Origin of the sequence: Noviherbaspirillum malthae, from assembly GCF_015352985.1 — a bacterium.
Classification (GTDB): domain Bacteria; phylum Pseudomonadota; class Gammaproteobacteria; order Burkholderiales; family Burkholderiaceae_D; genus Noviherbaspirillum; species Noviherbaspirillum malthae.
The window spans coordinates 1-55,022 of record NZ_JACYXF010000010.1 but is presented as its reverse complement, the minus strand read 5'-3'; the positions used below and the strand labels follow the sequence as shown (position 1 = coordinate 55,022).

Here is a 55,022-nt window from a genome sequence, read left to right as displayed (position 1 = left end):
GCGCTTTACTTCAGCGCCGTCTCGCCGCAAGCCAAGGCCCATGGGGAGCAGCGCGGTGCGAGGGCAGAGGAGTGGCCGGCCATCGGCGGGCTGATGGTCGGACCCAGGAATGAATCCGCGGTGCCGGAACCGCTGGAAGACGACGGCGCGAAGCAGGTGGCCGCCATGGTGTACACCTCCGGCACGACCGGCGCGCCGAAGGCCGTCATGCTGACGCACGCCAACCTGCTGTTCATCGGCGCCAACAATTGCCGCATGCGCAAGCTGGTACCGGCCGATGTGATTTACGGCGTGCTGCCGCTGTCGCATGTCTATGGCTTGTCGGCGCTGCTGGTCGCGGCCCTGCTGGGCGGCGCATCGCTTTACCTGGTGGCGCGTTACCAGCCGGAAGCGCTTGCCCATGCGCTTGCCAATGATGGCATTACCGTCATGCATGGCGCACCGGCGATGTATGCCAAGCTGCTGGAATGGAGCGAAAGCAGCGGAACGCCCCTGCGTGCGCCGGCGCTGCGTGTCGCCCAGTCGGGCGGCGCGCCGCTGACCATGCCGCTGAAGCAGGCGTTTGAAAAAGCCTTCGGTCTGATCCTGCAGAACGGCTACGGCATGACCGAAGCCTCTCCCTCGATCTGCCAGACCCGCCTGGAAGCGCCGCGCAGCGATTGCTCGGTCGGACAGGTCATCCCGGGCGTCGAGATCCGTTTGAACGGCGCCGAGGAGAGCGACGAGGGCGTCGGCGAATTGTGGGTGCGCGGGCCGAACGTGATGAAAGGCTATTACCGGGCGCCGGAACTGACTGCCGAAACGGTCACGCCCGACGGCTGGCTGCGAACCGGCGACCTTGCCCGCGTGCAGGAGGACGGCGCAATCGCGATCGTCGGCCGCAGCAAGGAGCTGATCATCCGCTCCGGCTTCAACGTCTATCCCATCGAGGTGGAGCAGGTGTTGAATGCCTACCCCGACGTGGTGCAGTCTGCGGTGGTAGGCCGCACGGTCGAGGGCAACGAGGAAGTGGTGGCCTTTGTCGAACGCGCGCAAGGCAGCGATATCGAGCTGGAAAGCCTGTATGCGCATTTGAAAGCCAACCTGTCGCCGTACAAGGTTCCATCGGAAGTCGTCGTGCTCGATCAGCTGCCTGCGGCGGCCACGGGCAAGATTCTGAAGAAGGAGCTGCAGCAGCGGGCGCAGCGGGGGCATGCCTGATATGTATGCCAGTGCGGCACCAGATGTTGCGCATTGATGTCGCCGATTGTGCTATGGCACTGCGATGCCGGATAATGCCGCCAAGCAGCTATTTACCGAATATCGTCGCGGCTGCGCCTTATCAGCCGCCCGCAGCAGCGCTTGAGGAAGGCGACCGCAATTGAAACGAGATGCCATGATTGACGACATCAACGAAGAAGACACGCAAGAAGACACGCCGGCGGCCAAGCAGTCCAACGCCAAGGAAGACCGCCATTTCGTCACCGCGCTGGCGCGCGGACTGGAACTGCTGTCCTGCTTTCGCTCCGGCGAAAAGATGCTCGGCAACCAGGAACTTGCCGAAAGGGCAAAACTCCCGAAGTCGACCGTATCGCGCCTGACCTATACGCTCACCAAGCTTGGCTACCTGCAGTATGACGAGGAGGTCGGCAAGTACCGGCTCGGCACGGCCAGCCTCGCTCTCGGAAGTGCGATGCTGTCCAAGCTGGACATCCGCCAGTATGCGCGCCCCTACATGCAGGAACTGGCCGACTTTTCCCATGCCACCGTATCGCTGGGCATGCGCGACCGCCTCAGCATGATCTACATCGAGAACTGCCGCAGCCAGGCCGCGCTGACCCTGCGTCTGGACGTCGGCGCGCGCATTCCGATCGCGCTGACCGCGATGGGCCGCGCCTATCTTGCGGAAACCTCGAACAGCGAACGCAGCGACATCCTGGAACGGGTGCGCGAGCTCGATGAGCTCAAATGGCCTGCCATCGAAGAGGGCGTGGCACGCTCGGTCGAGGAATACCACCGCATCGGCTGCTGCACGTCCTTCGGCGACTGGCAGCGCGACGTCAATGCAATTGCCGTCGCCTTCCGTCCCACCAACGGCACTTCCATCCTGAGCATCAACTGCGGCGGTCCCTCGTTCAATCTCTCGCCGGAGTTCCTGCTCGACGAAGTCAAGCCGCGTCTGCTGGAACTGGTCGAACGCCTGCGCCGCCTGTAGGCTGTGCAGGCTGCCCGTGCGCTGCATGGGCAGCGTCTCCGGATTCGTCGAATGTCGCCGTGATCGGACCCTTGCCGCTGTATCGGTCCAGGTAAAGATAGATCACCGGCGTGATGTAGAGCGTGATCACCTGCGAGAACATCAGTCCGCCGACCACCGCCAGGCCCAGCGGCTGACGAAGTTCTGCGCCGGCGCCCAAGCCGAGCGCGATCGGCAAGGCGCCCATGAGTGCCGCCAGCGTAGTCATCAGGATGGGCCGAAAGCGCAGCAGGCAAGCTTGCCGTATCGCTTCCTGCGGCGACATGTGCTGGTTGCGCTGGGCATCCAGTGCAAAGTCGATCATCATGATCGCGTTCTTCTTCACGATACCGATTAGCAGCAGGATGCCGATGGTGGCAATCAGCGTCAGGTCCATGCCGAACAGCTTCAGAGTGATGAGCGCGCCGACCGCCGCCGAAGGCAGGCCGGAAAGAATGGTCAGCGGATGGATGAAGCTTTCATACAGCACGCCGAGCAGGACGTAGATCACCAGCAGCGCAACGATCAGCAGCACCGCCTGGCTCGATTGGGAATCCTTGAAAACCGCCGCATCGCCGCCGTAGTTGGTGATGATGCTGGCCGGCATCTTGATCTCTTCCTGGAATTCCTGGATCTTGCCCGTCGCCACGCCAAGCGGCACATCCGGCGCCAGATTGAAGGATAGCGTGATTGCCTGCAGCTGCCCCTGGTGGTTGACCGAGGTCGGTCCGACCGTGCGTTCCACCGTGGCGAAGCTGGTCAGTGGCACCAGGTTGCCGTCGTTGGCACGCACATGGATTTTGGAGAATGCGCTTTCATCGCGCTTGAATTCATCCCCCACCTGCATGATGACCTGGTAGTCGTTGCTGCTGGTATAGATGGTCGACACCTGACGGTCGCCGAAGGCGCTGTACAGGACGCTGCGCAGGTCCTGCATCTGCACGCCCAGCAAGTTGGCCTTGTCGCGGTCGATGCGCAATGAGGCCTGCAAGCCCTTGAGCTGTGAATCGCTGGTGACGTCGCGGAAGGCGGAATCGTTGCGCATCTTTTCCATCATGCGCGTGCTCCAGTCGTTGAGTTCGCCTGCCTGCACGCTCTGCAGGATGTACTGGTAACGGCTCTTGCTGGCGCGTCCGCCGAGCTGCAGGTTCTGCACCGGACGGAAATAGACCGCCATGCCGGGTACGGCGCGCAAGTCCTTGCGCAGGCCTTCGAGCACCTTGTTCATCTCGGCCCGTTCGCCGCGCGGCTTCAGGTTGACGAACATGCGGCCGCTGTTCTGGGAACTGTTGCTGCCTCCGCCGAGCGTGGAGGCGACGCTTGCCACATTCGCATTGCGGTTGATGATGTCGGCGATCTGCGCCTGCTTTTCCGCCATCGCGGTGAAGGAGATGTCTTCCGGCCCTTCGGTGGTCACGCTGATCTGGCCGATGTCTTCCTCGGGAAAGAAACCCTTGGGAATCGTGATGAACAGGTAAGCCGTCAGCGCAAACGTCATCAGCGCGACGGCGAGAATCACCGAGCGGTGGCGCAGGCTCCAGTCGAGCGAGGTCTGATAGCGCCGCAGGGTACCGTTGAACACGCTTTCGAAGCCACGGATCACGAGATTTTCCTTGCGGCCATGTTCTTCAGGCTTCAGGTAACGGCTGCTCAGCATCGGCACCAGCGTCAGCGACACTACCGCGGAAACCAGCACCGACAGGCCGACCACAACCGCGAACTCATGGAACAGCAGGCCGATCACGCCGGGCATGAAGAAAATGGGAATGAACACTGCCACCAGCGACACCGAAATCGAAATGATGGTGAAGCCCATTTCCTTCGATCCGACCAGCGCCGCCTTGAACGGCTGCATGCCGTTCTCCACATGGCGCACGATGTTTTCCAGCACCACGATCGCGTCGTCCACCACCAGGCCGACCGCGAGCGTGATGCCCAGCAGCGATATGTTGTCGAGACTGTAGCCGAACGCATAGAGCAGGGCGACCGCGCCGATCAGCGAGACCGGCAGCGACAGCGTCGGGATCAACGTTGCCATGAAGCGGCGCAGGAACAGGAAAATCACCATGACCACCAGCGCCACCGTCAGCGCCAGCGTGAGGTTGACATCATGGATGGCTTCGCGCACTGACACCGAGCGGTCGTTCAGCAAATTGATTTCGATCGAGGCCGGCAGTTGCGCCTTGAAGCGCGGCAGCATTTCATGGATGGAATCGACCACGGCCACGGTATTGGCATTGGGCTGGCGCTGGATGGCAAGCACAATGGAACGCTCGCCGTTGAAGCGGCTGGACGTCTTGATCGACTCGTAGCTGTCTTCGACGTCGGCGACTTCGCGCAGCCGCACCGGAACATTGTTTCGGCTGGCCACGATCAGTTCGGAGAACTCAGCCGCGCTCTTGAGCTGCTGGTTGGCCTGGATGGTCAGCGTCTGGCGCGGGCCGTCGAGCACGCCCACTGGCGTATTGGCATTTGCCGCACGTATGCCGGCCAGCAGTTCGTCCATGGACATGTTGCGCGCCGCCAGCAGGGCAGGATTGACCTTGACGCGCACCGCAAAGCGCTTCTGGCCGTAAATGTTGACCTGAGCCACGCCATTGAGCGTCGACAGGCTCGGCGAGATCAGGTTTTCCGCGAAGTCGTTGAGATCGGAAATGTTGAGCGAGGGCGAGGTCAGCGCCAGCAGCAGCACCGGCGCATCGGCCGGGTTCACCTTGCGGTAGGAGGGCAGGGAAGTCATTTCCTCCGGCAGCGCCCGCTGCGCGCGCAGCAGGGCGGCCTGGACGTCAACCGCCGCCGCGTCGATATCGCGCGCCGTATCGAACTCCAGCGTCAGCGAGGTTGAACCGAGGGTGTTGGTGGAGCTGATGACGCTCAGGCCGGCGATCGTGGAGAACTGCTTTTCCAGCGGCAGCGCGACCGAGGATGCCATGGTTTCCGGGCTGGCGCCGGGCAGGGAGGCGCTGACATTGATGACCGGCGTGTTGTAGCTCGGCAGCGCCGCCACCGGGATCTTCAGATAGGCCAGAACGCCCGCGACCACCACCGCCAGGCTGAGCAGCACCGTCATGATGGGACGGCGGATGCAGAGTTCAGAAATATTCATGGTGCGGTCTTTCCCGATGTGCCGCCGTTGCCATTGCCGGCGCCTTGCGTCCCTTGGGTGCCCTGAAATCCCTGCTGCGCCTGGCCATTGGCCCCGTTCTTCGCGGCGCCGGCCTCGGCGATGCGGCTGCCCGGCCGCAGGTTCTGCTTGCCGTCGACCACGACGCGTTCGCCTTCCTGCACTCCCTTGATTACGGCTTGTGCGCCGAAGGAGTACACCAGCTCGATTGGACGCGACTGTGCGACCTTGTCCTGGCCGGCAACATAGACGGTGCGCGCATCGATGCCGGTGATGATGGCAGCCTGCGGAATCACGATCGCATCCTTGATTTCGCGTACCGTCGTGCTGACGGTGACATACTGTCCGGGCCACAGCAGCTGATCCGCATTGGCAAACGCCGCCTTGACCCGAATGGTGCCGTTCTGCACATCGACGGCGTTGTCGATGAATGTCACCTTGCCTTCCAGCGACATGCCGTTCGACGCCTTGGCGTTCACCTTGACCTCTCCTGCCTTCCGGGCTTCGATGAGCGACCCGAGTTCGGTCTCCGGCAATGTGAAGCTGACAGCGATGGGATCGATCTGGGAAATGGTGACCAGCGGCGCCGATGCCGGCTGGACCAGACTGCCGGCGTACACGGCAATGGCGCCGGCACGTCCGGCGGAGCTTGCGCGGATGCTTGCGTAGCTCAAGGCTACCTTGGCGGCGTCGATGGCTGCCTTGTCGGCCTGCACGGTGGCGCGCGCGCTGTCGACCTGGCTTTGTACGGTATCGACTGCGCTTTGCGAGATGAATCCCTTGCCTGCCAGGTCGCGGCTGCGCGCCAGCTGGCGCTCGTAGTCGGCGAGGCTGGCCTCATCCTTTTTCAGCTGGGCTTCGGCCTTCTGCAAGTTGACCCGGTCGGCGCGGTCGTCGAGCGAAAACAGAAGATCGCCGGCCTTGACGAACTGGCCCTCGCGGATATGCACCTTGGCGATGGTGCTGGAAACCTGCGGTCTCACTTCGACGCTGTTGAGCGAGCTGACATAACCGTTCGACGTGAGCCTCACCGGAACCGAGGTGCGCTGCGCCGGAACGGTCGTGACCAGCGCCGGCGGCTGCTGGTTGCCCTGTCCTGCGGCCGGCTTGTTCGCCGGCTTGAAGAAATGCCAGGCCAGGCCCGCCAGCACCAGGAGCACGAGAACGGGAATGAGGACAGTTTTTTTCATGAAGATCCGGGGCAAACGCAAAGCCTGCACAGCGCGGCCGGCATTCGCGTTTCCAAATTAGTTAGCTATGCAAACTATTTTAGCATTTGAGATAAAATCGTTCGCATGGGAATCATGAAACCGATAACGAAGTTCGTCGACACGCAGCCACCCGACACGATTCAGGAAAAATTCGGCGTGGCCATCGGCGATGTCAATCGCGCATGGCGTGACAAGGTAACGCAGCGTCTCAAGCCGACGGGCCTGAGCCAGTCGCGCTGGACTGCCTTGCTCTATCTCTCGCGGATCGAAGACGGACTTTCCCAATCGGATCTGGCGCGCATGCTCGGCATCGAGGCGCCGACCGTGACTCGGCTTGTCAAGCAGCTCGAAGATGCAGGATGGGTCACGAGAATTGCGCCGCCGGAGGATGCGCGCGTCAAGCTGGTGCGTCTTACGCCCAAGGCGAAGCGCGTGGTGGTCCGCATCAATGCCGCCATCAGCGAGTTGCGTGCTGAAACTGTCGGCCGGCTGAGCGAAGACCAGGCGAAGGCAGGATTCGATGCGCTTCGGGTCCTCCAGCGACTGATCGATGAAGCATAAAACAGGCAGGTGGCGTTCCACGGCATTTGATGTCAGGGACTGATTTCAGTAGACGCCGCCGCCCGGGTTTTGTTCGCCACCAGACAACTCCTTGCCGCAGGTCTCTTTAGCATCTCCCATCATTCTGCATTGCATTTCGCGCGGGCGCATCGCCAAGTGCCGGCCAGTTGTGCGACTGCTCCGGCGTGGTGCACGTGCTGTCCATAACCGAGCAGCTCATGCTCTACGAACGAGCAATCGAGCTTTAAAAATGGCACGACCGTGCTGATTGGCGCCGCATTCCGAAAGCGCATTGTTGAATCTTCTTCATGTCATGAATAAATGCGGATTGGTCCGGTCCGATGCGCGTTTTTTCTTTTTGGCAGGCTCATAACTTGCTATATTGCAAAAAGGCGGCCGGTTCTGAAAAACCAAAAATACCGCGCAGCACATGATTTCTTCGGGCTAGGAGGCGATTGATCCAGATCAATCGGAATGATATACCTCAACGTTATGATGAAACTCTGATTCTTTTATCAACGCGCCTTGCCCGCGCAGTGTAATCGCAGTGCAATTTATTTGAGTTTTAATTCCGTTTTGTCAAAAAGAGGAGTTGCAATGAGTGATGTCGTTATCGTCGCTGCGGGACGTACCGCCGTGGGTAAATTCGGTGGGACGCTGGCGAAGACCGCAGCGTCGGACTTGGGCGCGCATGTGATCAAAACCCTTATTTCCAAAACGGGCATTGCACCAGAGATGGTCAGCGAGGTCATCATGGGCCAGGTGCTGACTGCCGGCGTAGGCCAGAACCCCGCGCGTCAGGCCGTCATCCGCGCCGGTCTGCCCGACATGGTGCCCGGCATGACCATCAACAAGGTATGCGGCAGCGGTCTCAAGGCAACTCATCTGGCAGCCCAGGCCATTATGTGCGGCGATGCGGAAATCGTGATCGCGGGCGGCCAGGAAAACATGAGCGCTTCTCCCCATGTGCTCAATAATTCCCGCGACGGCTTCCGCATGGGTGACGCCAAGCTGGTGGACACCATGATCGTCGACGGCCTGTGGGACGTCTATAACCAGTACCACATGGGCATCACGGCGGAAAACGTCGCCAAGAAATACGGCGTATCCCGCCAGGAGCAGGATGAATTCGCCGCCGCTTCCCAAAACAAGGCCGAAGCAGCGCAGAAGGAAGGCAAGTTCAAGGATGAAATCATCCCGTTTGAAATTCCTTCGAAAAAGGGTCCGGTCGTCTTTGATACCGACGAATTCATCAAGCCCGGCGTGACTGCCGAAGCGCTCGCAGCGCTGCGTCCGGCGTTCGCCAAGGACGGCACGGTCACCGCCGGCAACGCGTCCGGCATCAATGACGGCGCAGCCGCCGTGATCATGATGTCGGCCAAGAAGGCTGATCAGCTTGGCCTGAAGCCGCTGGCCCGCATCCGCGCCTATTCTTCCGCCGGCGTCGATCCGACCATCATGGGCATGGGCCCGGTCCCGGCCTCCCAGCTCTGTCTTCGCAAGGCAGGCTGGACGCATGAGGAAGTGGATCTCATGGAAATCAATGAAGCCTTCGCGGCGCAGGCCATCGGCGTCAACAAGGAGATGGGCTGGGATACCAGCAAGATCAACGTCAATGGCGGCGCCATCGCCATCGGGCACCCGATTGGCGCGTCAGGCTGCCGCATCCTGGTCACCCTGATTCATGAAATGATCCGTCGCGATGCCAAACGCGGGCTTGCCAGCCTTTGCATCGGCGGCGGCATGGGCGTTGCGCTTGCCATCGAGCGCTAGTTTTCCGGCAGTGTGTTGCAAGGCGTTGTATTCGTGTTAACCCATAAGCAAAGAGAGATAACAACATGGCAAGAGTCGCATTAGTTACAGGTGGCATGGGTGGTCTGGGAGAGGCAATCTGCATCAAGATGGCGGCACTCGGTTATCAAGTGGTCACCACCTATTCGCCGGGCAATACCAAGGCGCAGGACTGGTTGGCGTCGATGGAATCACAGGGCTATAAATTCAAGGCGTATCCATGTGACGTCTCGGATTACGATTCCGCGGTGGCATGCATCAACAAGATCGCCGAGGAAATCGGTCCTGTCGATGTGCTCGTCAACAACGCCGGCATCACCCGCGACATGACCTTCAAGAAAATGGACAAGGTGAATTGGGACGCGGTCATGAAGACCAATCTCGACTCCGTGTTCAACATGACCAAGCCGGTGTGCGACGGCATGCTGGAACGGGGCTGGGGCCGCATCATCAATATTTCGTCGGTCAACGGACAGAAGGGCGCATTCGGCCAGACCAACTATTCGGCTGCAAAGGCCGGCATGCACGGCTTCACGAAGGCGCTCGCGCTTGAGGTTGCGCGCAAGGGCGTCACGGTCAATACCATCTCGCCGGGCTATATCGGCACCAAGATGGTCATGGCAATTCCGTCGGAGGTGCTGGAATCCAAGATCATTCCGCAGATCCCGATGGGCCGCCTGGGCAAGCCGGAAGAAGTGGCGGGACTGGTTGCCTATCTGGCATCCGACGAAGCCGCATTCCTGACCGGTGCCAACATCGCCATCAATGGCGGACAGCACATGCATTGATGCATTGAGCGATCATGAGCGCAATCTGCGCTCATGGAGAAAACCCTGATCGGCATATGCGGATCAGGGTTTTATATTTTGCGGACCAGCCTGATCGAGGTCGGAGCGATAGGGCCTTGGGATCGGTATGACAGTCTTCTTATGCCGAAGCGGTCTCGCCGGCTTCGGTATCGACCAGCGCCTGCAGCCGTTCGACCAGTTCAGGCATCGTGACGTAACCCGACGTTACCAGATCGAGCGCGCCGTCCCGTTCGAGAACGAGCGTTGGAAACCCCTGGACTTTCCAGCGCTTGGTCTGCTCGATGTCGTGATAGGTCGCCATGACGGCGGCTTCGGATTTGAACGTGACGAGGAAAGTCTGCGCATCCATGGAGATGCCGGCGGCTGCGATGGTCCCGGCCGCGATTTCGCAGAGCACGTCGGTCTGGGTCGTATCTTTCCCCTCGACGTAGAACGCCTTCTGGATGGCTTCGAAGACGGCAAGGCAGGCCGAGGGCGCAAGCATGCGGGCTGCGACCACGGCACGGCAGGCCGGCTCGGTGTTGTAGATGAAGTCCTTCCTGTCCAGGGCGGACGATGAAAAGCTCAGGCCTGTGCGCGCGGCGACCTGTGTCCAGGCATTTTGAAGCTTGGATCTGAGCGCATCGTCCATCGGCACGGTGTTATAAGCGCGCAAACCGCCGACGACGATCTCCAGCCGCAGGCCGGGCAGGCCGTCCATCAGCGCCCTCAGCTCCGAGCTGAAACCGTAACACCAGGAACACATCGGGTCGGCAATATAGATCAGGCTCGGCATGGCTTGCTTTCTTGATATCAGTCATTCGGGATGGAGCGGATGGTCGATACTATCCGATACCGGCGCTCGTCCGTCTCATGAACACCCCTGGAATATCCGGCTTGTTTGCGGGAATGCCACCCAACTGCAAGAACCATGAACTTACAGGCTCGATAAAACTCTATCCGCCAGGATTGTTGACATCGCTGCAAGCATTGCCGAAGCACGTGCCGACGCCCCCTTGTTTCCCTGTTTATTTGGAAATTGGGTTCTACACTGAGTTATCCAGCATCGTTTTTTCGGAGAGGTTTATGCGGAGCGATTACATCCATCGGTTTGGTGCAGAAATTGATGAGGCGCATGAAAAGATGCGCAAGGACGTCATGCGGACGATCGAATCCCATGGCAGCAAGACCATTGCCGATCTGCCGGATATGACCGAGGGCGAACGCGTGAAGTGGCTCTTCTGGAACCTGCACGAAAATCTCGAGGATTTCCGAAGGCTGGAGCCTACGCTCATCGGACAGATCATGTGTACCCAGCTGACCGTCACCGACGGACTGTCGATGGCGACCGAAAAAGTCGGGATGGAAAAGAAGATCGCATTGATCTGCCGGTGGCATCTGCGTCTCGCCTACACGTCGTATCAGAACGAGGAGGCGTATCCGATCGGCGAAGGATCGGTCGATCTCGCGGTCGTTAACACGACACCCGAGCAGCCACCCCTGCAGAAGAATCAAAAGGGATATCTTGATTCCGACAGTTCTCTTTATCCGAACCAGCTCTATCTCTACGGCTGGGTGACCCCGCCCATCTGGGATGCGATCAAGGAGCATCTGTATTCTCCGACCCCGAATTGCCATACCGACCTGATCCTGCGCGACGACTGTCTTTTTCCGGTCAAGAGCGGCTTCGATTTCGTCGCCGGACCGCCCGGGGCCATCGGCATCACCAACCTCGAGTTCTGCGTGTCGTCCCACTCGGTTGAAAGGCGTTCCAGCCGCCGTACCGAAACCTTGCAGCGCTGAGCTGATTCCTGTTGAACTCTCCTTGCGGATTGAAGCCGGCCGAGCTTGATTTGCGGCCGGCTGCAGCCGTAGCGTCGAGTCGAGTCGAGATCCGCCGACGCAACACATTAATCCGGAAGAAGACGCCCGCGTATCAGGAGAACCGCGGTGCGCAACAGCAGCCATGCGATAACGGCAGTTGCAGCCAGCAGCGCGAGCGTACCGATCCATGTCGGCCAGCTGCCGCGATTTCCTGCCTCAAGCACGATGCTGGCGAAGGCGGCGACCGGAAACGAGAATGACCAGAAGCCGACCGTGAAAGGCGTCCGGCTCCACCAGGAATACCGCGCAAAGACGCTGATGAAGGGCAGCAGCGTCATTCCGATTCCGATCATGATAGCTTGGGCGGGAAGACCCGGCCAAACGGTTGCTGCCGAGAGCGTTGCCACTGCCGGCGGAGCCAGTTCGATACCGATGGTCGTGCGCAAGGGTCCGGGCATCGGCCCCTCGAACAATTGACCGAGGACGCGAACCTCAAGAATCGCCCAGCCCGAAAGGCCGGTGCCGAACAGCAATGCCGCCCAGTCTTCATAATGCAGTGAAGCCAGCGCCATGGCCCCCACAAGAAATCCGCCCACGATCGGCAGATACAACGCCGGAGTGACCGCATTGCGCGGCAAGCGTCCGGTAGCCAGCAGGTAGATGGTGCGCACCGAGATAAGCCCATTGATACCCAGCGCGCCTATGCAGGCCAGCAGCCAGATGCCTTGATCGGGCTGCTGCAGAAGGACCACGGCGAGCAGGGCGGACAGGGGAATCAGGGCTTGCAGCGAGCCTTGGACTGGATGAAGGAATTCAGCAAGCACGGCGTTGCCATGCCGCTTGCATTTGAGTGCATACAGCAGCGTCGACAAGACCCAGATCGACAGGGTCGGATAGAAGATCAGCTCGCTGATTTCGTCGGCGGTGGTCAGGCCGAAAGCGGCTGCACGGCGCCATGCCGCCACCAGGCCGAAAAGCCCGACAGGAATGGCAAAGATACCCGCCGGAAATCTGGCCAGCCAGGATCCTTGCTGCGGTGCGCCGTTTCTGCCATGAAGGTAATAAAGCCGCGCACGAGGGGATTCATCGTTCATCGTAACTGGTTCCATTCATGTCTGCATGCCGTACGATCCGACACTGCGTGTTGAGTCGAATGGGGCAAGACAAGGACTCGATGTCATCGCAGACGCAGGCAGTCATCTTAACGAATCTGCAGACGGCTGGTCATGCCGATAAATAAGCATATGAAGTAATTTTATCTCTTGAGACAGCATCAAAACCAAAGGTCAGATAATAGAAGAGGCGATCCTGCAATGCACAACAACATCCTTGATGCTGGCGCATACACTCTCTAGAATGAGTGCTGTTGCCATGCACAAAATCGCAACTTGCTCGTGCCGTACGTGGTCTATCCTGCCCCTTTAGGAGATAACATGTTCCCGTCCCAAGAAGCCATTTCCCAAGTTGCAAGAGCCAATATTGAATCCAGCCTCAATCTGTACACCGCACTGAGCGGCAAGACGATCGAGAGCATCGAGAAACTGTGGACGCTTAACCTGACCGCCGCAAAGGCTTCGCTGGATGAATCATCGGCAACCACCCGCCAGCTGCTTGCCGCCAAGGACCCCCAGCAGTTCATCGCGCTTATCAGTGCGCAGACCAAGCCGACTTTGGACAAGGCCATCGCTTATAACGGCCATCTCGCCAACATCGCCAGCGGCGTTCAAGCGGAATTTTCTCGTGCTGCCGAGAAGCAGTTCGCAGACATCGGCCGTCAGTTCACCCAGTTCGTGGATGAGGCGGCAAAGAACGCACCGCCCGGATCGGAAAATGCTGTCGCCATTCTGAAAACCGCATTTGGCAATGCGGCTGCAGGATACGAGCAGTTCAATAAAAACGCCAGGCAGGCGGTGCACACATTTGAAGCGAACATCGCTAATGCCGCCAGCCAGTTTACGCCTGCGGCCAATCAGAACGTTACCCCTTGAGACGAGGTTAATCACTTTATCTGGCAAACGACTCCATTCCGGCTCGTCGGAACGCCAATGGAAAAAGGCCGCAGCGCGGCCTTTTTATTTGCCCCGCAGATGCCTCTTTAATTCGTGGCAGCTTGCAAGTCTTTGCTGGCGCCGGAATCGAATCCGGGCGAAAAATCCTCTTTCCCTATCCGGAAGGCATTGGTCATGAACGAAATGGTGTGGTAGTAGCCGGCAAGGGCTACCATTTCCAAAAGTTGTTCCGTGCTGAACTCCTCGCTCAGAGCAGCCCATAACTGGTCGCTGACATCGGCGTCGTCATGGAGTTCATCGACCAGTTTCAGCAGAAGCCCTTCGCTTTTGGTCCAGGATGAATACTGCTGCTCCCTGCTTGCGCTGACTTCACTGTCGCTTAGTCCTGCCTTGCCTGCGAAGAAGGCCACATGCACTCCCCATTCGTACTCGGAGTTGCAGCGCGCGCAGCTGCGAAGAATGATCAGTTCGCGCTGGCGTAGCGTCAGGGGGCCCTTGTCGAGCAGGCTGCCGGCAAACATGCGCTGCAGTACTCTAGGGCTATGTGCCATCACGCGAAACAGTTTGAGCGGCTCAAGTCCCGGAGGCATGACCCGCTTGAGGGCCGCGGCAATTTCGGGTTCATACGGTCCATCAGATGGAGCAAGTCTGGTATCGGCGGATTCAAACATCGTTTCTCCTTGAAAAGGGCGCACGCAGGAACTCGACAACATATGGACAGTGCGCTACGTTTATAGTAGCATATGTGCTACACATTCGGTAGCGAAAATTATGGCATCACTCAAACCTGGTACACCGGTCCGCGGTTCGCGTACCGGCCGGCCTGTCATGGCCTTGCTCGATCTGCTCGGCAGACGTTGGGTATTACGAATTCTCTGGGAGTTGCGAGATCAGCCGCTCACCTTTCGCGAACTGCGGGACAGCTGCGACGGCATGTCGCCGACTGTACTCAATCAGCGGCTGCGCGAACTGCGTGATGCGGATATTGTGAAACTGGAAGAGCCTGCGGGTTATGCGCTCAGCCAGCAGGGAAGGGAGCTGCTTGAGGCATTGCTGCCCCTTCAGCACTGGGCGGAACGCTGGGGAAAGCAGCAAGGAGAGAAGCCGGACGGATCCTGATCAATAGACAGCGCCGGCCGACTTGAAAGCGGACTTTTGTTCAGGCCTGGACCAAGCGGATGCGAACGTTGCCGAGGCTGACCAGCTGGCCTGGCCTGAGCTTGCATGTCTTGCGGGTTTCCGGCTTGCCGTCCACCTGGACTTCTCCGCGCGCGACGATGGCCTTGCCTGCGCCGCCGCTATCGGCAATACCCACCAGCTTGAGCAGCTGATTCAGTTCGACATACTCGCCTTGTACGGCAAATTCAATGGATTGAATGCGCGTCATGGCTGCCTCTCAAGCGTCTGGGATGCCTTGTCGAGCCAGATGCTCAGGTTGGCCTGAAGATCGTCCTGACTGAACGAGCAGCTCTCCTCGGTGAAGAGGCTGCCTGCTTCCATTCGTCCCAGAAGATCTTCCATGACCTGTCCATAGCGCTCCGGAAGTGCAGTCAGCAAGGTCTTCTGGCTGCGCCAGGTTTGGCAGAACTCGCTAAGACTCATTTGTCTTGCTTTCAATGCTTGGAGCGAGGCGCGTAGCAGATTCACGGTAGGGGCTAGGGACATGGCAAGCTGTTTGTCGGGAAAAGCCGGCATTGTATCGGAAGGGCCATACTCATAGCTGTTTGGCTTCAAAAGTATTGCATGCCGTTACCTGGCCGCTCTGTATCCCGCGCGTGAACCAGCGCACCCGCTGGGCCGATGTGCCGTGTGTGAATGAGTCGGGCACCACCTGGCCTTGCGACTGACGTTGGAGCGCATCGTCGCCGATAGCGCTGGCCGCGTTGAGCGCAGTCTCCACATCGCCTGCTTCGAGTATGTTGCGCGCCTGATTGGCATGATAGGCCCAGACACCTGCGAAACAATCGGCCTGAAGTTCAAGGCGCACCGAGATTGCATTGCCCTGCGCTTCCGACATGTTTCGGCGAGCTGCATGCACTTTGTCTGAAATGCCCATCAAGTGCTGAACGTGATGACCGACCTCATGCGCGATGACATAGGCTTGAGCAAACTCGCCAGAGACATTGAATCGCTGCTGCATCAGGCGGTAAAAGCTCAGGTCGATGTAGATACGCTGGTCGCCGGGGCAGTAGAAGGGGCCCATGGCCGACTGTCCCGCACCGCAGGCCGTCGGTGTGCTTCCGGAAAACAGGACCAGGCGCGGCCTCACATAATTGGCCCCTTGCTGGCTGAAGATTGCGGTCCATGTGTCCTCGGTATCCGCCAATACGGTCGAAACGAAGCGCGTCATTTGATCCGTTGCGGCAGGATGGTGTGCCGGTGCCTGCTGGGTAACCGTCGTTCCCGGCGAGCCGCCGGTCAAGAAGCTCAACACCGTCATCGGGCTGACGCCAAGAAAATACGATGCGACAAGTGCAATGGCAACAGTGCCTAATCCGATGGAACGTCCACCGAGCATTCCGCCGCCGTATCCGCCGGGGTCCCCGCGTCGGTCTTCAATATTTTCGCTTTCGCGATTGCCTTCCCATCTCATGTCGCCTCCGTAAATCAGGTAGTTGCCTGTGAACTTACAATAAAAGCAAGAAACGCGCACGCGCCTGATCGAAGGCTTTTGCCTACGCGTGTCGATGAGGCAGGTTTTCAGTGTATGTATCTCCAGCCCGGTTCGATGTAGTTTTTACATTCAACTTCACATTCCAGCCGACCTGCACATCTCTCTACCGATCTAAGTGAACTAACTGCAAGCGGCTAATACGAAGGCAAGCTTGCCTTTCTCCGAAGGGGAGACGACTGGCACGCAATCTCAAAGGACAAAATGCTATCGAGCTACCAAGGATGGGGGTACGGAATCGACGAGTGCGCAAACGGCAGACGAAAAAAACCCGCTGCAAGAGCGGGTTTAAATCCAATTCAAGGAGAGTTGGAGGAGACAAGTACACTTTAATGCAATGCACAATAAAACTCCGCTTTTTTTCAGTGATATGAGGTATTCATCAAATCTATATCCTGAAAAAGGAAAACCCCGCAAGACTATGCTATACGGGGTTCCTGTCTCTCTCGTCGTCCTGGATTGGATTTTTTATTACAGCGCGCAGATATTACACCGAAAATTTCAAAAATTTTGAAAAGATTCTTTTGTGAATCTAAAAAATTCATTTTTCGACCGCTGCTTAACGGACAGCAACCAAATTTCATTCGATATGGTTGTCACCCATGCACGCAGACGCTACAAGTTTACCCGTGTTAAAAATTTGCTTTTGGTAACCGGCTGATGCGTATTTGGTACGATCGGGAAAATTAAGTTGCATTTATGCACTTACTTTCTTAAAGTTCACTCAACCCGGCTTTAGGCATAAGTTGCATCAAATGAACGTATCAATTCGTTGCACCCATCTGCTGTTCGTGGCCTTCCTGTCAACGTCCTCACTGGCATCCGCGGAGAAGGTCAAGAGCGTGGAAGACGGGAACACAATGACCATTGTCCTTGACGACCAGCCTGTCATGCTTAGGCTGGCACATATCGATGCCCCGGAAAAAAAGCAGGCTTTTGGAGAAGCTTCACGCAAATCACTTGCCGAGCTTTGCCTGGGGAAGAATGCAGTACTGCAGAACAAGCAGCTCGACTATTCGGGAACATTGGTTGCGGTTGTGCAATGTGATGGTAATGAAGCCAGTCGAATTCAGGTCGAGCGCGGCCTTGCATGGGTCGATCCGAAGCATAACAATGATCTAACCTTGCCGGCGCTGGAGGCTATGGCTCGCCGTGATCGCCGCGGATTGTGGAGCGACGATGATCCGATTGCGCCCTGGAAGTTTCGCAAGCCGGCGCGCAAAGCCAGGTTGGCACACATAAAGCAGTCCGACGATGCCATCTGCTTTGTCGATAAATGGGGAAGCTACCGGATCGTGGATGGAGATCGTCGCTACGGCTGCTGAGGCAAGCCATTGTGCACGCTAAATAGACGATTCGAACGTACTTCCGGAATGCGCGCTCACCGGTGAATAAGGTTTCATGCTGATGATCCGTCAGGGTTTGGGAATGCGCAGGGTCTTGCTGATCATCATGCTTCCCGAGATGACAAATATCAGTACCAGGGGATGCAGGTTCCAGGGGCCAAGCGTCCAGACCCCTCCATACAGCGCATCGCCAATCCGATCCTGAAATGCGGCGAAAGCCAGGATTGCCGTCAGAACGACACTCGTCGGGATGGGGGTACCCTCGAAATAGGCGACTTTTTCGCCGCCCTGGGATAATTCCTCTGCGGTCACGTTGAAACGGGCTAGACGGCTGACGCCGCAGCAGACAAAGTACATCAGCGCCACCGCATCCCAGCCGCCTTGCATCCCGACCGCGAAGCCCAGCGTTGCAGGCGCCACGCCGAATGAAATCACATCTGCCAGCGAATCCAATTCGCGACCGAGAGGCGAATGCTGGTGACGCCAGCGCGCAATCATCCCGTCCAGCACATCGAACAAAAACGCCAAAGGCGCCATTGCAGCTGCTGCGAACAGATAGGAACGAGATTGCGTTGAAACATACAGCATCGCGAAGAAGACCGCGGCTACACCACAGGCAGCGTTACCCAACGTAAAAAAATCCGCAAGATGGAATCCGCGAATCATTGAAAAGTGCCGTGGTGTCTTCATGCCATGGTTCATAGATATCCGTATTGAAAGCTTGTGCCCGTCGCGCCGACGATAATGTGATTGCATGAACGTCAATAAGGTTTCCGATGCATCGGTCGGGCGAACCATGAAATTGATTCAATGCAAAGCCAAGCCTGCGAGCTCCCATTGCCAGAGGTGCGGTTATCGAAAAAAATATGACTGTGTCATTGATTGTCGCTCGACAATCAATGACTTTTCGAGCAAGAACTTCAATGATCTCGTCTGCCACGTCATTAAGCGAGATGGCTACTGGAAGGGACGTTACAAGCAGGGGATGAGAATCTGCCGCTTTGAACAGAATAGCCAAAGCGGCAGATCAAGCAGCATATTTAATGGAAGCTACGGCTGTTGTGACTAACTCGTCCACTGAAATCGTGGCTGCTTACCTAAGCAATGCCGTAGTCTGTCATTGCGACGACTCAATGCACGTTGGCTGTCGTGCCCTTGCCGGTGTCCGGCTTGCCGATAGGCGAGGCTATCTTTTCAAGCGCGGCTTTCTGACGCTGCGTCGCTTTCTGCGCTTCCTCGTTGGCGCGGCGTGCCACGTCATCGGCAAGGGCTGATGCAGTGCGGCTGGTTGCCGGTACATGGACCTCCGCAGTCTTGGCCAGATCGACCTGAGTATTGGCTGCAATGTTCGTCAAATGCTGCTGATAAGCGCGCAGCCGTTCCGCGGCAGGCTGTACCTGGCCAGCGGCGATGGAAAGTGCTTCATAGGGATTCTGCGCGCTTGCGACTTCGCGAGTGCTGTTCAAGGTGTCCTGCAACACGTTTTGCGCAATGCTGATATTCAGGTCGTTGATCTTCTGTACCGTCGTAAACAATTGCTTCGACAGCTCGGACACAAACGTGAACTGCGATTCGAGATGAGCTTTCGCGGAAGGCGGAAGTGGCTGATTGAATAGGAACATGTCGACTCCGAGATAGATTGTTGAGAAACGATGATGTACCGATAGTCCGATGCGTCAGTGGTCGTCACTGCGAATGATGGCTGACTGAAGTTGGGGTGAAACCGCGAATTCAACCTGCGGCGGCCATCATGCTGCAGGACGGTTCGCCTGTGGCTTCTGTTCATCGCCGCGGTCGATCGTGGTCTTGAAGCGTTCGAATGCGGCCTTCTGGCGCGAAGCCGCCTTCTCGGTTTCTTCATTGCCTTTTCTCGCGACTTCGTCTGCAACCGCCGCTGCCGTACGGCTGGTATTGGGGACGTGAGTCTCCGCGGTCTTTGCCAGATCGAGGTGTGTACGCGCCGCGATGTTGTTCAGATGCTGCTGGTATTCGCGAACACGTTCCGCCGATGGCTGGGCTTGTGCCGCCGCAATCGAAAGTGCTTCATAGGGATCCTTCGCTACGATGACTTGCTGCGCGCTCGACAAGGACCCTTCAAGCAAGGTCTTTGCGGCCTGGATGTTGAGCTCATTGATTTTTTGAGCAGTGTCGAACATCTTTTGCGACAGGTCCGCAAACATCGAATATTGAGCATCGATATGCGCTTTCAGAGCCGGTGTAACTTCCTGCGAAAAAGTAAACATTGGCATCTCCTAATAAACCAGACATGAGGAAGACGTTCCACGTGCGCATGGAAGCAATGACTGCGCACGTCCGAACGAGCTTCTGTAGAGCTTGCTGGATTTGCCAAGTTCCGGACGGCGCACATAATAATTTTGCATTGCACAATGGCAGTGCCGAGACTAGGAAAATCAATTTAAGTAATGAATATATTGCGTTCGCAAAAACGCGGCATCGGACCATGGAGACAACTTGATTTGCACTCGAAACACGTTTTGCAAAAAGACTCCGCATGGGAAGGATTGCGAAACGGGCCACCGATTTTCTTGTATGCGTTTTACGCAATCCGGTGCATTACAGCCATATTGCTAATCCTCAATGCATCCATGGTGCATGTCATTACACTGAACTGGTCGAACGCACTCAAGAGCAATTTATGTGGCACTTCATTGCAGGACGCTGCGGTAACTGCGGCGCAAAAAAAGAATGGAATGAGCGTGAATGTCACGGGTGCCATGTCAAGCGCGTTCCCTACGCCAGTATCCTTCTGGGGTTTACATTGACGCTTTGCGCGCTCGGGATTGTAGTATTCGGTACGCAGGCATAACGGCACATCGCGCTCATCCGCCATGCAGGCATTGAATGGCAGGCTCAAGGCCTTCCAAGATACTTGGGATCAGGAGATACATAGGCGATCACGGCATGGTCAAGCAGGCCCGGCGGCGCAACTTCCCGCAGATCAAAGGAATCAATGGTCCGGGCGACATTGAACTGCCATGAGAAGACCCTGTCCCCGACGATGAAACGTATGGAATCGCCCCCTTGGACATTGACATGGCGGGTATCGGGACGAATCACAACGACATGAGTTGTGACTGCTGAAGCCGCAAGAGGCTGTCCATACAGGTCTTGATACGTCGTGCGGGTGATGCAGGAAGTCAGCAGGCTGGCCAGCAGCAGACAGGCTGTCCAGGTAATGGGTTTTTTCATGGTCATTCTCTCGTCGATACCGTAATTTCCACTCCGCTGCTTTGATTGAAACTCGGTCAGCCATTATCGGGATAGAAGGCGAAAACTGGGTCATCATGCGCGCTTCTGCTGCCTTCTAATTTAACCCAAGGTATTTACATTACTCACGATTCGTAACAAAACACAGGGCCGAAATTGCCGAAAAAGCATTGAGCCAAAGAAATTGAAGTGTTGAAATCTACTTCCGTTAATTTTATCCGGCGCATGACTTCGGATCAGTATTGAAGTCGCGTTCGGAGCCGAAGTGGATATGCAAATCTTTCAAGCCCCCTTTAACCTGAAGCACATTGCCTTGACCGCCTCGATGTCCGTATTGCTGAGCGCATGCGGCGGTGGATCCAGCAGCGGCGACATCGTTGCCGCCAGCGCCGGCAGCGACGTCGCCTTCGGCAACGCAGGTACGGCATCGTCCGCAGATTCATCCGCATCCGCCGGTACACCGCCGTCCTCTGCATCAGCAGGCACCGGAGGATCTGCATCCACGAATACCGGCGTTGCGCCAACTGACGCATTCCCGGCCGTTCCACCGCAGAATGCGGCATTGCCTCCGCTGGCAGTGCCGACAGGGATAGCCAATGGCAGCAAGGTGCAGCTTGAATGCGGACGCATGTACTACGGCACGCTCGATTTGAAGGGAAAGTCGAATGTTACGGTGAGCACCGCAGGAAATTGCGGCAAGGCCATCCTGTCGCCGGGGCAGGCCATCAAGGGATGGGTTCAGCATCAGGGCAATATTTATTCCGCGCCCGTGGACTTCGATGTGGCGCAGGTGAGCATTTCGGACCAGCCTCTGGCGAAAGCGCACTGGCCAAGCGCCGCGCAAGTCTGGGCACGTGCCGCCTCATCCAGCGAGTCCAGCCTTTCGTATGTCATGCCTAATGCCGATCTCGTCGGCGCCACGCTGGTATTCAAACCTTATGTGTGGGCCATCGAGGCACGGAAAATTACGGCTTATTCCGGCGACAGGATGACTCTTGCCAACACCGGCGATATCAACTTCGGCAATTATGCGCTTGGCGGCCAGGTCGACTTCTATGTCGAGGGCAAACTCTGGATGCTGGACGAGCCTGGCGAATGGGCTGTCAGCGGCGGCCGGCTGTATGTCTGGGCGCCGGACGGACAATCACCGGAAGGACGTGTATGGGCGTCTCCCGACAAGGACGGCATCGACGCAAGCAATTCCCGTTCGGTGACAATCGACGGCATTGCCATTTCCGGTTCGGCGAACGGCATCAATGCACTCGGTGCCACCGGACTCAATGTCGCCAATGTCGACATCCGCAATTCTTCAAGCAGCGGTATCCAGAACGCGGGCGGCTCCGGTCTGCAGGTGAGCGCATCCTCGATCCGCAATTCGAGGCACGATGCGATTGCCGTGAAATGGGGAGGCGGAGGCGAACGCATCGTCAACTCGACCATTGCTGCAACAGGAAGCTTCGGCATGCCGACCAACTCGCATGCCGCAATCAACCTCACGGCCAGCGACGGCGCCGTCGTGCAGAACAACAAGGTAAGCAATTCAGGTTACATCGGCATACGCGTGTTCCGTAATGGCGTCGTGTCCGGCAATACCGTCGATGGCGCATGCAAAACCATGACCGACTGCGGCGGCATCTTCACGTCATCGCCGGAACGCGTTCGCCTTGACACCCGCATCGAAAACAATGTCGTGCGCGATGTCGGGCCCAAGCAGATCCTGGCGTGGGGAATCTATCTCGGCGATTACGCGAACGGGACGGTCGTATCGGGCAATAACGTTACGGGCAGCGGCAACGGCATGGAAATCCTCAACGGATATGACAACACGGTGACTGCGAATGTGTTTGCGCAGAACACGCAGGCGCATGTGCAGATCGTGGAAGCGGGAACGTCCGCGGTCGTGAGAAATAATGCTTTCAACGACAATGCATTCACCACCACCGGCAAGCAGGAAATGTATCGGATCAGCAGTGACCTGGGAACTAACGCCGTGGCACGCTTCGGCAGCTATTCCGGCAACCGCTATGCCAGCTCGTCCTCGATCTTTGCCAATTTCAATGGGGAAGCCTTGAGCTTTACGCAATGGAAAGCGAGGACAGGACAGGATGGCAACTCCACGCTGGCAGCGCCATGATGGCCGCATGACACGCCTGATGAAGTAACAAATAGAAACGCGGCCTTTAGCCGCGTTTCTATTTCCCCGTTTGCGGCAGGCGGAAAAGCGCCGCCACACCGCCAAAATCAATCATTCGATTATTCGTCCTCCTGCTTGCCAGGACGACTTTTGCCTGCATCCGATTCCAGCCTTTCCTGCAGCCGCTCGGCTATCGTTTGCAGGATACGCAGTCTTGAATGATGCGTATAAGTGTCGACCAGTTTTGCCTGAGTCGCTTCTTCCAAGGCGGCTATCTCTGCGCGGACCCGACGCAGCCTCCATCTGTAATACCACTTCATTGCCGCTCCATACGCGAAAAAATTCATGTGTGAGATAGACCGCTGCGGACTGCGCTTGTTCCATTTGAGAAAGCATGCGGTATCGTGTCAGCTCGCACTTGCGCAGGAAGCTCAGCCTATGCTAAGTCACCACGACGGAGCAACGCACGGCGCATCAGGCATGGATGCGGCCGACGGAGAATTTCGATTCAGGTTTGACGCGCGGGGGAAAGCGCAAAAGCAGAAATGCCTGAAGGATCTGCGGGGAACCTGGAGCGGCTGCATGCCGCTCCGGTATGCGTGTATTACTTGACTTTGACTTTCGCCACCAGATCCTTGAGCGCGGGAGCGGCCTTGAAACGGACATTCTTGGATGCCTTGATCTTGATGGATTCGCCTGTGGCCGGATTGCGGCCTGTACGGGCGGCGCGCTGGGTTACCGTGAAGGTGCCCAGATCCGGAAAGGAAAAGCGTCCTTCCTTCTTCAGATCGGTACCGACAAAGCCGAATACCTGCTCGACGATTTCCTTCGCCTTTACCTTGGTCAGTTCATGGTCTGCGGCGATCTTGTCGACGATCTCACTCTTGTTCATTCATGCTCCCTTTTGTTGAAAATGCCATGTGTGGCGATTGAGTGGCGAAATATAACGCATCTTTATCAATTTGGGCCACTGTCCCATGTGCGTGCAGTCCTTTTACGATCGGCTGTTTCGGCGCATTTTGCGCCCGGATTGCGGCAGACCGATGCAGAGTGCGCCCTCGCCGCTGCAGGCTGAGCGGCTTCGGATTGTCTGATTGATCACACTCAACACGCCATGACGCCACCATTCTAGAGTGCATATGTGCCGTGTTCAAAGGCAATGAATCCGCCTTCAGAAACGGTGCCGGACGATTGCGACACCGCCGCGATATGGACATCAAGTATGGATAGGAGACGATGATGCTGCGCCACGCCAGAAAATCTTTGAGATCGCTCGCGGTACTTTTACCGGCAGCATGGTTCGTCGCCGGATGTGCGTCGGTCGCACCGGGCATGCATTATTCGGGTACGCAGGGATCTTCGGATGCCGGAGGCGCCAGCGCGTCCGGCGCGGATATGGCCAATGCGGTGCTCAAGCCCATCACGCCGCAATTGGTGAAAACGGAAAATGCGCTGAGGGAGAAGCAGGTCAGCCAGGATATCAGCAAGCTCCTCGGCAAGCCTGTGCCTTACACGATCGACAGCGGCGACGTACTGTCCATCGTCGTCTGGGATCATCCCGAATTGTCTGACAGTGCGACCACCGCTGTCGGCATGCAGCCGGGAACGGGTTCGGATGCCTCTACCTTTGCAACGACCGCGCCGCCGGCCGGTTTCATCGTCGACCATCAGGGCGAAATCCAGTTTCCCTATGCCGGCAATCTGAAAGTGGCGGGACTGACGCAGGAACAGGCACGCAATCTGTTAATCGGAAAGATTTCCAAATACATTCGCCAGCCGCGCGTTACCCTGCGCGTGCAGGCATTCCGAAGCAAGAGGGTGTATGTGGACGGCGAGGTCAGGAACGCCGGCCTGCAATCGATCAATGACATTCCGATGAGCCTGATGGAAGCGCTCAATCGTGCCGGCGGTGTAATGCCCAACGGAGACCAGAGCCAGATCGTGATCAACCGCGGCGGAACGAACTACCAGATCAACCTGCCGCAGCTGGTGCAGCGCGGGGTCAATCCCGGCAGCATCATGCTTGCCGACGGCGACGTGGTACGTGTGCGGTCGCGGGATGAAAGCAAGGTCTTCGTATCGGGAGAAGTCGTGAGCCCGCGTGCGCTCACCATGTACAACGGACGACTGACGCTCAATGAAGCACTTGGAGAGTCAGGGGGCGTCAACCCGCTGTCCGGCGACGGCAGCCAGATTTATGTGATTCGCAAGAGCGGCCAGGACCAGGTGGTCTATCAACTCGACGGCCGTACGGCCGGGGCGATGGCAATGGCGGAAGGGTTCGAGCTTTCGCCCAAGGATGTGGTCTATGTTGCCGCCACCCCGCTCGCCAACTGGAACAGGACGATCAGCCTGATCCTGCCGAGCGCGCTGTCATCAGCAGTCGGAGTTCTCAATCCGCTGAAATAGCAGGCTGCGGTACGGCGCCCGCGATAATTTGCCGTGTCGCGGGCGCGCTTGTTGTTGATGCTGCCCCCGCAATCCGGCGATTTGAAGCATGCTCGGAAAGTGAAGGGCTCAGGGTAGATTCAACCGTAATACTTGCTCACGATTTCGCCGAACGCTTCTTCGACCGATTTTCCCTTGGTCATGAGTTCAGTGATTTCCTCGGTATGCTCGCTGATCGTGGGCGGCAGGGATTGACGGTTGTTCCTGAAATATTCATACCGCTGCGCTGCATACATGTCCATCTGCCGCGCTTTTGCGGTCTTGGTCTCGCCGGTGCCGCCTGCGGCCTTGCGCGCAACCCTGACCCCGCGCGTTCCCGTGCGTGATGCGGTCCCAATGCCGCTGATCAGCCTTTGCACCTGGTCAAGCCCCATGATGGCCGTTGCATTGGGGCCGGTGAATTCTTCGCCCTGCAAGGTCAGCAAATGGTGATTGCGGTCGAACGCCATGGTCTTGCCGACGGGATTGATTACCTGGTATCCGGGCTGGGGACCCCCGGCTACGTAAGAGAACTGTACGCGATCACCGTAGGCTTGCATTTTTTCCAATACGCCATTCAAGTAATCGACCGGTAGATTGTCGATCTTGCCATCCCAGCGCTTGTTTCGTGTTGTCTTCAATATCTGCTTCCAAAAAATACCAATCGGCCGTTTCTGCGGCGCGATGAAGGCGTAAAAAATTAACGGACCGCTATTATCCAGCAATTGGAAAAGGGAGTTATGACAAAGCGCAGGCAAGCATGTTCAATTCTTGTCGAACACGCCATGCCGGCTCGGAAAAATGCATGCGGGTACGCTGAGAAGCGCCGCGGGAAGCAGCGGACTGTGGCGTCCGTGAAGGATCCACCGCTTTTGGTGCCAGGGTCTCTGGACGAAACGTTGACAGCAAAAGCGGTGTGAAGAAGGAAGGTGATGGGTTTGGGACAGGGTTGTCCCAAAAGCAGAACAGAACTACTGAAGGTATTGTTCCAGCATGAACAACTCGTCGTGCAACTGTTCGAGGGCATGACGGGTGTCTTTATGGCGGGGCTGCTCGCAGCTGTGCATGAGAAGGGCGCCTGTTGTTCTGAGGTGCTCAAGATAGTCGCCGAGACGGGCAGCCGCCTGGCCATTGTCAAGCATGACCCTTAGATGGGCAGAATCGCGGTTCAGACTCTTCAAGTATGTCTGGACACGGCCATCCATATGTCGTTCGCACATTTCCTTGGCTACGCCGATTGATTCTTCGACACGTGCCAGTTGCTCCTTGACCCTGCTGTGTTCCATATTCGTCTCCACTTCGGTTCCAAACTGTTCGGGCTGCGGTGCCTGGCAATGTACATGAGGCAAGCCGGCAACCCGGTTGAGCATTCGCTTTTCAGACTCGTTTTCCTGCTGTCCGGCAGGCAGCCGAGTGCGTGTTTGCTCGTCAGGAAACGCGCTTGTCAAAAGAATAGTTGACGCAAGAATGTTACCCGATGTAACAATAAATGCATAAAAGGCAACAAACGGACATGCCGCAAGGCCCTTTAGTGCATTCAGCGTACAGTCGATACGGGCAACGGCGATTCGAAGGTGATATCGGCGGCTATCGAATTGCAGCGAGAGCCCCTTGCGATACGTGCGTCCGGATGGGAGCGGTGTCGTAAATGATGGTAAGTTTGCAGATGGATAACTGGTCTGCAGAGAATTCGAAGATCATCATGCCGTCGAATTCAAGCGTCTTCCCATTGCTTAACACCCAGGTGTAGTGCAGCTGCATGGCCAAGGTAGAGCTATTGTCCAACGCCTGGAAAACGCGTCGCAGGCGAGTAATCGTTTCCTTGGTCGTGCCCAGCAGCCATTCATGAAACTTGCGGGCGGTGGAGTGTCCTGTCAGCGGAGCGCTGACGACGGCTTCATCCGCGAACAACGCCATGGTCTGCTCCAAGTTTCCTTTATTGATTGCCTCCTGGTATTTTCTACACAGTTCAAAGCCATACATATAGTTTTAATCGTCGTTTATCCCAGTACTCAGGAAACTAACCGCATTGGCGTGATTTCGCAATCCCATGATCATGTAATGGAGCCGCATCGCATCCCGGACAGGCAGCATGTCTCTCAAAAACCTTGTGATGAAGACCAATGTCTCTGTGCATGACATGCACTATCCTGCAACCTGGCTTATTGGAGGCTGTAATGACGATTCTGCCGAATTCCGTGTCCCGTTTCGCTTCCGGCCTTGCCTTGTTAACCCTGATGGTTTTCCAGGCGCCGCACGCACGAGCCGATGAAGCACTCTGGGCCAAGCTGCGGCAGGGCGGACACGTCATCCTGATGCGTCATGCGATCACAGTATCCGGCATAGGCGATCCACCGAATTTCCTGCTCGGCGACTGCAGCACGCAGCGAAATCTCTCGGCGCAGGGCCGCGACGACGCGAGGCAGATAGGCAAAATCTTCCGGGATAAAGCGATACCGGTGGAGGAGGTCTGGACGAGCCGTTGGTGCCGATGCATCGACACGGCATTGCTTGCCTTCGAAAACCTGAAGACCGTGCCCATGCTGGATTCGATATTCAATGACGATGCAAAGCGGGCGGAAGCGAAAACCGCAGGCGCGATGCGTGCGATACCGCGTTCCGGCTTGAAGGGCAATCTCGTGCTGGTCACGCATCAGCAGAACATACAGGCATTGACCGGCGAGTCGCTGTCGTCCGGAGAGATGCTGATCGCGCGCATGGGCCAGGCAGGACGCCTGGAATTGCTTGGTCGCCTGCCGCCGGGGAAATAGTGCTGTCACAGGCCGCCGACTTCATCAAATGAAAGCCGGCAGCAGCGCTTCAGTTACCGCGCATTGACTCCTTTGTTACTGCTCTGCGTACACATCGCCGGGACCTCGCGGCCGGCCGGCGCGTGCCCACGCCGCTTGCTCAAGCTCGTAATCGCTTGCGCAGTCGCTGTCGCAGAATTTGTGGTTCGGGGGAAGCGTCTCCTCGCAGAACCAGCAACTGCCCTTTGCAGGCAAGGTCGGTTGCCGCCGGCATGCCTCGATTGCCGCCATGCGGTTGCGTTCAATATTGTCATTTGCGACATCTGCTTCATCGCTCATCGGAGCCTCCTTGTCGATGTTATTATGCATTGCGTTGATCAAGAGCGGCATCGCGCCGCGTTGCAAGAAATATATCCAAGCCTGCGGGCAAGGAGAATCGGAATCGTCTGTCTTTGCAGGTAGGAAAAATCGTACTTGGATGTTTATTTGAAATTTCTCAAGCGAGGGAGGGGTGCTCGGGCACGATCAGGAGCCGGCCAGGAAGAGGGCGCTGGGTGCCGCCACCAGCATGGGCTCCACCCAGCGCCCTCCAGTATTTTTAAAGAAATACGCAAAAGGACTGGCGAAGAAATTGTCTTTGCGCTATGATGCGAGTCCTTCGCGGCTGTAGCTCAGCTGGATAGAGTACTTGGCTACGAACCAAGGGGTCGTGGGTTCGATTCCTGCCAGCCGCACCATATTTATGCAGCATCAAACGGGCGAGAGCGCAAGCTTCTCGCCCGTTTTCATTTCCCTGTATTGTTTCCCTGCCTGTATCGAACGGCAAGGCATCTGGGGATGGACGCCAGCGGTCTGTCATCCTCGGGTAGAATCCGCTCTGATTCTTCCTGTTTCCTTTCTCATCAGAAAAAACAATGCGTATCCTGCTCGTCGAGGACGATCAAATACTGGCCGATGCGCTGTTTCGGGCATTGGTGCAATCGGCATACGCGGTTGATCTCGTCGGCGATGGCCTGCAGGCTGACCATGCCTTGTCGGTTCACACCTACGATCTGGTGGTGCTCGATGTCGGCCTCCCCGGCATGAGCGGTTTCGACCTCGTGCGGCGCCTCCGCGGCCGCAAGTCGCAGGTGCCGGTGTTGATCCTCACCGCACTCGACGCGCTGGCGGACCGTGTCAAGGGGCTGGATCTGGGCGCCGATGACTATCTGACCAAACCATTCGATCTGCCCGAGCTTGAAGCGCGGGTGCGTGCGCTGCTGCGGCGCGGGCATGGCAAGCCCACCCCCGATCTCCATCACGGCCGGCTGAGGCTTGATTCAGGCGGGCGCCGTCTTTATTGCGACGACCAGCCTATCGAGCTCTCGGCACGCGAACTGGCCTTGTTCGAACTGCTGCTGATGCGGGAAGGGCGGGTAGTGAGCAAGGAGCACATGGTGAATCACCTGTACGGCTGGGGGGACGAAGTCGGACCCAATGCAATGGAAGTCTATGTCTACCGCGTACGCAAGAAGCTGGAGCCCTACGGCTGCCGCATACGCACCATACGCGGCATGGGTTATCTGCTGGAACGGACCGATGCGCCGGAATGATCCGGCGCTGCAGAGGAAACTGCTGGCCTGGCTGCTGAGCCCGCTGCTTGCCCTTCTGCTTCTCGACACGATCATTACCTACGCCACCTCGGCGGGCTTCTCGAACCAGGCTTATGACCGCGCGCTGCACGAAATTGCACGTGAAGTCTTCCTGCATGTGCAGCTTGACGGCGGCCAGGCTCGCATCGATATCTCGGCCGGTACGGAAAGGCTGCTGCTGACGGATCAGGACGACCGGCTCTTCTACAAGGTTTCATCCAGCGATGACCGGCTGATCGGCGGCGACGACGCCATCGCACCGCCAAGGAACGGCGTGCCGGGTAAGGACGGTGCCGTATTCTATGACGACGTCGTGCATGGCATGGAGGTCCGGATGGTGGCGGCGCGCATGGCGTATGCCGGCAACGGCGCGCCCGGCTGGATCCTGGTGCAGGTCGGCGAAACCCTCAACAAGCGGCAGCGTCTGGCGACGGAGATCCGTGCCAGCGTGCTCGTTCCGCAACTGCTCCTCATCGTTCTTGCCATCCTGGCGGTGTGCGTCGGCGTGCGCCAGGGACTGAAACCGCTGCAGATGCTGACGCGGGCGGTATCGAACCGCTCGCATCTGGACCTGAGCCCCATCGACGACCATGATGTGCCCGCGGAGGTGCGTCCACTGGTGGCGGAAGTGAACGGTCTGCTGCAGCGCCTGGATGCCACGCTGAATTTCCAGAACCGATTCATCGCCGATGCCGCGCACCAGCTCAAGACGCCCGTCGCCGGCATGAAGGCCCAAATCGAGCTGGCGCTGCGGGAAGCCGACAGCGGCAAGCTGCAGCATGCGGTCGCCCAGCTTTATGTCAGCGCCGATCGCCTGTCGCGGCTGGTCGGGCAATTGCTGTCGCTGGCGCGCAATGAACCGGGAGCCGTCGAGAATGTCAAGCTGCTGCCGCTCGATCTGCATGCGCTGGCGCTCGAGATCACGATGGAATGGGTGCCTGAAGCTCTCAAGCGCAACATCGATCTCGGCTTCGAAGGACATGGCGGGCGCGTCATGATCGACGGCGATACGCATCGCCTGCGGGAATTGATCAATAACCTGATCGACAACGCGGTGCGTTACAGTCAGGACGGCGGCAAGGTGACCGTCCATGTACTCAACGGCTCCCAGCCCACCCTGTCCATCAGCGACGACGGTCCGCGCATTCCCGTGGAAGAGCGTACGCGTATCTTCGAACGCTTCCACCGTCTGCTCGGTACGCAAGTCGATGGAAGCGGGCTGGGCCTGGCCATCGTCAGCGAGATAGCGACCGTGCATCATGCCCGCATCACCCTGGAAGAGGACAAGGACGGGGTCGGCAATGCCTTCACCGTCCTTTTCCCTGCTTCGGGAAGTCCGGACACGTCGGGCTCCATGTTGTAAGGCTGGCGAAAGGAATCAGACAGCGTGGCGTAAGGCATGCGAAAGGGAGGCGACAGCACGCTTCCGTATCCTTGACGGCAAGCGGAGACCAAGCCTTGGTCTCCAGGAAATCATCAAGGAGAAACCAATGTCCATGCTGGCTGCGCCGGAGTTCTGGCTTGCCCTGTCCCAGATCATTCTGATCAATATCGTGCTGAGCGGCGACAATGCCGTCGTCATTGCGCTCGCTTCGCGTTCACTTCCTGCGTCCCAGCAGAAGAAGGCCATCCTCTTCGGCAGCGTCGGCGCGATCGTCCTGCGTATCGTACTGACGTTTTTCGCCGTCTATCTGCTGTCGCTTCCCTACCTCAAGCTGGCAGGCGCCGCACTGCTGCTGTGGATCGGCATCAACCTGCTCAAGGGCGAGGATGACGAGGAAGAGATGGAAGGTCACTCGAACCTGGCGGCTGCGATCAAGACCATCATCATCGCCGACCTGGTCATGAGCCTCGACAACGTGATCGGCGTCGCTGCCGCCGCGAAAGGCAACGTCTTCCTGCTGGTCGTCGGACTCGGCGTCAGCATTCCGCTCATCATCTATGGCAGCACCATCATCCTCAAGCTGATGACGCGCTTCCCGATCATCATCACCGCCGGTGCGGCATTGCTCGGCTGGGTGGCAGGCGAAATGGCGTTCTCCGATCCGGCGATCGGCGGCTGGGCTGAATCACACCACAACCTCCATCTGGTGCCTCCCGTGCTCTGCGCACTGCTCGTGATTGCGGTCGGCAAATGGCAGCAGCGCCGGGCCGCGGCCAAGGAACCGCTGAACGAAGTCGGCTGAAGCGCCCCTGAAGCTCCTCGTTTCCAGGCACGGTCATGAAAGAATCGACATGAGAAAATTGCTCGTTCCCGTCAGCATTCACAGCCGGCCTGCTCAATTGTGCAGTGCGGTTACCGAAGCGATTGCCATCTATCACAGAGAGCAGTCCGTGCAGATTCATCTGCTGAGCGTGCAGACGCCGGTGTCGCAGCACGTCGCCGAATTCTTCGGCAGTGCCGAGCTCCGGCAGATTCATCGGGAGGCGGCCAGGGAGGAACTGGCACCTCTGGCAGCGGAGCTGCGCAAGGCCAATGTACCTTTTCTGACCCATATCGAGATCGGCCGCACCGCCGAAACCATCGTGCGTTTCGCCACCGAGATCAGGTGCGATCGCATCATCATGGGGCGGGCGCCGCAGGCCAGCGTCGCGGAGAGGCTGTTCGGCACGCTGGCAAGCGAAGTGCGCAACCTGCTTGGAAACGCGGAGAGCTGCCGGGTGATCGGCTCATAATCCGAGCACGGCAGCATCGAGTCAGCATGCGCGGAAAGTGTTTCCGCACGTCCCGAAAGGAGCCGGTCCAGCGACCGGCTTTTTTCATTCTTGTTTGTCTTTTTGCCTTTCATGCTCGGCGGAATCCGCAGGGCTGCTGTCTCGTACCGAATCACGTTGCGCAATCGCAATGCTTGCATCTGCGCGCTGGAACACTTTTTCCTTTCCGAAGCCTAATTTGCTGCAGTCTCCGCAATCCGTACATTGCAGCCGCGAGCTTTCCGATTCCTTACTTTAGCCTTGCATCTACCCCAGGTTCCTCTCCGTGTCCGACGACTCCGCCAATCCTGATATCAACATCAACCTCAGCACTGCGGTCGTGGTTGTGCTCAGCATTGCCGTGCTGTATGTCGGCCGCGATATCTTCGTGCCCTTTGCACTGGCCATCCTGCTGAGCTTCATGCTGGCGCCTCCTGTGGCCTGGATGCGGCGCGCGCGCATTCCACGCACGGCGGCCGTCGTCTTCGTGGTGAGCGGAGCCGTCGCCATGGTGGCCGGCGTTTCCGTGCTGATGGGCAGCCAGGTGGTGGCGCTGTCGGACAACCTGCCGACCTATCAGCAGACCATGCAAAAGAAAATACGCTCCATCCGGTCGGCTGCACCGGGAGGCGGCGCGATCGACCGCACCTCCGCGGTGATCCAGGCATTGGGAAAGGAATTGTCGGAAGTGGCCGGGACCACGCCGCGCGCCAAGGGCAGCGGGTCGGGCGCATCAAAGACGCAGCAGCCCATGCCGGTCCGCATCGAACCCGGTGAACAGCACCCGCTGGAGACGCTGCAAAGCGTTGCCGGATCGCTGATGGGCCCGGTCAGCACGGCAGGCCTGGTCATCGTTTTCATCTTCTTCGTGCTGCTGGCGCCCAGCGACTTGCGGGACCGCTTCATCCGGCTGGCCGGGACCGACCTGCACCGCACGACGGAAGCATTGAGCGAAGCCGCCAGCCGCGTCAGCCGCTACCTGCTGATGCAGCTGGTCGTGAACGCAACCTACGGCATACCGCTCGGCATCGGCCTGTACCTGATCGGCGTGCCCGGCGCGTTCCTGTGGGCGCTGCTGGCGACCCTGCTGCGCTTCATTCCCTATCTCGGCCCGGTCATCGCCGCGGTATTTCCCATGCTGCTGGCGTTTGCGGTCGACCCCGGCTGGAACATGCTGCTGTGGACCGGCGCACTGATCCTTGTACTGGAACTCGTCAGCAACAACGTCATCGAGCCCTGGCTTTATGGATCGAGCACGGGAATGACGCCGATGGCGGTCATTCTGTCCGCCATCTTCTGGACCTTGCTGTGGGGACCTGTCGGGCTGATCCTTGCAACGCCGCTGACCGTGTGCTTCGTGGTCATGGGGCGCTATGTTCCACAGCTGGCGTTCATCGATGTCCTCCTTGGCAGCGACCCGGTGCTGTCGGCGGAAGAGCGCATTTACCAGCGCCTGCTCGCCGGCAACGTCGAGGAAGCGATCGACATCGCCGAAGAGGAGGTCGCCGAGGATTCGCTGCTGTCGTTTTATGACAGGGTAGCCTTGCCTGCACTGAGGCTTGCGGAAAACGCGCGCGAACGAGGCGCCAGCAAGGAAGACCGCAAGCATGTCGCCGACGGCATCCGCGCGGTGGTTGCGGACCTGCACGACTACGAATCCCGTCGGCTGGAAGAGGAGGGGGGACAGGCCAACCAGTGGCTCGGAACGCCGGTCCTGTGCATCGCGGGCCGCGGCGAACTCGATCTTGCGGCGGCCGCGCTGCTGGTTCATGTGCTGGAAAGCAGCGGCATCGGGGCACGCGTTGTTCCGCCGTCCGCCATTAGCCTGGACAATATCGGCTCACTCGATCTTGCCGGTGTCGAGGTGGTCTGTCTTTCCTACCTCAATCCCACGCCCAAGGCGTATGCGCGTTTCGTCAGCCGACGCCTGAGGCCGCGTTCGCGCCGCCTGAAAATCGTGATCGGCGCGTGGAACCTCGCGGCAGAAGCCGGTACGCCCGAGAAGCTGGCTACGGAAGCAGGGGCGGACTCCACGGCAACCAGCCTTGAGGCAGCCGCACACATGATCGAAGAAATCGTCGGCCAGGCTACTGTTCCGGCAGCCGCGCCGCCGGTTCCGGTTCCTGCCGAAGAGGAGGCGAGGCTGCAGGCTCTGCAGGCAAGCGGCGCCCTCGATCCCGGCAACAGCGTCCATCTCGACCGGGTGGCGCATACGGTCGCCGAGGCCATGGACATGCCGATAGGCATGGTGTCGCTGATCGACGACAGCCTCCAATTATGGAAGGGGGCCTGGGGTCTGCCTGCGGAACTGGAAAAGTCGCGCCAGGGCACGCGAGAAACCTCGATATGCACGCATGTGGTAGCCGCCAATGCACCGCTCGTCGTCGAAGATACGGCACGCGATCCGCGTTTCGCGAAGAATCCCTTCCTGCGTGAAAACGAAATGCGCTTCTATGCCGGCGTGCCGCTGCGCACAATGTCCGGACAAGTGATCGGATCGCTCTGCGTCATTGACCTCAAACCGCGCACGCTCAGCCCCCGCGAACTCAAGCTCATGCAGGTGATCGCCGACGAATTGATGGCCGAACTTGCGAAGGGGCGAAGGTCTGTCCCGGATCCCGCCATGGAGAACGCGGAAGCCGGCAGCCTTCCGCTGCCATGATCGCCTATCTGTTTGAGCGCAAGCCGGCTGCCTGACTGACGTCGGGCTCCGCACGGAACCGACCGCATGGTGTGGCGGCTCTTGCATCCTTGATCAGGACGGACAGCTCACTTGCCGCCCATTCCGACAATGCGGTAAAGTTGCTTGTCACCAATAAAGAAGGCAATTTTACTTCTCCGCACGTATGCAATCCGCCCCGATCCCCGCTGACGAGCAGCAGCGGCTAGAAGCACTGCGCGCCTTGCTCATCCTCGACACTCCGCCGGAAGAACGCTTCGACCGCATCGTTGAATTCGCCGCAGCGGAATTCGACGTTCCGATCGCACTTATTTCGCTCATCGACGAAAATCGTCAATGGTTCAAGGCAAGGACCGGCCTCGGCGTATGCGAAACGCCCCGGGACATCTCTTTCTGCGGCCATGCGATCCATTGCGATAAAGTTCTTGTCGTGCCGGATGCGCGGGTTGACGAGCGCTTCGTCGATAACCCCTTGGTGCTCGGGGAGCCCTACATCCGCTTCTATGCAGGCGCCCCCTTGATCATGCCGGACGGGCAGGCGATCGGTACGCTCTGCCTGATCGATACCAGGGTTCGGCGCCTGGACGCCACCGACCTGTCCATTCTTTCTTCGCTGCGCGACCTTGCAGTGGCCGAGTTGCTGGCGCCGGGTGACATGCCTGAGGTCAGGGCATGAACGTGCAGCGCATCGCGGCCAAGGCGCAGAACATGACACTGCCGGCATCGGCGCCCCCAGCTTCCCTGATAGTTTCCATGCTGCTGGTGGAAAAGGACCCGCTGCTCAGGCGAACCGTTGCGCTGACCGCGCGCACGCTCGGCATCGCCCACATTCATGAGGCTGCCAGCCAGACATCCGCGTTCCGGATGCTCGCCGAACGCGCCTATCACGGCGCAGTCATCGCGCTCGACTTCGGCGAGCGCAGATATGCGCAGTACGATTTCAGCCTGCTTGACGAAATACGGACAAGCGCCGACCCCGTCATTCGGGACATGCCGATCGCCGTACTGGTGGACCGCTGCGATGCCCTTCTTCTGCAGGAGCTTCGGCATCGCCAGGTGACGCGCGTGATTCTCAAGCCGTTCCGCGCCCGCACCCTGCTCGACACCTTCTCGGAATTCCTGCCCAGACAACGCCAGGCGGGACAGGCATCCGCCGTCTGAATGCCGGATAACCGGATTACTGGGTCCAATCAGCGCCCGACGCTGTTGCCCGTCAAACCCCAGGCGTTTCCGCCGGACCGGCAGCAATTGCCGACGATGCCGGGATCTTGATCGAGCCGTCCGATCTCTCGTAGGTGCCGATCAGGCAGCCGCTGGCAATCGCATGTTCCTCGATGGCCTTGAGCACGCTTTCGCGGCCCGGCGTCTTCGGCAGATCCGCCCCCGCACTCAGCGCAAACACCTGGAATGCATAACGATGCACGCCGTGTCCGGGAGGCGGATCAGGCGGCAGCCAGCGCGTGCGCAGATAGGAATTGCGGCCGATATCGCCCTCCAGTTCAGCATCGTCCAATGCACCTTCCGGCAAATTGCCGTCTTTCGGCGGCAATGCGACGACGATCGCATGCACCAGAGGATGGGGCGTAGGTGCATCCGCATCTTCGACCAGCAGCACGACCGATCCGGTTTCCAAGGGAATGCCCGTCCATTCGACAGGCGGTGATGTGCCCGCGCCATCGGCCGTGTATTGCGCCGGTATGGCCTCGTGATCGCCGAAGGCAAGGCTGCTGACATTGATTGCCGCAGTTCCCTCGCGCAGGTCGATCAAGTTGAAGGCGATGCTGCCCAGACCCGCACGGCGGTCGTGCAGGGCCTGTCCTATCACGCTTGGCAATTTTTCGAGCATCCGTATCCTCCTGAATCGATGCGCCGGCCGTCAGCCGGCAAGTCCTATTCCCTGCTGATCGCCCTTGTTCCGCAGGGCGCCGCCGCTTTTGTGCTGGTACAGCACATCGACCATTTTTCGAGTAAAGGCGGGAATGTCGTCGGGTTTGCGGCTGCTGACCCAATTGCCGTCGACCACCACCTCCTGATCAAGCCATGTGCCGCCCGCATTGCTGATGTCGTCGCGCAGGGTCGGCCAGCTCGTCATCGTGCGGCCGTCGGTCAGGCCGGCGGAAACGAGAATCCATCCGCCGTGGCAGATCACGAAAACCGGCTTGCCGGCCTCGTCCATCTGCTGCACGAAGCGCTGCGCTTCGGGTATGACACGCAGTTCGTCGCCGTTGATGACACCGCCCGGAAGCAGTACTGCATCGAATTCGTCAGCATTTGCCTGACTGAAAGTGAGATCGACATCGAACTGGTCGCCCTTGTCGTGGTGGTTGTAGCCTTGCACCTTGCCAGGCTTCTGTGAAACGACCTGCGTTGATGCGCCATGTTTTTCCAGCGCGGATTTCGGTTCGGTGAATTCCACCTGCTCGAATCCCTCGGTCACAAGAATGGCTACGCGTGTTCCCTGCAGATTGACGTCGTTGCTTTCCATGGTTTTGCTCCAGTGCCGTTGTTGATTGCCGGATCGCATATCGATCCGGACTCGTTCGGTTTCCCGTATTGTCAAATGGAGTCGTTGAGGCTGGTCCTGTTCCCGGCTTTTGCCTGAAATGGCATGCACCGTGATTGCGCTCGAGCCGGCCGGTCTGTGCACAAAAATGGTAATGCCAAGCTCATGTCGTGAGGCAAGCGTGGCGAGAGGATGAGGCAGATGCTGCTGCAATTCTGCATCGCAGAACTGCAGCAGGTAGTGAAGAGGCTATCGCAGACTGGATGTAGTGCGATCGTGGCTGAAACAGCGTAGCTGAAACGCCGGAAACGGCGTTTCAGGCTGCTGCATCAGGCTTGGGGACGCGGTCGTGAATTCTTGATGTAGACCATGCGTGCTTTTGCTCGCCGGTCGCCAAGAATCTGCCGCAATTCATGAATGCTTGCACCAGTGCATTCCGACATCCAGAGAAGCAGGGAAGCTGCAATCGGCAGGCGGCGGCTACGAATCTTGCTGATGACGGAGTCGGCGACTTTCAGCTTTTTCGACAAAGCCTTGTCGCTGTTGATCCCAAGGCGGGTCAGCAAGGTATCAAGCAAGCGGTTGGGGTCATAATCAAGTGAAGCCGCGGAAAGAGTTTGAGTATTCATAGGTTGAACGAATCATTTTCGAATGAGCGATCAGGGCCGCATGACGCAGCTTGAACGCGACACTTAACATTTGAACGATGAATGCGGCGGGTGTGCCGCTATTCGTCCATTCGGCAACGTTTCGAAAATCGGAAAACCTGTTTCCGTGTCGAATGCTCGAAAGGAATTCCGCGCAGTGAAGGTTACTGGTTCACGTCGCGCGATTTTGATGCATTACTATCAACGTAAGCATTTTTTGGGCCAACGAAGTGACGCATGGGTGGACACCTTTTCGGTCGTCCGGGCAGCAGGTAGGTAATTCAACAAACGAGGAAAAATTTCACCTCTGAAGTATTCCTTGCCGGACTTATTGTTGCCAAGGGTTGCGGCCCTGTGCAACAGGATAGGTTTTGCGTCCGATCTGCTTGCCACGCAGCCAGGCAACCAGCCTGGCGATCCCGAAAGAGGTAACTGCCGCAATTGAAATCGTCAGGACAAGCACGCCGCCGATCATGATCAGCAGGGCAAAGGCAACCACTGCGGCAATACCGGCGCCGAGCAGTTTCAGCTGCCACCAGCGGCCGAGCATCGCCTGCAGGAAATGAGTTGCCTGCGGAGCGCCATCCTGTTGCGTGGCTCCATGCGAGCCGTGATGATAGCGACCGCCCTCATGGCGAGGTTGAGGTGGCTCAACGAGTTCCCATTCAGTCTTTTCGGACATGGCTTGCTCCATCAAGGAATTGGAAAGGCCTCAATGATAGACCGAAATCAGCTTATCGAAGAAGCGATGGAAAGGGACGATTTTCTTCGATAAAAACGAAGAATTTCAAATTGGCAAGCGGGCGGCCGAGATCGTGGAAGACATCGGCGTGCAATCTGAAAAAAGAAGATCTCGCGCTTGATTAATCGGCAAGCAGGGATTGACGCCGTGCAGTCGGTAAATTCAATGAGGTCTTGATCTCCGCCCAGTTGAAAGGCAAGGGCGCATATTGCTTGGCCGGCAACGCGGCGATCATGGACCGCAAGCGTTCTTCGCGCTCGGCTGAAGCCGGATGCGTGGCAAGCATGGACGGCATCATGCCGCTTTCCTTGCTGCTGAGCTTGGAAAAGAAGTCGGCCATCGGATGCGGAGCAATGCCGGCGTCGACCAGGCGGCGCAGGCCTTCGCGGTCCGCATCCGTTTCCGCGTCACGTGAAAACTTCAGCTCGGTCAGCTTGCCCGCCGCATTGCCCAGAGCGGTACCGGACCAGTCGCCGAGAACGAGCGAAAGCAGCACGCTGAGGCCCGCGGTCTTCATCAGGTTCTTCAGGCTGTGCCTCTGTTCGACATGCGCGACTTCGTGTGCAAGCACGCCCGCAAGTTCCTCTGCCTGTGCGGTCTGCGCAATCAAGCCTGCGTGAACCACGATGACGCCGCCGGGCGCGGCGAAGGCATTGATGTCCTTGCGGTCGGCGATGAACCAGCGATACCGGTAGGCAGAGCCGGCGGTCAGTCTTTTACCGATCGCCTGTACCGCTTCATACGCAGGGCCGCTGTCGATGAGTTTCATCTGCGCACGGGTTTGCGCAAGGACGAGATCACCGATGCGATCTTCGTAGTGCACGGGAATCTTTTCCGCGACCCAATCGACGAGATGGCCGATGTTGAGCAGAAAGGCGAGCAGTAATAGCAGGGGCAGGGAGATGACGGCGCCATAGACAGCGACCGCCGCGCTGAAGCGGCGCCCCATGCTGCGCCGCCTGCTCTGGGCGCCGGCGAATGCTTCCTTCATCGATTCCGGTGCGCCGGAAAGCAGGCGGGAAAAATCTTCCTCGGCCTCGACGAAAAAGTTATAGCTGCCATCCGCACCGTTCCACGACAGTTTGAGCTGGCGCAGGTTGAAGCCCGCCGCCTCCACCTGCAGGCTTGCACCATCGGCGTGATGGATTGCATCGCCCGCTTGTACTGCCAGCCTGGAACCTTCCCACCATGCATGCGCGGCGGCGCCGGCCTCGCTGACCCCGGCGCCGAAAAGCCTGCCATGGAACGCTGCGGGGTTCAATCGTCGTCGCCTCCCAGCAATCCGCCCAGGCCACCGCCGATTGCACCGGCGCCGAGCAGGGAACTGGTGCCGGACGAACCCGAGGCAGGCGCCGCCATCATCAGGCGGTTCGCCAGGCGCGACAGCGGAAGCGACTGCAGCCAGACCTTGCCCGGTCCGCGCAGCGTGGCGAAGAACAGGCCCTCGCCGCCGAAGATGGCGGACTTGATCTTGCCCACGAACTTGATGTCGAAGTCGACCTGGGGCTGGAAGGCCACCACGCAACCGGTGTCGACACGCAGCACTTCTCCCGGTGCAAGCGTCTTCTCGACCAGCGTGCCGCCGGCATGCACGAAAGCCCAGCCGTCGCCTTCCAGCTTCTGCATGATGAAGCCCTCGCCGCCGAACAGGCCGGCGCCGAGCCTGCGCTGCAGGGCGATGCCCAGCGATACGCCCTTGGCAGCGCAGAGGAAGGAATCCTTCTGGCAGAACAGCGAGCCGCCGATTTCGGCGAGATGGACGGGGACGATCTTGCCGGGATACGGCGCCGCGAATGCGACGCGGGCCTTGCGTCCGCCTTCATTGTGGAACACCGTGGTGAACAGCGACTCTCCGGTCAGCAGGCGCTTGCCGGCGCCGAGCAGTTTGCCGAACAGTCCTCCCTGCTGCGAACCGTCGCCGAAGACGGTATCCATTTCCACGCCGTCCTGCATGAACATCATCATGCCGGCTTCGCCGACCGCAGCCTCCCCCGGATCGAGCTCCACTTCGACGTACTGCATGTCCGAACCGAAGATTTCATAATCAATTTCATCCATTGCCATGGCATTCTCGCTTTCACAGGTAGATTGGATCAGGGGCGGGCGGATGCGGCAGCGCCCGGCGGCATTATAGTCGGCGCAAGCGCGCGCGGTCAGTCATGGGGCAGTGAGTTGGACACACGGTCAGGTATAGGCCAGCAGGCGTCCGCAGGCAATGACACTGATCCAGAGCGCCATCGACAGCCCGGCATGCAGCCGCGCCAGCGTCGGAGCGCTCACCAGGGTATTCCATTCATCGACAGTGCGGTATATGCCTTTATGGAACACAGCTGCATTAATGCCGGCCGCCGCAATCAGCAGCAGCTTGAACTGGAATACGCGGTTGGAAATGAAGTCTCCTGGATGCGCCGAAAACATCATCAGGCCCGCAGGCACCACGAAGAACAGGCCCATGACCGACCAGCGCAGCAGATGCCGGGCCATCGACGTGACCGGAAGGTTGCGTGACAGCCCCAGCAGGCGCAGGTCGAACATGAAGACGGCGCCGGCCAGGAACACGAAGCCGACGATATGGAATATTTCAACGATGGGATACATCCACAGGCTGGAGCGCATGGCGCTGCCGAGTGCCGATGCCTCCAGCCAGCCGAAACTACCGCCCATGGACTGCATCAGCGCAGCTCCGTGGTCTTGTCGCCGATGGTAATGCGCTCGGCCCGCAGTTCGTCGGGCTTGTTGCGATTGGGGTAGCCGTAGACGGTCGCCTTGCCGCCCGGGTTGAGCATGTCCTTCTGCAAGCCCCGGTTTTCCATGCGTGTGGGCGGCGCCAGGACGACGTGCCAGGTCTTGTCCGCGGTCTTGAGCTGTACGAAGCCGTGCGGGTGCGAATAGCCCGATTCCTGGATCGTGCCCGTGAGCTGCAGGGGTTTGTCGGCATCGTACTCGCTCCAGCCATGGTGGGCCAGGGCGCTGGTGGCGACGAACATTGCGGCGACGGCGAGCTGTTTCATGTTCATGTCCTCAAGGTTGATTCCGGCCGTGACGCCGGGAGGTGATCGTGCGAAATCCTGCAAAAGGGAAGACTTGGATTCCGAATATACCGCGCCGTGCCGGCGATGGTGATGCGTCCGAAGAGAACCCAGGCCGCTGCAGTTTGACGTGAATCAAGCAGGCATCCGGCGCTGCGCCTACTTTGAAAAGACCAGCCGCCGCCGCGTCTCGACCGGCTGCGCCACATGATCCAGCGGCAACACATGGGTCTGCTTGATGCGCTTCAAGGCGATATTGGACTTCACGTTCACGACGCTGGGCAGGCGCAGCAGGCGCTTCATCATGAATTCGGAGAAGGAAGCCAGATCCGGTGTCACGACCCGCAGTACATAGTCGGCCTCACCGCTGACGGAAAGGCATTCCAGCACTTCCGGCATGTCCGCCACCGCACGCTCGAAGGCATCGCCCTGGGCTTCGCCATGACGTCCGAGCGTTACTGAAGTGAAAGCCGTAACGCCAAGCCCGACCACGTCGAGGTCGAGGATGGCCGCGTAATGGCTGATGACCTTGGTATCTTCCAGCCGCTGGATGCGGCGGCTGACCTGCGAGGTGGACAGATGAATCTTCTCGCCCAGCATGCTGTTGGTCAGCTTGCCGTCGCGCTGCAGTTCCGCCAGCAGCTCAAGGTCGTGCCTGTCTACGTTTACCAATGACATATTTTCCCTTGTTTTCGAAGAAAAATGAATAAAGCGTGCATGTAAAGTCCAATATACCGCAAATAACGCGCACATATTGCATGGGTCGCGCACTAAAATCTTTGCATGCCGATTTGATCAGGAAGTGGTCAAATGATGACGATTCCGCTTGATGCCGACACGCCTCTTTGTGCAGCCGACGGGCGGGTGCGGAAGCGGCATGCATGCATTTCTTGCCATCCATATTTAACGGGAATACACCATGTCCGATATCTTTGAAAATCCGATGGGCCTCATGGGCTTCGAATTCGTCGAGTTCGCATCGCCGACACCCGGCGTGCTCGAGCCGGTCTTCGAAGCGCTGGGCTTTGCCAAGGTTGCCAAGCACCGCTCGAAGGACGTTGTTCTTTACCGTCAGGGCGGCATCAACTTCATCGTCAACAACGAGCCGAAGAGCATCGCTTCCTATTTTGCCGCCGAGCATGGCCCGTCCGCCTGCGGCATGGCCTTCCGCGTGCGCGATGCGCACAAGGCCTATGACCGCGCGCTCGAACTCGGCGCACAGCCGATCGACATTCCGACCGGTCCGATGGAGCTGCGCCTGCCGGCCATCAAGGGTATCGGCGGCATGCCGATTTATTTGATCGACCGCTTCGAAGATGGAAAATCCATCTACGACATCGACTTCGAATTCATCGAAGGCGTGGACCGCAACCCCCAGGGTGCGGGCCTGAAGATCATCGATCACCTGACCCACAACGTCTACCGCGGCCGCATGAGCTTCTGGGCCGGCTTCTACGAGAAGCTGTTCAACTTCCGTGAAATCCGCTACTTCGACATCAGCGGCGAATACACCGGCCTGACCTCCAAGGCAATGACCGCGCCAGACGGCATGATCCGCATTCCGCTCAACGAGGAATCGAAGAAGGGCGGCGGCCAGATCGAGGAATTCCTGATGCAGTTCAACGGCGAGGGAATCCAGCACATCGCCCTGCTGACCGACGACCTGCGCGAGACGCTGGACCAGTTGAAGATGGCCGGCGTGTCCTTCGTGCCGGCGCCTCCCGAGACTTATTACGAGATGCTCGACGAGCGTTTGCCCGGCCATGGCGAGGAAGTGACTTCGCTCAAGACACGCGGCATCCTCGTCGACGGCAACACGAAGGGCGGCGACAAGCGCCTGCTGCTGCAAATCTTCTCGCAGCCGGTGTTCGGCCCGGTGTTCTTCGAGTTCATCCAGCGCAAGGGTGACGACGGCTTCGGCGAAGGCAACTTCAAGGCGCTGTTCGAATCGATGGAACGCGACCAGGTCCGCCGCGGCGTGCTGCAGACCGCCTGATACCGCCCCTTACCGGCCATGATCCCGTGTCCGCCATGTCGAAACAGCTTCGATATGGCGGACACGCCGTTTCAGCGAACCGGCATGGTCCGTGGTATACAAGCGGTTTCCACCGGCCCCAAGCGCCGTCTTATGCAATTTTCCTAGCGAGGCAAGAGTGTTTCAGCACGTTGATGTCTACCCCGGCGATCCGATCCTGACCCTGAACGAAAGTTTTGCGGATGATCCGCGCCCGAACAAGGTCAATCTCAGCATCGGTGTCTTCCTGGATGATTCCCGCCGCCTGCCCATCATGGGCGCGGTGCTGGAGGCGGAAACCGCCATCCTCAAGCAGATCGGCGTGCGGCCCTACCTGCCGATGGAGGGGGCGCCGAACTACCGAAAGGCGGCACAGCTGCTGGTGTTCGGCGAAGACAGCCCGGCGGTGCTGGAAAAGCGCATCGCCACCGTGCAGACCATCGGCGGCTCCGGCGCGCTCAAGGTCGGCGCGGACTTCCTGAAAACGTATTTCGGCAAGGCGCAAGTCTGGGTCTGCGATCCGACCTGGGACAATCACCGCAGCATCTTTTCGGGCGCAGGTTTCCAGGTGAATGCCTACCCGTACTACAGCCCGGCGACGCAGGGCGTCGATTTCGAGGCGATGAAGGCTGCGCTGCAAAAGGTGCCTGAAGGCGACATCGTGCTGCTGCATGCCTGCTGCCACAATCCCACCGGCGCCGATCTGACCGAGCAGCAATGGCGAGAGCTGGTACCGATTTTCCGCGAACGTCGCCTGCTTCCCTTCTTCGACATTGCCTACCAGGGCTTTGGAGAAGGCATCGCGGAGGACGCGTTCGCCATCCGTCATTTCACGTCCGAAGGCATGGTGTCGCTGACGGCCAGTTCCTTTTCGAAGAATTTCTCGCTGTATGGCGAGCGCTGCGGCTCGCTCAACGTGGTCTGTCCCGACAGCACGCAGGCAGAGAATGTGCTCGGCCAGCTGAAGGCCGCGGTGCGCCGCAATTACTCCAGCCCGCCCACGCACGGCGCGCGCATCGTCGCCATGGTGCTGCAGGACATGCGCGGCTTGTGGGAGGATGAACTCGGCGCCATGCGCGGCCGCATCCTGGCGATGCGCTCCGGCCTGTACAGCGCGCTGCATGCGCTGCGTCCGGACCGCAATTTCGATTACCTGCTCAAGCAGAAGGGCATGTTCAGCTATACCGGGTTGTCGCAGGACCAGGTGCGCCGCCTGCGCGAGGAATTCGGCGTTTATCTCATCGGCTCGGGCCGCATGTGCATGGCGGCGCTGACGCAGGACACGATTGCTCCGGTGGCCGAGGCGATCGCCAAGGTTCTCGACTGAACAGCATTGACAGTAGGAGTTCACATGGAAAAGTTTGACGACGCCGCGCGCGCAAAAGCGCTGGCCACACTGCCCGAATGGAAGCATGACGCCGGCCGCGATGCCATCAGCCGCGAATTCGTGTTCGCGGATTTCACCGAAGCCTTCGCCTTCATGAGCCAGATCGCCATCGTCGCAGAGAAGCGCAATCATCATCCGGAATGGTTCAACGTCTACAACAAGGTGGCGATCACGCTGACCACGCATGACGCAAATGGCCTGACGCAGCGCGATGCCGACCTGGCGGCCTATGCCGATGCGGCATTTGCACGCTTCGCACGCTGATCGAGTGAAAACAATGAAAGGAGCTTTGCATGACTACCAGTAACCGGACCGTGATGATTACAGGCGCCAGCGGCAATCTCGGCCGCGCGGTAGCGGAGACGTTTGCTTCGCAAGGCGCCAACCTGGTGCTGGTCGACCTCGATCGTGCCCGCCTGGAACAGGCCTACGGCGCGGACCATCCGCAGCAGCTGCTGGCGCCGGCAAACCTTCTCGACAAGGACCAGCTCGCGGGTGCGGTTGCTGCGGCGGTGGAACGCTTCAAGGGCATCGACGTGCTGTGCAACGTCGCCGGCGGTTTCCGCATGGGTTCGCCGGTGCACGAGACGTCCGATCGGGACTGGGACTTCCTGCTCGATATCAATGCGCGCAGCATGCTCAATACCGTGCGCGCGGTGGTTCCTCTGATGCTGAAAGCCGGGGGAGGGAAGGTGGTCAGCATCGCCGCCAACTCGGCGCAGAAGGGCGTCGCCCAGATGGGCGCCTATTGTGCAAGCAAGGATGTGGTGATCCGCCTGACCGAGTCGATGGCGGCCGAACTGCGCGACAGCAATATCAACGTCAACTGCGTGATGCCGAGCATCATCGATACGCCGGAGAACCGCGCTGCGATGCCGGGTGCGGATGCGTCGCGCTGGGTGACTCCGGGTGCGCTGGCGGATGTGATTGCGTTTCTCGCTTCCGATGCGGCGCGTGCGGTGCATGGGGCGGCGCTGCCGGTGGTTGGCAGAAGCTGAGGTAACTTCTCTTTTGAGTATGGGCGAGGCCTTGGCGATCTCCCTCACCCTCCGCCCTCTCCCGCCCGCAGGAGAGGAACTCTTTCTCTCCGAGCTTACTGCTGGATGATTACCGCTCCCGGCGCACTCTCGGCTGGATATAAGGGCGGTATCGCGACTGCTCGACCTTCATTCGCATAACCGGGAACAGCCACGGGCGCGCCAGGCAGAGCCGCGCCTGGCATGACGTTCTCCGGCGGTGTCTGCCCGCCGTTTCTCGCCTGATCGATGATGCGCTGCATTTCATCGAAATGCATGTCCGGCACGTCTTCGGGTATGGGGTCCGGCGCTGCCGGCGGATGCGACGGAGCCGCCGGTGCAGCCGGCTTCGGTCGCGGCGGCCGCACGGGTGCCTCAGGCTGCGGCTTGCTCCAGCCGAAGGAGCCGAACCAGCCGGACACGCTTGCCCACATCCTCGAGAAGAATGATTCCGGAGCCGTCGGGAAGCGGGCGCCGTTATCGATCAGGCGCGCCTGCAGCGCCTGCCTCACCACATCACCCACCATCGGCAGGGCCGTCTGCGCTCCCTGGCCCCAATAGCTGCTGCGCATGGCGAGCCGCGCATCGTTGAAGCCTACCCAGGACCCCGCCACCAACCGCGGATGCATCAGGATGAACCAGCCGTCGGTATTGTTCTGCGTGGTGCCTGTCTTGCCCGCTACATCGCTGTTGATTCCGTACTGGCTGCGTATGGCGCGGCCCGTACCTTGGCTAATGACGCCGCGCAGCATGTCGGTCAGGTCCTGCGCCGTATGCGCCGACATCACGCGGTCGGGTTCGCTGGTGAAGGTTTCCAGCACCTTGCCATGCTTGTCGAGAATGCGGCTTACCAGTATCGGCTTGCGAAGCTCTCCGCCGCTCGCGATCGTGCCGTAGGCGGTCGCCATTTCCAGCAGCGATACCGGACTGGTACCGAGCGACAGCGCGGGGACTTCATCGAGCCTGCTCTGGCTCACGCCCAGCCTGCGCGCAAACGCGGCCACCTTGGCGGGGCCGACTTCCTGCATCACCTGCGCGGTGATCGTGTTCTTCGAATAGGCCAGCCCCTCGCGCAGCGTCATTTCCTTGCCGCTGACACCCGATGCATTGCCCGGCCGCCAGACGCTGCCGTTCTTCAATTCGATTTCCACTTCCCGGTCAACAAACTTGCGGGTGGGTTCCATGCCCTTTTCAAGCGCTGCGCCGTAGACGAAGGCCTTGAAGGTCGAGCCCGGCTGGCGCTTCGCCTGCGCGACGTGGTCGAACTGGTCGACCGCATAGTCGCGGCTGCCGACCCAGGCTTTTACATGCCCGGTGCTCGGGTCGAGTGCAATGAAGCCGGTTTCAAGGCGAGTTTTTTCGGCACGCAGGCCGTTCATGAATGCCGTATCCTTCTTCAGCTGGGCAAGCGCCTGTTCCGGCGTCGTGCCGCCGGCCAGCAGGGCGCGGTATGCCGAGGTCTCGCGCACGAAGGCATCCGCCTGCGCTCCCTGCGTGCGCCACCAGTGTCCCCAGGGCTGCACCTGGCGGCGCATGCCGCGGTAGGCTGGTGCGTAGGTAGAGATCAGCGCCGGCGACGAAACGCCCCATTCCACATCGGCCACCGCCTGCAGCGCATCCATGCGCCGCTCGATGGCCTGGGCTGCAAAGGCTTGCAGCCGCGAATCCACGGTGGAAACCACTACCAGGCCGTCGGAATACAGGTTGTAATCGTTGCGGTCGGCCCAGTCAACCAGCCATTTGCGCACATGGGCCGCCAGATGCGGCGCCCGTCCAACCGGTTCCGGCTGGCGTTCGAAGTCCAGACGCATCGGCCGGTTTTTCAGAATGTCGAATTCCGCCTTGGACAGCACGCCGCGCTTGAGCATCTGCGACAGCACCACGTTGCGCCGCTTGACTGCACGTTCGCCGTTGAGGACCGGGTTGTAGTAGCTCGTACCCTTGAGCATGCCGATCAGCGTGGCGCTTTCCAGCACGTTGAGCTTCGCCGCGGGCTTGTCGAAATAGGTGCGCGCGCCCATCTCGATGCCGAAAGCGTTGTACAGGAAGGGCATCGTGTTGAGATAGGTGAGCAGGATCTCGTCCTTCGAGTAGGCATACTCGATCTTGAGGGCGGTGATCAGTTCCTTCAACTTGCGGTTGATGCTGCGCTTGCGGCCGATTTCCTCCGGGTAGAGGTTGCGCGCCAGCTGCTGCGTCAGCGTCGAGCCGCCTTCCGGGTCGCCTTGCAGCGTGCGCAGGATGCCTGCCGCAGTGCGCTTGAGGTCGACGCCGTGATGTTCGTAGAAGCGGTGGTCTTCGGTGGCAATCAGGGCCTTGATCACATGCGGGGAAATCTCGTTCAGTTCCACCCATTCCCGATTCAATCGCTTGAAAACCGCCAGTTCCTTGCCATCCTCCGACATCAGCACGCTAGGCGACTCGGCTTTGGCCTTGCGCAGGTCGGCGATGCTGGGCGTGAAGGGAATCAGCAGGATGGTGTACGCGATCAGTCCTGCACATGCGAGCGCGGCGCTTGAGGCCATCGCCTTTACCAGTGCCGCAAGCCGCGTGGTCCATGGCTGGCGGGAATCGATGACCGTCTTGAAATATCCGATGAAGTTCAGGTACAGCCGCGTGAGGCGGGCTCGAAGCAGGCGTTCCTGCGGCTTGATTTCTGCTTCCAAAATGACTTCCTGCTGGTTTGGTTACGGGCATGCGGCCCGGCGATGCCGAACCATGCGGCTTGCCCCGCCGAAACGTGATTATACGAAGTCATTCCCGATTGAAACAGAAGAAGGCGCTCTGCAGAAGCGCCTGTTCTGCAAAATCACGCTGCCGAAGCGGCAACTCTTTCGGTACCAGTCTCAAGCACCAGCGAAGCCATGCCTTCCGCGATCTCCCGTTCGCCCATGATGGTATGCGTTGCACCGTGCTTTTCGAGATGCAGCATTTCCGCGCTGGAATGCGCGCGCGCGACCACTTCGACATGCGGGTTGAGCTTGCGCGCATGTTCGATGATCTGGCCGGCTTCCAGGATCTGCGGGATCGCGATCAGCAGCCAGCGGGCGTCCGCCGCATGCGCCGCTTCCAGCATGCCGGGCGCAGCGGCATTGCCGTACAGCGCAGGAATGCCGTCCGCCCGCAGCGCCTTCACGACTTCGGGCTGGTCTTCGATGACGACGAAGGGCCGTTGCTGTTCCGTCAATGCGGCGGCGATCAAATGCCCGACCCGGCCGAAACCGACCAGAACGACATGGTCGCGCATGGCCGGCCACGGGTTGTCTTCGGTGCCTGCCGGAGAGGCTGCGGAACCGTCGACAGGGCCTTCGCGACGCTTGAGCTGCGGGGTCATGCGGTCCAGCAGGCCGAACAGCAGCGGATTGAGGAGAATCGACAGGATGGCGCCGGCCAGGATGAGGTCGCGGCCTGTCTTGGACAGCAGTTCCAGCGACATGCCCAGCGTGGCGAGAATGAAGGAAAACTCGCCGATCTGCGCCAGGCTTACCGAAATGGTCAGCGCGGTGCGCATGGGATGGCCGAAGAGACGCACGATGGCCGCGGCGGCCAGCGACTTGCCGACCACGATCACGAACACGGTGGCAAACACCAGCAGCGGCTCACGCACGAGGATGAAGGGGTCGAACAGCATGCCGACCGAGACGAAGAACAGCACGGCGAACGCGTCCCGCAGGGGCAGCGACTCTTCGGCAGCGCGGTGGCTGAGCTCCGATTCGCTCAGGATCATGCCGGCGAAGAAGGCGCCGAGCGCAAATGACACGCCGAAGCCATAGGCCGCGCCGAGCGCGAAACCGAGCGCAATCGCCAGCACGCCGAGACGGAACAGTTCGCGGTTGCCGGTGCTGGCGATCCGCTCCAGGATCCAGGGAATCAGGCGGCGGCCGACCACGAGCATGACGGCGACGAAGGCAGCAACCTTGCCGAGCGTGGCCGCCAGGGTCATCATCAGCTGCTGCGTCGTGAGGGATTCGCCCTTGCCGCCGAGCAGGCCGCTCAATGCGGGAATGAGCACCAGGGCCAGCACCATCGCGATATCCTCGACGATCAGCCAGCCCACCGCGATCTGTCCGCGCTTGGTTTCCACCAGCCTTCGTTCCTGCAATGCGGTCAGAAGCACCACGGTACTCGCTACCGACAGGGCCAAGCCGAAAATCACGCCTTCGCCGATCGGCCAGCCGATGGCCCATGCCAGCCCCACGCCCATCAGGGTCGCCAGCGCAATCTGCGCGATGGCGCCGGGAATCGCAATGCCTTTCACCGCCAGCAGGTCGTCCAGCGAAAAATGCAGGCCCACGCCGAACATCAGCAGGATCACCCCGATTTCCGCCAATTCTCCGGCCAGGTCCAGATCGCCGACGAAGCCCGGCGTAAACGGACCGATCGCGATGCCGGCCACCAGGTAGCCTACCAGCGGCGGCAGGCGCAGGCGGTTGGCAACGGCGCCGAAAATGAAGGCAAGCACGAGGCCGGCGACGATGGTGGAAATTAGCGGTGTGTGATGTGGCATGAGTCAGCCGATTCCTTTCAGTGCCAGAGATGGAGCGGAAAATGATGAATTGATTGCCTGCACCGGGAAGTGCAGGTAGACCAGGAAAGCAGACAGGTATTGCCGGCAGGTTAGCCTATTTTAAAGGTAAAAGCCGATTGTTTCCTGTCTGCCACGCTGGAACGGGGCAGACACGCTGGAATGGTGAAGCGCCTCCCGCCGCAGCGGCGGGCTGATATTCAGGCTTCGGTAGCAGGAGATGCGTTCTGGGCCGGGCTGCCGGTCGCGGCGGACTGTTCGGACATTGCGGCTGGTGCGGCGGAAACGGCAGGCGCATCCGGCGCTGTTACCGGATAGGCAACGTCAAAGGCCTCGTCGAAGGTCTTGTAGGTCATGCCGTTGGCGGTGAAGCCACCCTGCGACTCGGGGCGCGCTTCCAGCTGGGCCTTCATGCGCAAATGGCGGTCCGCCGCCGGCTGCAGCAGGCTGACCAGGTTTTCCAGTTCAGCAATGCGCTGGATATGCACTTGAAGTGCCGACGCCGAGTTTTCGGCTTCCGCCTGGCTGCGGCGTGCCTGTTCGGCGAGTTCCGCATTGTGTGTCCGCAGTTCCGTTATCGACTGCGCCGCTTTCGCTACCAGCGCCACCAGATCGTCCAGCGCCGCGCCATGGTTGACGGTCTGCTGTTGTGTTTCTTCCATTGTCAGTCCAAATAATTGCTACATGGAACGTTTAGTCGTGAAGACGGCGTTTCAGTTCCTTTGCCGTCGTTCGACTTCGCAGTTCCGAAACGGTTTGCGATTATTGCAGCTTCCGGCATGCGGTGTGAGCGCGCACCATGCCGCTTTTTATCGAAGCCGCGTATTTTGACAGGAAGGCAAGCATTTTTCTAATAATAGTTGCCTGCAACGGAGACTTTTTGAAGCGCGCGTTTGCGGGTGTTGCCATGCAAGGCGGAGATGAGCTGATGCCGGTCCTGCTGGAAGGGAGAGAGGTGTTTCGTTGATATCTGGCCGGGCAGCAAGATGCAAGTATTCAGTACCCGCATCTTGCTGCCCTGCGATGGCTCATTTCAGGATGAAATCGGCAAGCGCGATCAATCGACCTTGCCGATTTTCTGCACCACATCCTTCATCTTGCTGGCATCGCTGTTCAGGTATTGCTGGAATTCCGGAGCGTCCATGTACATGATGGGGCTGCCCGCGGTCAGGATCACGTTTTTCACCGCCGGATCTTCCGCCACCTTGCGCGCGACTTCGCGCAATTTCGCAATCACCGGCTCGGGCGTATTGGCTGGAGCAAACAAACCCGACCACTGCGCGTACTCGATCGGATAACCGGCTTCCTTCAGGCTGGGCACGCCCGGCAGGGATGTCAGCGGGCCGGTGCCCCAGTGCGCCAGGGCGCGCAGCTTCCCGGACTTGATATGCTGAACCACGCTGGCCGGACCGGTCGCCACCGCATCGACCTGACCGCTCAGCAGACCGAGCACGGCGGGCGCGGCGCCGGTGTACGGAATATGCAGGATGCGCAGATTGGCATTGGCCTTCAGCATCTCCATCGGCACATGCATCGTTCCGTAGTTGCCCGATGAGCTGTACGAGTATCCGCCCGGCTTGCTGCGTACGCCGGCGACGAATTCATTGAGCGTCTTCCACGGGCTGTCGGCACGCACCACGAGCACGGTCGGATCGGCAGTGAAGCGCGCGATCGGCTTGAGCTGGGACATCTGGAACAGGGACTGCCGGCCGACGATCTTGTCCGCTTCGGGGATGGTGGTCATCGACGACAGCGACATCAGCAGCGTATAGCCGTCAGGCGCCGCCCGCGCCACCTGGCCGATGCCGATGCCGCCTCCCGCGCCCGGCTTGTTCTCGACCACGACCGGCTGTTTCAGCTCTTTCGACATGGCCTGCGCCACCGGGCGCGCCACGGTATCGGCCACGCCGCCGGGCGGGAAGGGCACCACCATGGTGATGGTCTTGGCCGGCCATGCGTCGTCGGCATTGGCCAGCAGGGGCAGGGCTGACAGGATCAGTCCGGCAATGCCCAGGCTTGCCCTGCGCAATTGTTGGTTCATCTTGGTCTCCTCGATGTATCTCTTCGTTCTTGAATTGAGCCCGGCCGGCTTTATTGTCGGATGGCGCGAGGCCGGGCGTATCTGCTGGCTTATTCGACGCGGTTGGTCAGCGTGCCAATCTTGTCGATCGAGATTTTCATCACGTCGCCCGGCTTGAGGAATTTGGGCGGCTTGAAGCCGATGCCCACGCCCGCCGGCGTACCGGTCGCAATCACGTCGCCCGGCTGCAGGGCCATGCCTGCGGATATGGTTTCGATGATGGTGGGGATATCGAAAATCAGGTCGCGCGTATTGGCGTCCTGGCGCAGTTCGTCGTTGATCCAGCAGCGCACGCCGAGATTGGTGCTATCGACTTCATCCGCCGTCACGATCCACGGTCCCATCGGGCAGAACGTGTCCATGGATTTGCCGAGAAACCACTGGCGGTGTTTCTGCTGCAGATCGCGTGCCGTCACGTCGTTGACGATGGTGTATCCCCAAACATGCTTGAGCGCGTCGGCTTTCTTGATGCCGCGTCCCGCCTTGCCGATGACGACCGCCAGCTCAGCTTCATAGTCGAGTTGCGTGGTGATGTCGGAAAAGCTGAGAACGGCATCGCCGTCGGCGACTACCGTGGACGGCGCCTTGGTGAACACCACCGGGAATTCGGGCGCTGTCTCGCCCTTGGCGGCCGAGGTATCGAATCCCGACTGGCTGAATTCCTTGGCGTGCTCGTGATAGTTCTTGCCGACGCAGAAGACATTGCGGCGCGGCGCGGGAATGGGCGCGAGCAATCTGGCGTCCGCAAGCGGCTTCCATGCATCGGGACTGATGGCGCTCGACTGGATTGACGGAGCAGAGGCAATGAAAGCCGTCATGTCGCCGGAGAAACCGGGAACCAGGTGCTTGACCTCGCAATATTTTTTTCCATCCTCGGAAACCGCGACAACGGATGCACCGCTTCCGGTGGCTAATGTGCCAAAACGCATGTCTATCTCTCTATCCTGATAATTGGTTGAAATTGGTTTTAAAGATAACCAATAGATGGCAAGTTAACATGCGGTTCGGCAGAGTGTCAATGCTCATAGCAGCCCGGAAGACAATAGACAGGCGCGTCGAAATTAAAACCAATTTCAACCATTTACGGATACACTGTCGCAAACTTATCCATCGTTACCCACATGAACATTTCCCCCGACCCAGCCTTCATGCTCAAGGAAGCTTTGCTGACCAAGCTGCGCAAGCAGCAGTGGAGAGCCGGAGAGCAACTGCCTGCGGAGCGTCTGCTCGGCGAACAATATGGCGTCACCCGGGCCACGGTCAGGCGCGTCCTGCAGGAACTGAAGGAACTGGGATTGATCCGGCAGGCGGTCGGCAGCGGCACTTTCGTCGCCGACGATTTTATCGACCGGCTGCCCGCGCAGGACTCGCCTTCGCCGGTCAACATCAGCCCTGCCGAATTGATGGATGCCCGGCTGATCTTCGAGCCGGGCCTGATCGATCTGGTGGTGCGCAACGGCACCGCGGCCGATTTCGCCGACCTGGAAATGTGTTGCCGCCAGGCCGAGGAAGCGGAAACACTGGAGCAGTTCGAATACTGGGACGGCGCTTTCCACAAGCGCATCGCCGAAGCGTCGCGCAACAATTTCCTGATCCGGGTTTTCGAGCTGATGAACGAAGTCCGCGAATGCGCCGAATGGGGCATTCTCAAGAAAAAAAGCGTGAGCCCGGAGCGGCGCAAAATCTACCAGGACGAGCATCGTGCGCTGACCAATGCACTGAAAATGCGCGACGCCGATCTCGCGAAGCAGGTATTGCTCGGGCACCTGGTGAACGTGCGGAGAAATATGCTGAACTACTAGCTGCTGAAGGCGTTTGCAGACCTTGATCAGAGACATGCCGATGAACCACGAATATGAAGCCGCCTCTAATACTACAGTTGTATGTCATGCCGCCCTCGCTCGGCGCAGGCAGTGATAGAAATGGGCGACGGCCTGATGATGTCGTCGCCATAGCGACCAGTGAATCACTGTCCTCACATCAGGCAGATACCGCCAT

The 55,022-nt window shown here is 59.2% G+C and carries 59 protein-coding genes and 1 tRNA gene (1 of these 60 running past the window's edge); 26 read left to right on the top strand and 34 right to left on the bottom strand.

What is annotated here, in order from left to right:
• Positions 1-1,200, top strand: partial view of a class I adenylate-forming enzyme family protein gene (locus IGW03_RS15145; protein WP_194723396.1) — the 3' portion only. It extends 336 nt beyond the left edge of the window; 1,200 of the gene's 1,536 nt are visible here — the last part of the coding sequence; its start codon lies off the left edge, out of view; its stop codon occupies positions 1,198-1,200.
• A 175-nt stretch (positions 1,201-1,375) separates the two neighbouring features.
• Positions 1,376-2,194: an IclR family transcriptional regulator gene (locus IGW03_RS15140; RefSeq protein WP_194723395.1), complete on the top strand. Its 819-nt coding sequence runs from the start codon at positions 1,376-1,378 to the stop codon at positions 2,192-2,194.
• Here the strand turns inward: IGW03_RS15140 and IGW03_RS15135 are convergent.
• Positions 2,148-5,318 (bottom strand): efflux RND transporter permease subunit, encoded by a 3,171-nt coding sequence (locus IGW03_RS15135; protein ID WP_194723394.1) that lies wholly within the window; start codon positions 5,316-5,318, stop codon positions 2,148-2,150. The genes IGW03_RS15140 and IGW03_RS15135 overlap by 47 nt on opposite strands.
• A complete protein-coding gene (locus tag IGW03_RS15130) occupies positions 5,315-6,526 on the bottom strand; it encodes an efflux RND transporter periplasmic adaptor subunit (protein WP_194723393.1) in 1,212 nt (403 codons plus the stop codon). Before IGW03_RS15130 ends, IGW03_RS15135 begins: the two co-directional genes overlap by 4 nt.
• A 114-nt stretch (positions 6,527-6,640) precedes the next feature.
• Here IGW03_RS15130 and IGW03_RS15125 point away from each other — a divergent pair, with 114 nt between their 5' ends.
• The 3 genes from IGW03_RS15125 to phbB all read left to right on the top strand — a co-directional run bounded on the left by IGW03_RS15125 (position 6,641) and on the right by phbB (position 9,687).
• Entirely contained in the window at positions 6,641-7,108 is a 468-nt protein-coding gene (locus IGW03_RS15125) for a MarR family winged helix-turn-helix transcriptional regulator (protein ID WP_194723392.1), read from the top strand.
• 597 nt (positions 7,109-7,705) lie between these two features.
• Complete coding sequence (locus tag IGW03_RS15120) at positions 7,706-8,881, top strand: acetyl-CoA C-acetyltransferase (RefSeq protein ID WP_194723391.1); 1,176 nt, start codon at positions 7,706-7,708, stop codon at positions 8,879-8,881.
• A gap of 65 nt (positions 8,882-8,946) precedes the next feature.
• Positions 8,947-9,687 carry an acetoacetyl-CoA reductase gene (gene phbB, locus IGW03_RS15115; protein WP_194723390.1) on the top strand — a complete coding sequence of 247 codons (741 nt, stop codon included), beginning with the start codon at positions 8,947-8,949 and terminating at the stop codon, positions 9,685-9,687.
• A gap of 139 nt (positions 9,688-9,826) precedes the next feature.
• Here the strand turns inward: phbB and IGW03_RS15110 are convergent, their stop codons facing one another.
• Complete coding sequence (locus tag IGW03_RS15110) at positions 9,827-10,483, bottom strand: DsbA family protein (RefSeq protein WP_194723389.1); 657 nt, start codon at positions 10,481-10,483, stop codon at positions 9,827-9,829.
• A gap of 77 nt (positions 10,484-10,560) precedes the next feature.
• Here IGW03_RS15110 and IGW03_RS15105 point away from each other — a divergent pair, with 77 nt between their 5' ends.
• A complete protein-coding gene (locus IGW03_RS15105) occupies positions 10,561-11,490 on the top strand; it encodes a hypothetical protein (protein ID WP_228535567.1) in 930 nt (309 codons plus the stop codon).
• A gap of 107 nt (positions 11,491-11,597) precedes the next feature.
• Here IGW03_RS15105 and IGW03_RS15100 read toward each other — a convergent pair whose 3' ends face one another.
• On the bottom strand, positions 11,598-12,620 hold the full coding sequence (locus IGW03_RS15100) for an SLAC1 family transporter (protein ID WP_194723388.1): 1,023 nt from the start codon (positions 12,618-12,620) through the stop codon (positions 11,598-11,600).
• A 285-nt stretch (positions 12,621-12,905) separates the two neighbouring features.
• On the opposite strand from IGW03_RS15100, the gene IGW03_RS15095 reads away from it, so the two are divergent.
• Positions 12,906-13,499 carry a phasin family protein gene (locus tag IGW03_RS15095; protein ID WP_323744983.1) on the top strand — a complete coding sequence of 198 codons (594 nt, stop codon included), beginning with the start codon at positions 12,906-12,908 and terminating at the stop codon, positions 13,497-13,499.
• A gap of 107 nt (positions 13,500-13,606) precedes the next feature.
• Here IGW03_RS15095 and IGW03_RS15090 read toward each other — a convergent pair whose 3' ends face one another.
• Positions 13,607-14,191, bottom strand: coding sequence for a carboxymuconolactone decarboxylase family protein (locus IGW03_RS15090; RefSeq protein ID WP_194723387.1), 585 nt, complete (start codon positions 14,189-14,191; stop codon positions 13,607-13,609).
• A gap of 157 nt (positions 14,192-14,348) precedes the next feature.
• Between IGW03_RS15090 and IGW03_RS15085 the strand changes: the two genes are divergently transcribed.
• A complete protein-coding gene (locus IGW03_RS15085) occupies positions 14,349-14,639 on the top strand; it encodes a winged helix-turn-helix transcriptional regulator (protein WP_323744980.1) in 291 nt (96 codons plus the stop codon).
• Between the two features lie 40 nt (positions 14,640-14,679).
• Here the strand turns inward: IGW03_RS15085 and IGW03_RS15080 are convergent, their stop codons facing one another.
• From IGW03_RS15080 to ypfJ, 3 genes are all read right to left on the bottom strand, one after another.
• A complete protein-coding gene (locus IGW03_RS15080) occupies positions 14,680-14,907 on the bottom strand; it encodes an RNA-binding S4 domain-containing protein (protein WP_228535565.1) in 228 nt (75 codons plus the stop codon).
• Positions 14,904-15,122 carry a hypothetical protein gene (locus IGW03_RS15075; RefSeq protein WP_323744979.1) on the bottom strand — a complete coding sequence of 73 codons (219 nt, stop codon included), beginning with the start codon at positions 15,120-15,122 and terminating at the stop codon, positions 14,904-14,906. The genes IGW03_RS15080 and IGW03_RS15075 overlap by 4 nt, the downstream gene beginning before the upstream one ends.
• Before the next feature lie 112 nt (positions 15,123-15,234).
• On the bottom strand, positions 15,235-16,113 hold the full coding sequence (gene ypfJ, locus IGW03_RS15070) for a KPN_02809 family neutral zinc metallopeptidase (protein ID WP_194723385.1): 879 nt from the start codon (positions 16,111-16,113) through the stop codon (positions 15,235-15,237).
• An 833-nt stretch (positions 16,114-16,946) separates the two neighbouring features.
• On the opposite strand from ypfJ, the gene IGW03_RS15065 reads away from it, so the two are divergent.
• A complete protein-coding gene (locus IGW03_RS15065; protein WP_194723384.1) occupies positions 16,947-17,516 on the top strand; it encodes a thermonuclease family protein in 570 nt (189 codons plus the stop codon).
• Positions 17,517-17,606: 90 nt separating this feature from the next.
• On the opposite strand, the gene IGW03_RS15060 is transcribed toward IGW03_RS15065, so the two are convergent.
• The 5 genes from IGW03_RS15060 to IGW03_RS15040 form a co-directional block, all read right to left on the bottom strand.
• On the bottom strand, positions 17,607-18,239 hold the full coding sequence (locus tag IGW03_RS15060; RefSeq protein WP_228535578.1) for a CDP-alcohol phosphatidyltransferase family protein: 633 nt from the start codon (positions 18,237-18,239) through the stop codon (positions 17,607-17,609).
• A gap of 428 nt (positions 18,240-18,667) precedes the next feature.
• The gene (locus IGW03_RS15055; RefSeq protein WP_194723383.1) at positions 18,668-19,159 is read right to left on the bottom strand and encodes a phasin family protein; all 492 of its coding nucleotides are present in this window, start codon (positions 19,157-19,159) and stop codon (positions 18,668-18,670) included.
• Between the two features lie 126 nt (positions 19,160-19,285).
• Positions 19,286-19,780 (bottom strand): phasin family protein, encoded by a 495-nt coding sequence (locus tag IGW03_RS15050; RefSeq protein ID WP_228535563.1) that lies wholly within the window; start codon positions 19,778-19,780, stop codon positions 19,286-19,288.
• 314 nt (positions 19,781-20,094) lie between these two features.
• Positions 20,095-20,412: a hypothetical protein gene (locus IGW03_RS15045; protein WP_194723382.1), complete on the bottom strand. Its 318-nt coding sequence runs from the start codon at positions 20,410-20,412 to the stop codon at positions 20,095-20,097.
• Positions 20,409-20,747: a CzcE family metal-binding protein gene (locus IGW03_RS15040; RefSeq protein ID WP_194723381.1), complete on the bottom strand. Its 339-nt coding sequence runs from the start codon at positions 20,745-20,747 to the stop codon at positions 20,409-20,411. The genes IGW03_RS15045 and IGW03_RS15040 overlap by 4 nt, the downstream gene beginning before the upstream one ends.
• A 289-nt stretch (positions 20,748-21,036) precedes the next feature.
• On the opposite strand from IGW03_RS15040, the gene IGW03_RS15035 reads away from it, so the two are divergent.
• Complete coding sequence (locus IGW03_RS15035) at positions 21,037-22,899, top strand: right-handed parallel beta-helix repeat-containing protein (RefSeq protein ID WP_228535576.1); 1,863 nt, start codon at positions 21,037-21,039, stop codon at positions 22,897-22,899.
• Between the two features lie 119 nt (positions 22,900-23,018).
• On the opposite strand, the gene IGW03_RS15030 is transcribed toward IGW03_RS15035, so the two are convergent.
• The 3 genes from IGW03_RS15030 to IGW03_RS15020 all read right to left on the bottom strand — a co-directional run bounded on the left by IGW03_RS15030 (position 23,019) and on the right by IGW03_RS15020 (position 24,233).
• The gene (locus IGW03_RS15030; protein WP_194723379.1) at positions 23,019-23,219 is read right to left on the bottom strand and encodes a hypothetical protein; all 201 of its coding nucleotides are present in this window, start codon (positions 23,217-23,219) and stop codon (positions 23,019-23,021) included.
• A gap of 284 nt (positions 23,220-23,503) precedes the next feature.
• On the bottom strand, positions 23,504-23,791 hold the full coding sequence (locus IGW03_RS15025) for an HU family DNA-binding protein (RefSeq protein WP_194723378.1): 288 nt from the start codon (positions 23,789-23,791) through the stop codon (positions 23,504-23,506).
• A complete protein-coding gene (locus IGW03_RS15020) occupies positions 23,778-24,233 on the bottom strand; it encodes a hypothetical protein (RefSeq protein WP_194723377.1) in 456 nt (151 codons plus the stop codon). The genes IGW03_RS15025 and IGW03_RS15020 overlap by 14 nt, the downstream gene beginning before the upstream one ends.
• Between IGW03_RS15020 and IGW03_RS15015 the strand changes: the two genes are divergently transcribed.
• Positions 24,232-25,308: a polysaccharide biosynthesis/export family protein gene (locus IGW03_RS15015; protein ID WP_194723376.1), complete on the top strand. Its 1,077-nt coding sequence runs from the start codon at positions 24,232-24,234 to the stop codon at positions 25,306-25,308. The two genes, IGW03_RS15020 and IGW03_RS15015, sit on opposite strands and share 2 nt — an antisense overlap.
• Positions 25,309-25,427: 119 nt before the next feature.
• On the opposite strand, the gene IGW03_RS15010 is transcribed toward IGW03_RS15015, so the two are convergent.
• The 3 genes from IGW03_RS15010 to IGW03_RS15000 form a co-directional block, all read right to left on the bottom strand.
• Entirely contained in the window at positions 25,428-26,084 is a 657-nt protein-coding gene (locus IGW03_RS15010; RefSeq protein ID WP_228535561.1) for a hypothetical protein, read from the bottom strand.
• Between the two features lie 213 nt (positions 26,085-26,297).
• Positions 26,298-26,696, bottom strand: a complete 399-nt coding sequence (locus IGW03_RS15005; protein ID WP_194723375.1) for a hypothetical protein — start codon at positions 26,694-26,696, stop codon at positions 26,298-26,300.
• Positions 26,697-26,913: 217 nt separating this feature from the next.
• Positions 26,914-27,309, bottom strand: coding sequence for a nuclear transport factor 2 family protein (locus IGW03_RS15000; protein WP_194723374.1), 396 nt, complete (start codon positions 27,307-27,309; stop codon positions 26,914-26,916).
• A gap of 194 nt (positions 27,310-27,503) precedes the next feature.
• Here IGW03_RS15000 and IGW03_RS14995 point away from each other — a divergent pair, with 194 nt between their 5' ends.
• Positions 27,504-28,097 carry a histidine phosphatase family protein gene (locus IGW03_RS14995; RefSeq protein WP_194723373.1) on the top strand — a complete coding sequence of 198 codons (594 nt, stop codon included), beginning with the start codon at positions 27,504-27,506 and terminating at the stop codon, positions 28,095-28,097.
• Positions 28,098-28,172: 75 nt separating this feature from the next.
• Here IGW03_RS14995 and IGW03_RS14990 read toward each other — a convergent pair whose 3' ends face one another.
• On the bottom strand, positions 28,173-28,481 hold the full coding sequence (locus IGW03_RS14990; protein ID WP_194723372.1) for a hypothetical protein: 309 nt from the start codon (positions 28,479-28,481) through the stop codon (positions 28,173-28,175).
• A 255-nt stretch (positions 28,482-28,736) separates the two neighbouring features.
• Between IGW03_RS14990 and IGW03_RS14985 the strand changes: the two genes are divergently transcribed.
• The 8 genes from IGW03_RS14985 (at position 28,737) to IGW03_RS14950 (ending at position 36,242) form a co-directional block, all read left to right on the top strand.
• Positions 28,737-28,813: transfer RNA gene (locus tag IGW03_RS14985), tRNA-Arg, on the top strand.
• 177 nt (positions 28,814-28,990) lie between these two features.
• Complete coding sequence (locus IGW03_RS14980; protein WP_194723371.1) at positions 28,991-29,668, top strand: response regulator; 678 nt, start codon at positions 28,991-28,993, stop codon at positions 29,666-29,668.
• Entirely contained in the window at positions 29,655-31,070 is a 1,416-nt protein-coding gene (locus IGW03_RS14975) for a sensor histidine kinase (protein ID WP_194723370.1), read from the top strand. The genes IGW03_RS14980 and IGW03_RS14975 overlap by 14 nt, the downstream gene beginning before the upstream one ends.
• 127 nt (positions 31,071-31,197) lie before the next feature.
• Positions 31,198-31,893 (top strand): TerC family protein, encoded by a 696-nt coding sequence (locus IGW03_RS14970; RefSeq protein WP_194723369.1) that lies wholly within the window; start codon positions 31,198-31,200, stop codon positions 31,891-31,893.
• A 49-nt stretch (positions 31,894-31,942) separates the two neighbouring features.
• Positions 31,943-32,383 carry a universal stress protein gene (locus IGW03_RS14965; RefSeq protein WP_194723368.1) on the top strand — a complete coding sequence of 147 codons (441 nt, stop codon included), beginning with the start codon at positions 31,943-31,945 and terminating at the stop codon, positions 32,381-32,383.
• Positions 32,384-32,687: 304 nt separating this feature from the next.
• Positions 32,688-35,063, top strand: coding sequence for an AI-2E family transporter (locus IGW03_RS38900; protein WP_323744978.1), 2,376 nt, complete (start codon positions 32,688-32,690; stop codon positions 35,061-35,063).
• 184 nt (positions 35,064-35,247) lie between these two features.
• A complete protein-coding gene (locus IGW03_RS14955) occupies positions 35,248-35,757 on the top strand; it encodes a GAF domain-containing protein (RefSeq protein WP_194723367.1) in 510 nt (169 codons plus the stop codon).
• Entirely contained in the window at positions 35,754-36,242 is a 489-nt protein-coding gene (locus IGW03_RS14950) for a response regulator (protein ID WP_228535559.1), read from the top strand. Before IGW03_RS14955 ends, IGW03_RS14950 begins: the two co-directional genes overlap by 4 nt.
• Before the next feature lie 52 nt (positions 36,243-36,294).
• Here the strand turns inward: IGW03_RS14950 and IGW03_RS14945 are convergent, their stop codons facing one another.
• The 9 genes from IGW03_RS14945 to IGW03_RS14905 all read right to left on the bottom strand — a co-directional run bounded on the left by IGW03_RS14945 (position 36,295) and on the right by IGW03_RS14905 (position 42,680).
• Positions 36,295-36,927 carry a YbhB/YbcL family Raf kinase inhibitor-like protein gene (locus tag IGW03_RS14945; protein WP_194723366.1) on the bottom strand — a complete coding sequence of 211 codons (633 nt, stop codon included), beginning with the start codon at positions 36,925-36,927 and terminating at the stop codon, positions 36,295-36,297.
• Between the two features lie 30 nt (positions 36,928-36,957).
• On the bottom strand, positions 36,958-37,566 hold the full coding sequence (locus tag IGW03_RS14940) for a type 1 glutamine amidotransferase domain-containing protein (RefSeq protein WP_194723365.1): 609 nt from the start codon (positions 37,564-37,566) through the stop codon (positions 36,958-36,960).
• 347 nt (positions 37,567-37,913) lie between these two features.
• Positions 37,914-38,213, bottom strand: coding sequence for a hypothetical protein (locus IGW03_RS14935; RefSeq protein ID WP_194723364.1), 300 nt, complete (start codon positions 38,211-38,213; stop codon positions 37,914-37,916).
• A gap of 346 nt (positions 38,214-38,559) precedes the next feature.
• Positions 38,560-38,925 (bottom strand): hypothetical protein, encoded by a 366-nt coding sequence (locus IGW03_RS14930; RefSeq protein ID WP_194723363.1) that lies wholly within the window; start codon positions 38,923-38,925, stop codon positions 38,560-38,562.
• A 169-nt stretch (positions 38,926-39,094) separates the two neighbouring features.
• A complete protein-coding gene (locus IGW03_RS14925; RefSeq protein WP_194723362.1) occupies positions 39,095-40,234 on the bottom strand; it encodes a M48 family metallopeptidase in 1,140 nt (379 codons plus the stop codon).
• The gene (locus IGW03_RS14920) at positions 40,231-41,037 is read right to left on the bottom strand and encodes a TIGR00266 family protein (RefSeq protein ID WP_194723361.1); all 807 of its coding nucleotides are present in this window, start codon (positions 41,035-41,037) and stop codon (positions 40,231-40,233) included. The genes IGW03_RS14925 and IGW03_RS14920 overlap by 4 nt, the downstream gene beginning before the upstream one ends.
• Before the next feature lie 120 nt (positions 41,038-41,157).
• Entirely contained in the window at positions 41,158-41,646 is a 489-nt protein-coding gene (locus IGW03_RS14915; protein ID WP_194723360.1) for a DUF6644 family protein, read from the bottom strand.
• Positions 41,646-41,990: a DUF6152 family protein gene (locus tag IGW03_RS14910; RefSeq protein WP_228535557.1), complete on the bottom strand. Its 345-nt coding sequence runs from the start codon at positions 41,988-41,990 to the stop codon at positions 41,646-41,648. Before IGW03_RS14910 ends, IGW03_RS14915 begins: the two co-directional genes overlap by 1 nt.
• Before the next feature lie 171 nt (positions 41,991-42,161).
• Complete coding sequence (locus IGW03_RS14905) at positions 42,162-42,680, bottom strand: Lrp/AsnC family transcriptional regulator (protein ID WP_194723359.1); 519 nt, start codon at positions 42,678-42,680, stop codon at positions 42,162-42,164.
• A gap of 241 nt (positions 42,681-42,921) precedes the next feature.
• Here IGW03_RS14905 and hppD point away from each other — a divergent pair, with 241 nt between their 5' ends.
• The 4 genes from hppD to IGW03_RS14885 all read left to right on the top strand — a co-directional run bounded on the left by hppD (position 42,922) and on the right by IGW03_RS14885 (position 46,401).
• Positions 42,922-43,998 (top strand): 4-hydroxyphenylpyruvate dioxygenase, encoded by a 1,077-nt coding sequence (gene hppD / locus IGW03_RS14900; protein WP_194723358.1) that lies wholly within the window; start codon positions 42,922-42,924, stop codon positions 43,996-43,998.
• Positions 43,999-44,155: 157 nt separating this feature from the next.
• Positions 44,156-45,343, top strand: coding sequence for an amino acid aminotransferase (locus IGW03_RS14895; RefSeq protein WP_194723357.1), 1,188 nt, complete (start codon positions 44,156-44,158; stop codon positions 45,341-45,343).
• Between the two features lie 24 nt (positions 45,344-45,367).
• On the top strand, positions 45,368-45,667 hold the full coding sequence (locus IGW03_RS14890; protein ID WP_194723356.1) for a 4a-hydroxytetrahydrobiopterin dehydratase: 300 nt from the start codon (positions 45,368-45,370) through the stop codon (positions 45,665-45,667).
• Between the two features lie 29 nt (positions 45,668-45,696).
• Positions 45,697-46,401 carry an SDR family oxidoreductase gene (locus IGW03_RS14885; RefSeq protein ID WP_194723355.1) on the top strand — a complete coding sequence of 235 codons (705 nt, stop codon included), beginning with the start codon at positions 45,697-45,699 and terminating at the stop codon, positions 46,399-46,401.
• Positions 46,402-46,496: 95 nt separating this feature from the next.
• Here IGW03_RS14885 and IGW03_RS14880 read toward each other — a convergent pair whose 3' ends face one another.
• From IGW03_RS14880 to IGW03_RS14870, 3 genes are all read right to left on the bottom strand, one after another.
• Positions 46,497-48,944 carry a penicillin-binding protein 1A gene (locus IGW03_RS14880; RefSeq protein ID WP_194723472.1) on the bottom strand — a complete coding sequence of 816 codons (2,448 nt, stop codon included), beginning with the start codon at positions 48,942-48,944 and terminating at the stop codon, positions 46,497-46,499.
• Positions 48,945-49,228: 284 nt separating this feature from the next.
• The gene (gene ybaL, locus IGW03_RS14875; RefSeq protein ID WP_194723354.1) at positions 49,229-50,926 is read right to left on the bottom strand and encodes a YbaL family putative K(+) efflux transporter; all 1,698 of its coding nucleotides are present in this window, start codon (positions 50,924-50,926) and stop codon (positions 49,229-49,231) included.
• A 218-nt stretch (positions 50,927-51,144) separates the two neighbouring features.
• Positions 51,145-51,606: a hypothetical protein gene (locus IGW03_RS14870; protein WP_194723353.1), complete on the bottom strand. Its 462-nt coding sequence runs from the start codon at positions 51,604-51,606 to the stop codon at positions 51,145-51,147.
• A gap of 137 nt (positions 51,607-51,743) precedes the next feature.
• On the opposite strand from IGW03_RS14870, the gene IGW03_RS14865 reads away from it, so the two are divergent.
• Positions 51,744-51,911 (top strand): hypothetical protein, encoded by a 168-nt coding sequence (locus IGW03_RS14865; RefSeq protein WP_194723352.1) that lies wholly within the window; start codon positions 51,744-51,746, stop codon positions 51,909-51,911.
• Positions 51,912-52,001: 90 nt separating this feature from the next.
• On the opposite strand, the gene IGW03_RS14860 is transcribed toward IGW03_RS14865, so the two are convergent.
• Positions 52,002-52,985, bottom strand: a complete 984-nt coding sequence (locus IGW03_RS14860) for a Bug family tripartite tricarboxylate transporter substrate binding protein (RefSeq protein WP_194723351.1) — start codon at positions 52,983-52,985, stop codon at positions 52,002-52,004.
• An 89-nt stretch (positions 52,986-53,074) separates the two neighbouring features.
• A complete protein-coding gene (locus IGW03_RS14855) occupies positions 53,075-53,953 on the bottom strand; it encodes a fumarylacetoacetate hydrolase family protein (RefSeq protein ID WP_194723350.1) in 879 nt (292 codons plus the stop codon).
• A gap of 192 nt (positions 53,954-54,145) precedes the next feature.
• Here IGW03_RS14855 and IGW03_RS14850 point away from each other — a divergent pair, with 192 nt between their 5' ends.
• Positions 54,146-54,826 (top strand): FadR/GntR family transcriptional regulator, encoded by a 681-nt coding sequence (locus IGW03_RS14850; protein ID WP_194723349.1) that lies wholly within the window; start codon positions 54,146-54,148, stop codon positions 54,824-54,826.
• Positions 54,827-55,022 lie beyond the last annotated feature (196 nt).

Bases quoted from the DNA above. Each gene is read 5' to 3' on its own strand.
- IGW03_RS15140 (WP_194723395.1), top strand. From the start codon at position 1,376: ATGATTGACGACATCAACGAAGAAGACACGCAAGAAGACACGCCGGCG.
- IGW03_RS15135 (WP_194723394.1), bottom strand. From the start codon at position 5,318: ATGAATATTTCTGAACTCTGCATCCGCCGTCCCATCATGACGGTGCTG.
- IGW03_RS15130 (WP_194723393.1), bottom strand. From the start codon at position 6,526: ATGAAAAAAACTGTCCTCATTCCCGTTCTCGTGCTCCTGGTGCTGGCG.
- IGW03_RS15125 (WP_194723392.1), top strand. From the start codon at position 6,641: ATGAAACCGATAACGAAGTTCGTCGACACGCAGCCACCCGACACGATT.
- IGW03_RS15120 (WP_194723391.1), top strand. From the start codon at position 7,706: ATGAGTGATGTCGTTATCGTCGCTGCGGGACGTACCGCCGTGGGTAAA.
- phbB (WP_194723390.1), top strand. From the start codon at position 8,947: ATGGCAAGAGTCGCATTAGTTACAGGTGGCATGGGTGGTCTGGGAGAG.
- IGW03_RS15110 (WP_194723389.1), bottom strand. From the start codon at position 10,483: ATGCCGAGCCTGATCTATATTGCCGACCCGATGTGTTCCTGGTGTTAC.
- IGW03_RS15105 (WP_228535567.1), top strand. From the start codon at position 10,561: ATGAACACCCCTGGAATATCCGGCTTGTTTGCGGGAATGCCACCCAAC.
- IGW03_RS15100 (WP_194723388.1), bottom strand. From the start codon at position 12,620: ATGGAACCAGTTACGATGAACGATGAATCCCCTCGTGCGCGGCTTTAT.
- IGW03_RS15090 (WP_194723387.1), bottom strand. From the start codon at position 14,191: ATGTTTGAATCCGCCGATACCAGACTTGCTCCATCTGATGGACCGTAT.
- IGW03_RS15085 (WP_323744980.1), top strand. From the start codon at position 14,349: ATGGCCTTGCTCGATCTGCTCGGCAGACGTTGGGTATTACGAATTCTC.
- IGW03_RS15080 (WP_228535565.1), bottom strand. From the start codon at position 14,907: ATGACGCGCATTCAATCCATTGAATTTGCCGTACAAGGCGAGTATGTC.
- IGW03_RS15075 (WP_323744979.1), bottom strand. From the start codon at position 15,122: ATGAGTCTTAGCGAGTTCTGCCAAACCTGGCGCAGCCAGAAGACCTTG.
- ypfJ (WP_194723385.1), bottom strand. From the start codon at position 16,113: ATGAGATGGGAAGGCAATCGCGAAAGCGAAAATATTGAAGACCGACGC.
- IGW03_RS15065 (WP_194723384.1), top strand. From the start codon at position 16,947: ATGAACGTATCAATTCGTTGCACCCATCTGCTGTTCGTGGCCTTCCTG.
- IGW03_RS15060 (WP_228535578.1), bottom strand. From the start codon at position 18,239: ATGAACCATGGCATGAAGACACCACGGCACTTTTCAATGATTCGCGGA.
- IGW03_RS15055 (WP_194723383.1), bottom strand. From the start codon at position 19,159: ATGTTCCTATTCAATCAGCCACTTCCGCCTTCCGCGAAAGCTCATCTC.
- IGW03_RS15050 (WP_228535563.1), bottom strand. From the start codon at position 19,780: ATGTTTACTTTTTCGCAGGAAGTTACACCGGCTCTGAAAGCGCATATC.
- IGW03_RS15040 (WP_194723381.1), bottom strand. From the start codon at position 20,747: ATGAAAAAACCCATTACCTGGACAGCCTGTCTGCTGCTGGCCAGCCTG.
- IGW03_RS15035 (WP_228535576.1), top strand. From the start codon at position 21,037: ATGCAAATCTTTCAAGCCCCCTTTAACCTGAAGCACATTGCCTTGACC.
- IGW03_RS15030 (WP_194723379.1), bottom strand. From the start codon at position 23,219: ATGAAGTGGTATTACAGATGGAGGCTGCGTCGGGTCCGCGCAGAGATA.
- IGW03_RS15025 (WP_194723378.1), bottom strand. From the start codon at position 23,791: ATGAACAAGAGTGAGATCGTCGACAAGATCGCCGCAGACCATGAACTG.
- IGW03_RS15015 (WP_194723376.1), top strand. From the start codon at position 24,232: ATGCATTATTCGGGTACGCAGGGATCTTCGGATGCCGGAGGCGCCAGC.
- IGW03_RS15020 (WP_194723377.1), bottom strand. From the start codon at position 24,233: ATGCCCGGTGCGACCGACGCACATCCGGCGACGAACCATGCTGCCGGT.
- IGW03_RS15005 (WP_194723375.1), bottom strand. From the start codon at position 26,696: ATGCTCAACCGGGTTGCCGGCTTGCCTCATGTACATTGCCAGGCACCG.
- IGW03_RS15000 (WP_194723374.1), bottom strand. From the start codon at position 27,309: ATGTATGGCTTTGAACTGTGTAGAAAATACCAGGAGGCAATCAATAAA.
- IGW03_RS14995 (WP_194723373.1), top strand. From the start codon at position 27,504: ATGACGATTCTGCCGAATTCCGTGTCCCGTTTCGCTTCCGGCCTTGCC.
- IGW03_RS14980 (WP_194723371.1), top strand. From the start codon at position 28,991: ATGCGTATCCTGCTCGTCGAGGACGATCAAATACTGGCCGATGCGCTG.
- IGW03_RS14975 (WP_194723370.1), top strand. From the start codon at position 29,655: ATGCGCCGGAATGATCCGGCGCTGCAGAGGAAACTGCTGGCCTGGCTG.
- IGW03_RS14970 (WP_194723369.1), top strand. From the start codon at position 31,198: ATGTCCATGCTGGCTGCGCCGGAGTTCTGGCTTGCCCTGTCCCAGATC.
- IGW03_RS14965 (WP_194723368.1), top strand. From the start codon at position 31,943: ATGAGAAAATTGCTCGTTCCCGTCAGCATTCACAGCCGGCCTGCTCAA.
- IGW03_RS14955 (WP_194723367.1), top strand. From the start codon at position 35,248: ATGCAATCCGCCCCGATCCCCGCTGACGAGCAGCAGCGGCTAGAAGCA.
- IGW03_RS14950 (WP_228535559.1), top strand. From the start codon at position 35,754: ATGAACGTGCAGCGCATCGCGGCCAAGGCGCAGAACATGACACTGCCG.
- IGW03_RS14945 (WP_194723366.1), bottom strand. From the start codon at position 36,927: ATGCTCGAAAAATTGCCAAGCGTGATAGGACAGGCCCTGCACGACCGC.
- IGW03_RS14940 (WP_194723365.1), bottom strand. From the start codon at position 37,566: ATGGAAAGCAACGACGTCAATCTGCAGGGAACACGCGTAGCCATTCTT.
- IGW03_RS14935 (WP_194723364.1), bottom strand. From the start codon at position 38,213: ATGAATACTCAAACTCTTTCCGCGGCTTCACTTGATTATGACCCCAAC.
- IGW03_RS14930 (WP_194723363.1), bottom strand. From the start codon at position 38,925: ATGGAGCAAGCCATGTCCGAAAAGACTGAATGGGAACTCGTTGAGCCA.
- IGW03_RS14920 (WP_194723361.1), bottom strand. From the start codon at position 41,037: ATGGCAATGGATGAAATTGATTATGAAATCTTCGGTTCGGACATGCAG.
- IGW03_RS14915 (WP_194723360.1), bottom strand. From the start codon at position 41,646: ATGCAGTCCATGGGCGGTAGTTTCGGCTGGCTGGAGGCATCGGCACTC.
- IGW03_RS14910 (WP_228535557.1), bottom strand. From the start codon at position 41,990: ATGAACATGAAACAGCTCGCCGTCGCCGCAATGTTCGTCGCCACCAGC.
- IGW03_RS14905 (WP_194723359.1), bottom strand. From the start codon at position 42,680: ATGTCATTGGTAAACGTAGACAGGCACGACCTTGAGCTGCTGGCGGAA.
- hppD (WP_194723358.1), top strand. From the start codon at position 42,922: ATGTCCGATATCTTTGAAAATCCGATGGGCCTCATGGGCTTCGAATTC.
- IGW03_RS14890 (WP_194723356.1), top strand. From the start codon at position 45,368: ATGGAAAAGTTTGACGACGCCGCGCGCGCAAAAGCGCTGGCCACACTG.
- IGW03_RS14885 (WP_194723355.1), top strand. From the start codon at position 45,697: ATGACTACCAGTAACCGGACCGTGATGATTACAGGCGCCAGCGGCAAT.
- IGW03_RS14880 (WP_194723472.1), bottom strand. From the start codon at position 48,944: ATGGCCTCAAGCGCCGCGCTCGCATGTGCAGGACTGATCGCGTACACC.
- ybaL (WP_194723354.1), bottom strand. From the start codon at position 50,926: ATGCCACATCACACACCGCTAATTTCCACCATCGTCGCCGGCCTCGTG.
- IGW03_RS14870 (WP_194723353.1), bottom strand. From the start codon at position 51,606: ATGGAAGAAACACAACAGCAGACCGTCAACCATGGCGCGGCGCTGGAC.
- IGW03_RS14865 (WP_194723352.1), top strand. From the start codon at position 51,744: ATGCCGCTTTTTATCGAAGCCGCGTATTTTGACAGGAAGGCAAGCATT.
- IGW03_RS14860 (WP_194723351.1), bottom strand. From the start codon at position 52,985: ATGAACCAACAATTGCGCAGGGCAAGCCTGGGCATTGCCGGACTGATC.
- IGW03_RS14855 (WP_194723350.1), bottom strand. From the start codon at position 53,953: ATGCGTTTTGGCACATTAGCCACCGGAAGCGGTGCATCCGTTGTCGCG.
- IGW03_RS14850 (WP_194723349.1), top strand. From the start codon at position 54,146: ATGAACATTTCCCCCGACCCAGCCTTCATGCTCAAGGAAGCTTTGCTG.